The sequence below is a fragment of the Streptomyces katrae genome, assembly GCF_000717655.1.
Lineage (GTDB): Bacteria > Actinomycetota > Actinomycetes > Streptomycetales > Streptomycetaceae > Streptomyces > Streptomyces katrae_B.
Genome location: NZ_JNZY01000064.1, coordinates 1 through 44,695, shown reverse-complemented (window position 1 = coordinate 44,695; position 44,695 = coordinate 1). Strand labels below are relative to the sequence as shown.

Genomic DNA, 44,695 nt, shown 5'->3' with positions numbered 1-44,695 from the left:
GTCTTCTCACCCGCCGCGAACCGCATCCCGGCCTGAAACCGGATCCCCTCACGAAACGCCCGACGCTCAGCCGTCAGGCCCCCACCCTCTGGATACCTCACCTCACCGGCATACCGCAGGGATCATGAACCGTCACTACCCGACGACAACGCGAAATCCTCAGTAGTGACCCGGCCCCACGCCTGTCGTACTTCTTCTGCCCCATGCGTCGGCATTTCGCTCATGCCCGATCTCCAACGGACGAGACACACCCACCCGCGTTGCCGGCTCCGAGGAACGGCGGAACGGGCTTCCAGGGCATGCCGTCTATCGGATAAAGAGGCGACCGCTGATCATCCATGGACAGACCGTACTTGGGACCACTGACGTCGCGCCTCTCGGATCTCCAGCTGCTCTGGTCCACCCACTGCCTGCGTGGGACGGCCTTGGGCAAGGCAATGGACGTCGCACACGGCGGCTTTGTTCACGAGAACCGAGAACTGACCCCACAGGTTCACCACTTCGGGAGGCGCTGGAGTGGTCCTGGATTCGAACAGCCTCTGTGCGGAGATGAGCTGATCTCCCTCTCTGACGGACTACTTCGCGTCATGTGACTGTTGATCCTGCCGATCGGAACCGGGGAACGTGGCCGAGCCCGCCGCACACGCCTCTTGCGGTAGTTCCCGGATGGAGGGCCGCGGCGCCCCGCGAGCCGGGGGCGGCACCTCGAAGGCGTAACAGCCTGCCACCGACCGCTCATACACGAAGATGAAGGTCCGTGGCGGTCCCTGACCGAGCACTTCCGCGACCACGGTGACGGCCTCGCCCTGCCGCGTCACACCCACGAAGCCCTTGGCGGACTTCGACGGAGGGAAGACCTGAGCGATCTCCGTATCGGGAAGGCTGCCGTCGGCCGCTGCCTCGCCCAGCCGGCCGCGGAGCACTTCGACGTTCTCCCGCAGGTCCTTGCGCGCCTGGGCCTCATCACGCGCCGGCTCTGTCTCCAGCCAGATCCACCCGCCGACGACGACCACGAGCAGTAGTCCCAGAAGGGTCAGGCATCCGTTGAGAAGGCAGCCGCCCGGCGTACCCGTCCGAACCTGTGATCGTCTCGCCATAGACACAGCGTGTACCGCAGGTACACGACAGGCCAATGCACTGCCCCAAGTCGTGACCGAAGTGCATCATCACCAGCGAAGCACCTCGCGGCACCCCACATCGCCGCGTCTCATCGGCACGCCCTTCGAACGCTCCCGGACTCACCGCCCTCCCGAAGTGGTGAACACGTGCTGTCGGTTCTCGTGAACAAAGCCACTCCTCGGTGTCGGGAGCATGGGCGCGTGGCGGTCGGCGCGCGGCGAAGCGGCGGCCGCACCCGAACGCCGGCACCGCCGAGCGGGCGGCACGCATCCCATCCTCACCGGACATACCCGCAGACCACCCGCCCCGACCGGAACCGGTCTATTACCCGGACTTCCCCAAGCACCGCCGAGGGCCCGTAGTCGGCGCGGTCAGCCGGCGCATGGAACCCGCGAACTCCCCGGCCGCCAGCGCGGGTCATCGAGCCGGAACCCGGGGCGTACCGCCTCCGCCGACGGTCACCACCACCGAGGCCACCGGCGCCCTGGGACCACGGCCGGGCCCGCTGGCGGGCCGCCGCGCTCGCAGCCCTCGACCCCCAAGCCGGTTCCCGGCCGCGGGCCGGCGACCGGCGACCGGCGGCAGATCCTGCTGGCGCTCCGGGGGGGCAGCTGCCCAGCCGGCTGCAGACCCAGCGGAGCAGTTCCCGGCCGGGCGCAGCGGTTGTGGGGTGGTGGAGGAGCGGGCCGCTCTCGGGGGGACCCGATCCAGGACGCCTACCTCGGTGCGGCGGCCGGGGGCCGGCGCATCTTCAGGGCCACGAGAGGCGGGGACGTCAGGTCGACCGAGCGTGATTGCGGCACGGATCGTCAGCGTGGATGAACTTCGCCGCTTCCTCGGCGGGCTGCGTAGAGTACCTGCGGTCATCGAACGGAGAAGACGTTGGACGCGGTCGACTTTCCTCTCAGCGCTCGGGTACACCGGGCCCGGCGCTGGCTCATGGCCACGAACACGGCGGGTGCCGTACTCGCGGGCGCCGCCGTGGCGTCCGTGGTGGCCGACGCTTCCGGCCGGGTGCCGGTGCCACGGGCGGTCCAGGCGGTCCTGGTGCTGGTGACGCTGTTCGTGCTGCCCGTCGTATGGGTGGGGGTACGCGCCGTTTGGGCGCTGCGCGGGCGTGCCGAGCTGTTCGCCGCTGCCCAAGAGCACCTCCGGCGCCGCCCCACCGACCGGCAGCTGGTCGACCACCTGCGCGACGAGCATCCGCTCACCCCTGTGTGGTGGACGCTGGCCGTCCTCGGCGGCCTCGGCACGCTCTGCCTCGGGTTCGCGCTTCCGTTCGCCCTGTCGGACGGGGCCGTACTCGCCGGTGCACTCCTCGGCGCCGGGCTGGCCGCTTCCCTGACCACCCTGGTCCTCGCGGTCCCCGGGATCCGCCGCGCCGACCGCCAAGGCGCGCGGGACCGGAAGCGGCGCAGCGAACTGTGGTCGCTGTCCAACGCCGTGGAACGTCGGCTCGCCGTCCCCCTCCTCGGCACCGGCGACGGAGCACACTCCGGCGCCTGAACACCTGGCCAGGGAACCGGTTATCCCTACCCACGGTCAGCGAAAGTGGTCAGCGCTCTGAAGAACCGACCCCGGCGGGTCAGCATGCTCGATGTCTCGCAAACCCGCAGTCGCACGACGACAACAACGGCAAAGACAGGCCGTCGGCGCACACCGTCTTCCCCGCCCGGGGCTGCCCACCCCGAGCTGCAGCCCAGACCGGCCCAGCCCACCACCGATCACAATCACCGCTCCCCTACAGCCGCGCTCGCCCGGGCTGGGAGGGCAGGGCTTTCTGGTGACGGCCGGCGTCAGCGGCGGTACATCACGTCTTCACGTACGTCCCCTCCCTGAACGGCGGCATCATGTCACCACCGGCCTCACAACGGCCGACGCCCGAAGGCCGGCGCCGTCCTGTCGTCGGCGGGCTCAACGCATACCCGCTCGAAACAGCACGGCGCCGAGGGCCGGTTCGCTCCCCACCCCCGGGCACGGCGGCGCTCCCGCACCGGCACCCGGCGGCGAGCCCGCACTCAATGTGACCGGCCTGCCTCCTTCGCCCTCCACGGCACGCAGTGATATCAACTCTCTGGGGGACATGATCGTCAGCGTCACCGCCACCTGGGCACCGCACCCGCACCACCTGCCTCACCCCCAGCCAGCCGCTCCTCCAGCGCCCAGACCTGCAACGGGCGGCCGCCCAGGACTCCGCGCTATCCGCGATGAACGCGCGGCCGCCATGACCAGCGCACTTCGACCGTAGAGTGATCATCTGACCATCTAGCGGATGAGGTTGTCGTGAACTTCAGCCGTCCCGTCAACCGTTGGGCATCTTGCGTGCTCCTGCTGACGGCCGCCCTTACCGGCTGTAGTCCACAGCCCGACGTGTCCACAGGCAACTCCTCGAAGTCTTCGCGCGCCGTGTTCGCTCCGCCGGCGAAGTTCGACCCCAAGGCCGGTGTCCTGATGCCGAAGGCAGCCACCGCCGGGCTCCTCACCGCCAAAGGCAAGGACATGGAGCTTCTGAGGAATCCGGTGGCGCTCCACAAGGAGAAGGCCTATGTGGCCACGCAGGAAAGCCTGCTGTCCATCGACACCACCAGCGGCGCCGTAACCGCCATCAAACCCGAGGCGACGCCGGTAACGGATCCGCAGGCGGACGGGCATGGCTCCTTCCTGTTCACGCACCCGGTGTCCATCACGGAGGGCGCCTCCCCGCTGGCCCTCGCCTCGTTCGTCGTGAAGCAGCCAGCGGTGGGTACGCACGCCGAACGGGTCTTCGTGGAGTTCACCGCGGTGGACGCGGCCAGTGCACGGGTCGCATGGCGGCTGCCGTTGAACATTCCGGAGTGGGCGAAGGACGCGCCCGGCCCGCTGAGCGCGCGAATCGCCGGGAGCTCGGGCCGTGTCGCGCTGGTGACCGTCGGCGCGTTCAAGCCCTCCGGCTCGACGACCTACGCCATCGACCTGGTAGACCGCCGGGTGCTGTGGGCACGCGACCTGCTGAAGGCACAGAGGATTGCGAAGGGCACCGTGGTGGGCATCACGGAGGACGAGATCAACAGTCAGTACGAAGCTGCTGCCGGATACGACCTGAACACCGGAGAGCAGCGCTGGCGCGGGGAGGACAGCCAATACCCCAGCGTGGGCGCCGGCGGTCCCCAACTCGTCAGCGTCACAGGCCGAAGCAAGAACGACGTCGATTTCCACCGCCTTGTCGACCCGGAGAGCGGAGTGGTGAGGCAAGAACTCCCAGAGGATTTCGGGCCCGCCGATTGCGACTTCGACGGCGTCAGCACCCTCGTCTGCTTCCGAAACTGGCAGGGGCTCTCAGTATGGGCCTTCGACACCGCGAACGGTGAGCTCCGGTGGAAACTGCCGGACAAGGCTGCCGACCGCATCGCGCCACGAGTGACTGCTGTGTGGCGCGGCCGGATCTATGGAAGCACCGACAGCGGGCCGCTGGCGATGGACGCGCGCACGGGTGAGGATCTGCCTACGTCCCCCGGCATCGCACCCTACGCCGTGAACGAGTACGTAGGCCTGACGCTCAAGGGAACGGACGCAATGGCCTACCCGGCCATCGAATGACCCGGTCTGGCAGTGCCTCAGAATCTGTTGTCTTTCCGGGTGTGATTGGTGTGTTTCCGCTGGTTGCGGATAGGTGCGGTAGACCCGTGGGAGTAGTGGCCTGTCAGGTCGTCGTTCCCCGGGAGGTCTCGAATGCCGTCAGTCGTTGGACTACGGGAACAGCACGAGCTCGTTGCTCGGCGTCGGCTCGATGGCCTGCGTGAGGAGGCCGACCGTATTCAGGCCGAGTTGGCCGCAGCCGAGGAGGAATGGCAGGAGTGGGTGATCGCGCGGGGGCGGGTCGATACGGTTCTGGCTCCGGACAGCGCCGCTGACGCCAGCTCCCGAGCCGCCGCCGGGCCCTCGGGAGGCGGACAGGCAGCCGGGGTCCCGTGATGCGGCCAACCCGAAATCGCAGGTGCCGGTGTGGCGTGAGGAGGTCTCCTCTTCGGTGCTGTCGGTCGACTATCAGCGCATCCTTCAAGCCGTCGCGGACCGTGTCCGTCTCGGCCAGGGGCCGCTGACCTGCCAGGAAATGGCCGCAGTGTTCGGCACGGACATGGTGCCGGCGCGGGTGGAGGCATTGCGGTCGAAGGCGAAACGACTGGTCGCCCGAGGGTGGCTGGCCGAACCCGCACCTGGCCGGTTCACCTCGGCCCCGGTGTGGCCGGGCCAGGCGACGGGTCATGAGGGCGGCCATCGACCAGTAGATCATCGCCTCGGCACTGGCGATACGACGCTCGAAGTCGCGGGCCAGGCGGCGGCTTCGCATCAGGTGCGCGAAGAGACGCTCGACGATCCACTGCTTGGGCGGCACCACGAATCCCTTCATGCTGTCGCTGCGCTTGACGATCAGCAGGACCAGGGCGAACGCGGCCAGGCAGTGCTCGATCAGACTGCCGGTGTAGCCGCCGTCGGCCCAGACTAGGGCCGGGGCGATGGTGAGCGGCAGCCACCTGTTCCAGCAGGATGTGGGCAGCAGCGCGATCGCCACATCCGCAGCGGTGACCATCACGCCCAGCAGTAGGCCGAGGGTGTCGACCACGACGTGCCGCTTGCGTCCGTTGACCAGCTTGCCGCCGTCGAAGCCACGGGTGCCGGCGCCGACCACAGCATCCGCCTTGACCGACCTGCCCGCGCACCCGGTCATGGAACTCCCGGACCAGGCCGCGATCGCGCCAGCGGCGGAAGAGCGCATAGACCCGGTCCCACGGTGGGAAGTCGGCCGGCATCGCCCGCCACTTGATGCCGTTGTCCACAAGATGGCCGATCGCGTCCAGCATCACCCGGTGGCAGTACGCCTCCGGCTGCCCGCCCTGGCCCTGCATCCAGCCCGGCACCGGCAGCAGCGGCCGCACCACCACCCACTCCGCGGCCGTCATGTCGCTCGGATACCGACGCTCTCGCAGGCGATTGTCGGCAGCGTTTCCGAACCGGTGAGCCAGACAGTCACACTTCCGAGTACCCGCGGTGGACTGCACGGGCATCGGCACGCAAGACTGCGACACCAGAGCCTGCTGATGCTCGGTGATTCGACACCAGCGAGCCGTTCAGGCGGCCCTCCTCGCATGCGCCGAGCACCCGACGACCACCCAATCGACACGTCCGTTCGAGCACCAGGCCCCAAAGCATTGCGACAAAAGCTACTCACGCGTCGGGGTGCTCCGGCAGGGCGAGCCAGTCCGACCAGGAGATCTCTCGGCCGAGGAAGCGCGGCTGCTCGAACGGCCAGTCAGCTGCGATCCACTGCGGCAGCAGCTCGTCGAGGGCCTGCTCGACCTTGCTGCCCACCAGCTCGTCCACCACCCACCAGGAGATCTCGCCGTCCGCGCCGGCCCTTTCCGGTGGGTCGATGTAGACGCAGCCGAGCAGAGCTGTCTCCGCCGCGTCGAACAGCGCGTAGTTGAAGGACTGGTGTGCGGCGATCTCCTTCTCGTGTCGCAACAGGTCGGCTTGGTCGGCCTCGTAGGTCATGGTGGCCGCGGGCCAGCCCCAGGCTGGGCCGAAGATGGTCCACAGCCGCTCGCGCGAACCCATCACAGCCGGATAGTCGAGCGGGGTGTCCGTCTCCCGGATCGGCCGCAGGTGATGACCACTGCCCGGCAGCGGTACCAGGACGGGATGGACGAAGTTATCGGGGAGCCAGCTCATAGCGCCCGACCGTAGCAGCGCGCGGCCGTCCGCTCCCCTGGATTTTCCCCGCATACCGCCAGGCCCTGCCCTCATGCTGGGCAGTGACCGCGATCACCCGATCGAGACTCCCGTTCGATCGACCGACTCCATGATCGGTATGGCAACGGCTTCTCAGGCGACACAACCGCTGCAGCGTCCTGTCGATCAGTTGTCGGTCCGGATGAGGGTGCTCACGAGGGGGTCACGGCCGTGGTCGCTGGTGGGCGGGGGCTCGTCCCCGTGATCACCGCGTCGACCGAGTCGAGGAACTCGAATCGCGGCCCACGCCCTACAGTACGGCGCGGCGCGGGCTTCGAGGCCGCGTTGGGACCCTCGGGCGAGGCTGCCCACCCAGACCTCGTCCAGGTCGTAGGACTTGACGGGCTTCGCCGTCTGGCCGCGGCCGCCGAAGAGGCACGGCCCGCCCGCCGAGAAGGACCGGAAAGACAGCGAGCGCCAGCCGGTCGGCCCGGCAGGCCGCCAACGGTGCCTTGACGCCGCTCGCACTGGAGAGCACGAGGTTGTAGCCGCCCAGCTGGTTCCGGGCCCGCATCGGCGCCGGCGACCCGGCCCCGGTGCTGGCGCATCGGAGGTCGGGTCCCCGGGATGTCCGGTGGGGCGTCAGGCGCGGCAGCGCAGCATTTCCAGCGGGGGGTTGGCGTAGAGGTCCGCCCAGTGGTCCGCGCCGAACTCGCGTACGCCGGCCTCGGACACCTCCACCGGGACCCACCTCAGCTCACTGAATCCGGCAGCCTTCAGGCAGTCCTCGTAGACCTCGCGGCGCGGACGGTTGGCGACGAACGAGACGGGCGGGTCGAGCAGCGCAGTGGTCCGGACCTGCGGTCCGGTCTCGACCTCCTCGCCGGTGAGCTCGCTGCGGAAGCCGTACTTGTCCGGGGACGGCCCGTCGAAGCGGAAGTCGGGTGACTGGTTGAGCAAGAACAGCTCGGCGCCGGGCTTCAGGCTCTGGTGGATGTTGCGGCACATCAGCTCCGTGGTGGCGATGTCCGGTGCGTAGTTGAGCAGCTGGACCGCCAGGCCCACGTCGAAGGGCTGCTCGAAGGCCCGCAGCGCGGACACGTCGCCGACCTCGTAGCGCACGCCCAACGGTTCGTGCTCCTCCAGCTTCTGCGCCACGGCGACCATCTCGCCGGAGATGTCGATTCCGAGCACGTCCGTGGCGCCGCGTCGCTTGAACTCCCGGCTGTAGAAGCCGGTCCCGGAGGCCAGGTCGAGGATCGACTTGCCGCTCACGTCCCCGACCAGGGCCAGGAAACCGGGCACCACCGCGTACTGCTCGAGAGGCAGAGCCTTGAACCCCTCGTACGCCTCACCGATCTCGTCGTACTGCTGCTGCGCACTCATCGCGTCATCCTCCCCGTGTGTTTCACCATGTCAGCGGTTCCGGCCGCCCGCGATCGGGGCAGGCCGCGGCCTCTGGCTGGCAGTCTCTCCCAACGTGGCAGACCGTCAGGCTTAGCGGAAACCACGAAAATATGGACATCGTCCCGGGTTCCCGCACAGGCAGGCCTGGGAGTTCGCGAGATGGACACGGCCAAGGACGGTCTCCTTCGGATCATCCGATCGATGGTTGACGCTGGCTGATGCCCAGTGGGCGCGGATCAAGCCTCGACAAGACGTACGCGCCCCGGGGCGCGGAGTGCCAGAAGGTGTACAACCTCCTCCAGCAGGCCCTCGAGCAGGCCGGCGAGGCCGGGATCGCAACGTTCGTGATGCGCCGGCACGAATACCTCGTCGCCGTGGCCCGCCAGCTCATCGTGACGCCCTGGCCCTGGAATGGAAACGGAGGGGTTCCACGACACCTTTCAGGAGAAGCCGGACGCGCCAAAAGGCCTGACCTCCAGCTGCATCCCAGCGCCGGGCGCGGCCCCGGCGGCAGCCCGGCCCGTGCGGTGCACCGGACGGCACGGTGACGTGCAGGCGCTTACAGCGTTGCCCCCGGCAGCACTGGAACTGCTGCACACCCTCCTCGACGGCGTGACCGAGCAATCCGAACCGGCCCGCGCCTCGCCTGACCCCCGCCCCCGGCCGTCTGCGATGGGGACGCCGACTCATCTCGAAAGCCCAGGTGTCGACGACGACTCAAGGGCATTCGCTCGGAGTGTGGACGACAGGTGCTGGAGCTGCAGCACGGGCCGTTGAAGTGACGGGTCGACGGACGAGTAGAGGCTCACTCGGAAGGCACAGGCACCGCCCTTCGTCTCGGGTTGCTCGCGCTCGATCCACTCGACGAGTGCCTGCGTGAGCATCGGGACCGTTGCCGTGCCGTAGGCTCCCACGGTCGACTGGACGACCGGCAGTAGCACTGACACCGGCGGGCGCCGGCGACGAGGGTGTATGCGGATCGCGCACCGATCATGATCGTCCGGTGGGCCGGGTCACCGTCGAAGACGGCGTCGGACATCGGCTCAAGCGGATTGTCGCCGGGCGGATCCCAGGTACCGATGGCGATGGCACCGGTGATGTCAATGAACGGCACGACCGGCTCGCAGTAGCCGACCTCGGGGGTCCGGTAGACGAAGGCCGGCTCGGTGTCCGGCCAACCCTCGCCGAGCAGGCGCGCGTTGCGGGTCGCGCTAGTGAGGGCCGAAGCGTTCTGGTAGGAGGCGACGTGCACGGGCGGGAAGGTCAGCTCGAACGTGAGCAGAGCGAAGGCCTCGACAGCCCTGAGCGGAAAGACGTAGCACCGGCAGTCCTCGGCGTCGGCGACACCAGCGGCGCACCCGCACAGTTCCGGGTCGGCGGGCTCCAGTTCGTGGTGCTTGCCGTCCACGATGACGCACACGGCCTCCGGCCAGCCCACGCCGCCGGGTCCGCTCTCCACGGTGTGGTCAGCCTCAGCGTCGTGTACCAGCCGTCCTGGCCGTCGAGGCCGAATGCGTACCGGTAGACGTCCGGGACCGGCCCGCCTGCGGACGTGGCGGCGAGCGTCGCCGAGGAGCGGTGAATCCGCCGTAGCGCTCCTGCAGCCTCAGGACGGCTTCCGCGTGGCAGCAGGACGACAAGCCTGCCCGGAAAGGGCCTGCGCGCTCCCCGGCCGGCCGGATTCGTTACAGCAGATGACGGTGGCGGCGGCGGTAGGAGTAGGTAACGAGCCCCAGCAACGGCCCCCAGAAGAACGCCGGCAGGTAGCACAGGACCATCACCGTGGAGGAAGTACCGCTGAGGTGCCCGTCGTCCTTGACCCCGATGAGGACCTGGAGCATCACCACCGCGATGATCGCGGTCAGTGCCACCGTCCCGAAGGTCGCCGGGATCAGTGCGGCCCGGGGTGGGATGTCCCGTCCGCCGAAGAACGGCACCCACCGCGGCAGCCGCTCGCCCCAGGGCCTGACCAGACCGATCGTGAGCAGGGCCAGGCACTCGATGAGGAGGGCGAGACCGATGACGTACGCCATTCCCCAGCCGGGAATGGCGTACTCCTCGCGCAGAACCTCTTTCGAGTAACCCACCGGGATACCAAGGGCCATGGCGACCCTCCAGAGGCCGGACGGCAGCGTTGACAATGGCGCCGCGTGAGCCGCCCACACCGCCCACCGGGGCGGCGGCGGAACCGAACGGACCCTGGTATCAGGGGAATTCATCTCGACAGTCACATGGCCATTCTCCCAAGCGATCAAGAGTGCCGCATCAGCCCCTGGACGCAGCGGCCTCCTCCGGCAGGATGAGCGGCCGCACTCCGAAACTGTCCACGCTCTACGAATTCCTCCGCAACGACCTCCTCGGCAACCTCCTCGCCACGCTGCTCGTCCCCGGTGCCGGCTACACAGTCAAAAAGATCCGGACCGGGCTCGGCAGCCAGAAGGACGACACCGACCAGGCCGACGACTGAACCCAGCCCCGCGCCGTAGGGCAGCCGTCTTCTTGAACGAAACGGACGGCGAAGCGCCCCCATGGTGAAGGCCTCGGACGCCCCACGGCACCCGGGGCCTTCACGCTCCCGCGCACGCGTACAGCACCCTCCCATCGCACCGGCTCAGGAGCTCTCGGCCGTGAGCCATTCATCGAGGCCGAAGCAGACTCCGATCATGCCGCTGCCTCTCTCCTGAGTGCATATGAAGTGCTGGACGGTGCTGAGGAAGCGCGACCATCTCCGCATCCGTCCCAGCCGGCCCAGCGCTCACGACGCTGGCCAGCATGCATCCTGCGGGGCCGGCGCGGCCGGCAACAGGCTCTGTGGGGCCGTGGCGATGGCGGCGGTCTTCCCCAGCCGGTGATGGGGGCGAAGGCCTTCGTTCCGCCCGACTGCAACCGCCCGAGGTGGGCGGCTACTCGGTGTCCGAAGGTGGCAGGCCCGGAACCATCCACACGGTCGTCGCGGACGTGATCTCCCTGAGGTCGAGGTTCTTGTGCGGACGTACCTCGGTCGCCTTGAGGTAGGCGATCCGCTTGTCGCTGGTGAGCAGGCAGTACCGGTCCCCGGCCGCGACAGCGTAGTACGTGTTCGCGGGACGCTTGTCCGGCATCAGGACACGGCAGTAGGTGGCATCGACGGGCTGGGTTTCGCCGGCAGGTACCGCGACGAGTTTGACGTTCGAAAGCCCGTGGTGGATCTGCGGCCGGCCGCCGTTGCGTCTGCACCGCCCCCGGCACGATGCCGGCCCACAATCGTCGTCTGGGCACCTAGACCGTCAGTGCAGGTGGGCGAACTCGTCGGCGAGCATGCCCATCATCACGACATCGTGGTGCCGACCGGAGAGGTACACGAGCTCACGCAGTCGGCCCTCCTCTACGAAGCCGAGCTTACGGTGGAGAGCCAGAGACGCTTCGTTGTGCGCGAAGATCCGCACTTGGCACTTGTGGTATCGGTTCTCATTGAACATGAAACGAAGCAACAACACCGCGGCTTCTGCCGCGTAACCCTTGCGACGATGCTCAGCACCGATCGTGATGCCGTACTCGAACCAGCCCATACGCGCGTCAGCCTGGTGCGAGCCAACGGCCCCCACTATTTCCCCTGTGCCGATGGCTTCAACTGCCAGCTGGAAGCGGTCGCTATCAAGCTTGGCAGTCGCGCATTCGTTGGCCCAGACGCGGTACCCCTCCGCGGACCGAGGCGGGCGGACCAAGTCCCCCAGGCCCTCCTCGTCTTCGGTGAAGCGCGTGAACGCAGTCGCGTCACCAGGCTCAATACCGCGCAGACGTACCCGCTTACCTACCCAAAACGATGTCATCCTGTATTGGATCATTTCGGGCGTCGCAAGTCCAGGCTTTCTGGATGACTCTTCGGCCTGTGACCTGCACCTTTAGCTTGCAAAACACCCTTTCACTGCCGCAGGGCGGTAGCGGGTCAGACGGGAGCGGGCAGCATCCTGACTCAACCCGAGAGCGTTTCCGATCGATTCCAGGACAGGTCGTCGGCTTTCGCCATGCAGGCGGCGTCCCGGGCCACCTGCCGGGTCAACGTCTCAAGTGCCGACACGGCCTTGAGCGCTGCCACCGGCGCCTGGCCGGTGCGGGTGTTCAAGTGTTCCCCGACCCGGTCCAGGAGCTCGGCCAGTTCGGTAGGCAGCGGCACCGTCCGCGCCTCGACCTCGTCGATGTGCTGCTCCCAGTCCTCCTGCGGGCCCTCGATAACCGGCTCGTAGCCTCCGGGCGCGTCCGCGGCCTCCCAGTCGATCGGATAGGTCGCGGCGCCCCGCCAGCCGCACTGACACGCACCCCGCGCGCCGGCCACTCGAGACCGGTTCAGAATCCCGCTGTAAGCCCACCACTCACGCGTCTCGTGAAAGTCGGAACCGCTCCCCGGATCCAGGTACACAGGATCCGGCTCGCTCCCGTCAGCCAGCAGGGCACCTCCCCCAGCCCGCGTGCGACGCCCCCGTACTCCTCGGTCGTCCACCCCAGAACCGCTCCCCTTGCTCAACCCGGCCCGGCTCGACTGCCATCGGCCGTCAGGTGGCGCCCGCAGCCCGCGAGTGAGCGCTTCCCGACGCCCGGGGTCAGCATGCCCAAGCGCAGGAATCCGCCTCCTGGTCTTTCCGCTTTCAGGGACGGCACGCAGAAGGAGAAACGGGGCCTCTCCTCCGGGGCGCTGGCCCGTGGACTACTCCGGGCAGTTGTGGGAGCCACTGATCAGGCCCGCTACTGCTCTCCTACGTCTGGATGGCTGCCAGCCACGCGGCGAAGAAGTCCTCGGCCGAGTCCAGTTTGCGCATCAACGGCGATCCCGGCCCGGCATCGCTTGAAGCGCACGGCATAGAGTGACGAGATGCCCATACGCGCCGACTGGAACATCCTGGACCTGCTCGATGCCCATCTGGAGGCTCTCGGGGACGGAGCAGACCTCCCGCTCCCAGAGGGTCTGGCCGAACCCGCCGCCGACGCATCGGAAGAGCTCGTCCGCTGGGCCCTCGTCCAGCTCCGGTACATTCCCCGCGAGCCGAAGGACGCGTTCAGCCTCCGCGTCGGGGGTCTGCTGAAGGAGCTCCGCACCCGCCGGTGTCCCTGGAACGCGGCGGCCTTGCGCCTACTCGACGACGTCTACACCTTCGCAGCCACCGGTCCCCGCCGGCACGAGAACTGGGCGCACGATGTCCTCGCCGTGCTTCACCGGTCGGTCAGCGACCCCCGTGGCTGGGTCCGCCTGGACTGGGACCGCCGCAACGACGCCCGCCCCATCGGGTCTGCTTACCCCTTCGACCCACCAGCGGCATCGGATTTCCCCGACCGTTTGTACCCCCTCGAAGCGGCGGCGGCCCTCGGCGCGCTCGCCGTCATGGCCGAGGAGTGGCAGTCCGAACCCGCCCCCATCCGTACCCGCCCGGACCGTGACTCCGTGCTGGCGGACGCCCGGACCCTGCTCTCCAGGTACGGCCCCACTGCCGGATACTGGACCAACGCGACGGCCGCCGCTTCGGACCCAGCTCCGGATTTCCTCGCAGCGGGTCTCCGGGGCACCCGCTCCCACACCTTCGTCACCTCGGAGTACGTCAAGGGCCTTGACTTCCTCGAGGACCTGGGGCTGATCGCGGTCACCGACGACGAGGTGGGCGTCTTCTGGTCATTCGGCGCGTACTGACCCGCGACCACCCACCGAGACAGGCGGCGAAGACGTGTCCAGAAGCCCAGCCAGCGCTCGGGGCCTCCTTGGAGGAGTGACCGGAACCATGTGCCGAAGCTTCCCTCGGCTCCTTCGTTACTCCCCCGACCCATCCCTCGATGTTTTCCCTTGTCCGCCCCGGTTCCCAGGCAGGTGGTCCCGTTCCGTGCCGTCACCCTAGTAAGGGCACGGAGCGGGACCACCACGGGCTTCAAAACGGAACTCGGTCCGAACGGCTCGTCCCGCAGTTGCTGTTCTGGCTGGCGCTGGTGCCGACCCTGCTCCCCGTGTGGTTCGAGGGCACGGCGATCCGCATCCGAGCGCGCGGGGCCAGGCCGAGGAGACGGCCGTCCGCGATCGGAATTTCAGGGCTGAGCTATCCACGCTCTCGTAGCTCACCATCAAAGCCAGTCTCCGGAAGGGACAGGCCAGACCGCTGCATTGAAGGGCCGAGTCAGGCGTACATGTAGCTATGGGTCCAGTAGCCGCTGGCCGTGAACTCCCGTCCGCACCGATGACACGGCGCTGTGCGCCCTTCGTCGGCGAACTCGAACACGTTGTACACGCCGATCACGGTGTCGCGCAGGAGTTGCTCGTCGTGAATCTTTTGGCCGACGGCGTGGGCGACGATGTCCAGCGCGGTCGGTGTTCGACCACATGGACAGCGTGACTGTCCGGCGGCGGGGATGATTGAGAAGTCGACGATGGAATCAAGGGGAATCCTCAGCAGGCCCTCGATGTAGCGGAGTTCCACGCCCGGAGTTTCGACTACAGGTCCCTGGCGTGGGAGGAGTGAGATGGCCTTCCGCATCTCGATGTCGTCAAGCTTGATGCCGGCCCGTGCACCGCTCCTGCGGTACTGGGCTTTCAATTGCTCGAGGGTTGTGGTGTCCATCATTCATCCCTTCGGTTTCGTGCGCGCAATGAGGGCCAGGAGGGACCGATTTGACTTCTGTGTACGCCGGACAGCCGTGCTGGTGGCTCTCACCGGCGCCTGTTGAGCATGGTGTCGCTGTCCAGAGCCAGAGGTAGTCGCGCCGCACATTGGAAATGACTGCTGCGACGATGCAGAGGGGACCGAACCTCAGAACCACTGGATAGTTCGCGACAGTCGCGAATGGGTCGCTACCGTTCTTCCAGTACATACTCCACGGCTCGTCTCGGATCGCGGCGAAGAAGCGCAGGCCGCCGTCAACAAGAGCGGCGGCGACAAAGCCGACCAGCACAGCGAGCACTAAAGGTTGCCGGAGGGACACTGTCGACCGGTGCACAGCGCTCCCGTTCGGCCCCACGGCAACCGGGCCTGGCGCGCCGCACAGCGCCAGCCGGACTCCGAAGACGTCCGCCATCCGATCGGCGAGGTCGCCACCCCATTCGGGATCGTCGGCCAAGGGGAGGCCAGGGTCATCCCTCCATGTCCTGGTCAAGACCTACAGGTAGCGGCGTCTACGCTCTCCTCCATGCGATTCCCCAGGATTCTTATAGGCGTGGCCACAGTGACCTTGCTCAGTGCGGGCTGCAGCTCCGCCGAAACCGCCCAGCGCGGTGCCGCGGACGATGCGGCGAAGGCTCTGCCGGTGGCCATCACCGGTCCGCAGCCGGACGTGCACATGCGCGGCGGCGATGCTCTCCGAGTCACCCCGCTCCCCGAAGTCGGCGCTCCCTTCGTACAGAAGGTGGAGCACGCTCTGCGGGAGGACGTGCTCGGCAGCGCCAAGGTCGCAGGTGAGACCAGTGCCAAGTGCCCCGACGGCGTGACCCAGCAGGCCGGCGCGATCAGCCAGTGTGTGGTCACCTACGCGGGAGCCGAGATCCCCTACGAGGTCAAGATCAGCGACAGTTACAAAGCCGGCAGCAGCGTCATCTCCTACACCAAGGAGCCCAAGCAGGGTCTGCTGGTCGGCAAGCTCGTCTACCAGATGATCAACGAGAACTACGGTTCGGAGTCCGGCCGCTCGGACGCCAGCAAGCTCGCCTGCGACGAACTCCCCGCCGCCAAGGCATTCGACTTCGGCGCCGACACCGGCTTCCGGTGCCATTACTGGGGCGAGCACGCCAACAAGGGCAAGCCCGGCTTCACAACTCTCCAAATCAAGATCGGTAGCAAGGGCTACGCCTACAGCTTCGAGGAAGTCAAGTAGCCCCCGCTGCGGTCCTGTGTCGGTCATGAGGCGCGCCGCGACTCTGGTCCACCGTGTCGGCGGGGTCGGCGGTGTCGGCGGTGTGCAGACCGGTCCTGGCCATGGCGGCCGACCTCGACGGCCTCCAAGAGTTTGACGTCCGCCCCATCTGGACCGGACCGTATGGGGCTGCTACGTCGATCGACGCGGAGCTGTACGAGCTGGAGGCAGGCCGCCACGGACCCCGGACCGCGTCTGGTCGGCATGGCTGTGCGGTGACCACCTCGCGACCGAGCGGCGCGGTGTCCTACGCCGGTTCGCCAACGGCATCGGCGCAGCCGGACACCGCGGGCACCGGGGCCTTCCTCGTATCGGTATGCGTCATCGGGGAAGGCTGCCTCTCACCCCACCGCCCCACAACCGAAAGATCGCAGTCCAGGGCCCCGGGACCATCGAGGGGTCACCAGGCCAATGAAGATCAGCAGCGAGTCGATCAGCGCGATGAGCTGGTCGCTCGTCTGATTGCCCCGCGATCTGGTGGCAACGTCGGCCGGCGCGGTAACCGGCCGGCCCCGCCCGGTCCGGTCAGGCTGCTCTGCAGCGTGTCACCAGTCGAAGCTGAGGTCGACACCGCGTGCAGCGAGGGTGTCGATGACCCGGGCGTTGCCGAATGCGGAAAGGGCCGGGTGCTCGTCCCCGCGGATGCGGGCGAAGCGGCGGTAGCGGAGCGTGCGCAGGGATGTGATGTGCTCCAGTGGTGCGAGGTCGATCACGTGTCGGCCGTTGCCGTCGTGGCACCCGTCGAGGGAGAGGTGCTCCAGCGGGAGGCCGCTCAGGGGGCGCAGGTCCTCCACTCGTTTTGAGTGCAGTGCGAGCGAGGCCAGCATGCGGGTGCCGGCGAGAGGCGCAAGGTCGGTCTCGTCGTCATAACCCCCGGCCAGGGTAAGCGCACGGAGCCGGTCACAGGAGGTCAGGGGCATGAGGTCGGTGACCTCGGTCAGTTCCAGATGCAGTGCTTCCAGGCCGGGAAGGGCCGCACCTATGCCGTCGAGTGCGCGAATGTGGAACTCCTCGCACTCGCCGCCCCACTCGCTCCAGACCAGGGCAATGGCCTTCGAGGAGGTGTGCCACTTCAGTTCCCGCACAGTGGCGCACTGGGCTTCCGTGACGGGCAGTCCGAGCAGGGCATCGGCCACGTCCTGTCGGTAGTCGAAGCTGTCGAGGCCGTCGAGCCACTCCTCGCAGACGGCATCGCACGCGTCCATGCAGACGTGCGCGCCTTCAGGCACCGGGGGTTGGAAGAGCGGCAGCATGCCCGCTTCCATCAGCTGACTGACCACAGCCAACCTCAAATTGGTGTCGGGGAGCTCGTCGAGAGGGCCTGCGATGCGCATGCCGGAACTCTAGTGCCCCTTGTCCAGTAGCTCGTCACCCGTATCGAAAGTGGCCGGTCCGGCGGGGCGGTGGGGACCCGGGACCTGCCGTGTGCGGAACGCCAGCCCCGGGCGCCCCGCCCCGAAGGGTCGAGGCACCCCGGGCAGGGGCGTGCACCCGCCCGTCCAACGAGCTCTCGCATAACCGGTTTCCGCGAGTGTGGACCGCAACAGGGTGAGGGCGTTGGCCTGGCCGCTGGGCTACTTCGGCGCCGGTGCCCGGCCGGACACCTGGATGCCTGCCTGGCGGAAGTCGTCCAGAGTGGAGGCAATGGTGTCGGGGGCCACTCCGACCGTGTAGTCCAGGCGCACCCGGGTTCCGAAGCCGGCCGCGGCAGCGTCCAGAGCGGTGGCGCGCACGCAGTGGTCGGTTGCGATGCCCACCACGTCGACGTTCCGTACCCCGCGTGCGCGCAGCCAGTCCGCGAGGGGGGTGCCTTCGGTGTCCGCGCCTTCGAAGCCGCTCTTGGACGCGCTGTGGGCGCCCTTGAAGAAGACGGCATGGACCTTGCCGTCGGCGACGGTGGGGGCGAAGTTGGGGTGGAATTCGCCGCCTTCGTCTCCGGCGACGCAGTGGACGGGGAAGCTGTCCTTGAAGTCCGGGGTTGAGGAGAAGTGACTTCCCGGGTCGATGTGGTGGTCCCGGGTGGCCACGACGTACTGGTATTCGCCGTCCGCGCTCCGCTCCACCAGCTCGGCGATCGCGGTGGCGATCTGCGCGCCTCCCGCGACGGGAACGCTGCCTCCTTCGCAGAAGTCCTTTTGCACATCCACGACGATCAAGCCTCGGCTCATCAGGAACACCCCTCAGGACGACGGAACGACCCCCCTCTTCTACCCGTCTCCTCACCTGCGCCGGAGACATAGCGGGCAGGGCTCACCCACACAGCCGCAGACATTCACCGCAGGAACGATTCGCACTGTCGAAGCAGTCAGAGGCCAGGTGCAGTGCGCGGTCGGGGCCAGGTCTGCCGTCGGGCGCCGGTAGCGGCAGCCACGCCGGGGAGGAAGCCCTCGGCCGCCTCCACCTCCCCAAACGGACGGTCGCGACGCGCCCATACCGCGGCCGTGGATCAGATCGTCCCCGCGGTAGCTGCCCGGCGGCTGCGACCGGGTCGGGGAATCGGTTTTGGACCCGGGAGCCGCGCCGGGTCTGCAGGAGCAGCCGGCCGCCCGGGCTGGGGGGTAGTGACCCGTACGGCGGTTCGAGCGGACATGAACAGCCGTCTGAATGCAAACCGGTCCGTCTGGGCGACAGGTTTGCTTGCTATGCGGGGTCCAGTGGTCCGAGCAGCCACACGCCGGTGGAGGTGGGCTCCTCGTTGAAGTAGAACTCACGGATTGCCTGGAGCATGTCGTCCCGGCTGATCAGGCCGTCGGCGTCCCGGTCGAGGCGGCCGAAGACCTCTCGAGCGTCCGCTTCAGGCAGCCCCATCAGGGCGCCGGACCAGCGAACCTGCTCATCCCGGGTCAGTTTCCCGTCGCCGTCCTCGTCCGCGATGTCCATCAGCGCATCGAGGAACGGCATGTACCCGGCGTCGAAGGAAGCGGGCGTGACCAGCAACCCGGCGGCGAACGCCGCCTGGTACTCGGCGAGGCTGATGCGTCCATCGGCGTCGTTATCCGCGGCCCGTGACAAGTGCTGCCACAGGCCGTCGCTCAACTCCCGCATGTGCTTGAGCGCGGGGGCTTCGGGCGAGAGATGAAAGGCCGCGGCGAGGCGGTCGCAGGCCGACTCAAAGTCGGTGCGGTCGATATAGCCGTCACGGTTGGTGTCGAAGGTGGCGAAGCGGCGGGCGAGCTTGCGCTGCAGGAACGGCGAGATGTCCATACCCGACACCCTGCCTGCCAGAGCAGCGCCTGAAAGGCCACTGACGGTCAGTAGCACCCGTACGAGGCGCCAGATTGAACCTCGGCTACAACAGATGAAGCGCTCATCCGTCCGATGGAGCACGCAGCCACAGAGGCCGAATGGAGCCTGCTGGCCGGCCCCCGGTGTCAGGAGTCCGAGCGCGTGGGCCAGGGTGCCTACCAGCTGATCAGCATCACGCCGCCGCTGGCGCCGCCGGCCATGCCGAACAGGACCACCTGTTGGCTGCGCCCATGTTGCCGGTGCGGCTGGAAGGTGGGCACGACCGTGTCGGGTCGGTTGCCGAGGCGTTCGCAGAAGGTGCGGATGAAGGGGACGGACGGCGGGTGCAGATAGACCAGGCCGAGTTCGGCCCGGCCGAGAGCACTCCGGGAGGAGGAGGCCACCGACGCGGCAGGCGGGCTCCTCGCCGAGCCCCATCACCCAATCTGCCCCGCGATGCACCCCCACGACCCGCTCCACACCTCCCCGAACCACCCGCACAGACCCCATACTGCGCGCGGCCGGCCCGTGCGTCGAATGCAGGACCACAGGCCTGCCAGTACGGGGGCACCGAGCGCCTGTCCGGGCGCTGCATCCCTGCGGGCCCGCTCCCAGATTCGGCAGAGCGGGGTGGCCCGCCTCGCCCGCGCACGCCCTATCGACGCGGACTGAAGCGACCATAGCCACCACAAGCCGACGCCCCGCAGCAGAAGCACAGCGTTCGGCATCCCGAGTGACGTGCACAGGCGAGGGTTGACGCCCGACGCTGACACCGGCCACTCCCCACCGCAGCCCCCCTCTCGCATCCGCACACCGTCCACGTGCAAGCAGCCCAGGCGTCGCAGCGGCCGAGGATGACGAGCTGGGGGCCGGATGAGAGCGACCGGCCCCAGCGTCCTGACGGGCGGTCTCGCGCTGAAGCGGGTCCGAAGGGGCCAGCTCTCAGGCGGCGGTGATGGCGTCGGTGTCGGAGCGGACCGCTGTTCGCGAGGCCGTGTCCGGACAGGCGGTGCCCAGGGCCGGAGCGGGACGACCCGGGCAGGCAAACCGCTCCGGCACAGCTCTAACGGCTCACACACCACAAAGACACCGTCCCTCTTACATGCCTGGCCGCGCAGCCCGCAGGCGGGGCGCTCGAGACGTGGGCGCAGTACAGCCGTGTTGGCTGTCCGGACGCCAGAACCGTTCACGTAAGCGCATTCGGGAAAATGGCAGAAGCGGCTGTTACAGGGCCTTGAACCCGTTCGGCGCAGGAGCCATGGGTGGCTGGCAAGTCGGGCGGCCGCGAGGCGGGGCCCCTGCGGGCCGTGACCCTCCTGGGACGTGCCTCGGGGCCGTCGCCTCCTGTGGTCAACGTCGCTTTGACCGTTGCCTGCTACAAGGGAGAGTCACGGACATATCCGTATTGGGCAACACAGTCCGTTTTCGCGCCTTTCGGGCATGGTCAGGGGCCAGAGTGTGACTCCCCGGCAGGACGCCGGGAACCGTTCGGAGCCCTCCCGGCTTGCACAAGGCCGGGCCGACTGACCGTTGAAGGAGTCGTCTTCATGTCTGCTTCTCTCGCCACCCGCCGCGCTCTCGCCGCCCTCCTGGCTGCCGGCGCCCTGATCGGCGCCGCCGCCATGCCGGCCGCCGCCCACGACGACGACCGGCGCGACCACCGCGGCCGGAACTCCTCGATCGTCATCGGCGATGTCCAGCACGACAGCCGCGGCCGCGGCAACCGCGCCCTGAACACCGAATGGGTCGAGGTGAAGAACACCGGCCGCCGCAGCGTCGACCTCGACGGCTTCACCCTCACCGACCAGCAGGGCAACCGCTACCGCTTCAACAGCCTCCGCCTGGACGGCCGCTCCAGCGTCAAGGTCCACACCGGCGAGGGCCGCGACACCCGCCACGACGTCTACCAGAACCGCCGCCACCAGATCTGGAACGAACGCGACACCGCCACTCTCCGCGACAACCGCGGCAACCTCATCGACACCGAAACGTGGGGCCGCCGCGGACACAACGACAACCACCACCGCTAACCCACGCCGGCAGCCACACCACCAGGGATTGTGAGCTGCCACCGACCGAACGTGACGGCGTGCCGCCCGCCGGCTGCCGCCTGAGGGGCCCTGCCAGGATCCCGGCAGGGCCCCCTCAGGCCGGCGCATGCTGTACGCCGGGTAAGCGTCCGTGATCATCCGGTACCTGCACGCGCTCGCGTCCCTGCCGTGGCGGGGCCGTCTCGCGGGTGGGGGCGCACGTATGTCTGCGGTCTCGGCGCACAGAGAAGGCTCGGCCGTACCGCACGGCGATCACGTGTTCGGTGGGGGTGACAAGGACGCACAGGAATACGGAATTTCCCCGACGAGGCCCATCAAGCCCTTTCAGCCTGCTCGATCATCTACAGGGTGAGACGGGGCTTGGTCGCGAAGACGACGTCCTCGGGTACTCCTTGCCCTGCGGCGCCACTCGGAGTCCATCCAGCCAGGTCGGTGCCGAGTCGATCGGCCGCTGGCCTGGTGCTTCCGCCCCAGCCGCTCCCGTTACTGTCCCGCCTGCCTCCGCGGCCACGCCGGCCGCGGGCCGCTGCTGTGGCGACTGCCATGGGCATTCGCCTGCACCGAACACCAGCTGCTCCTGCCCGACTTCTGCCCTAGCTGCAGCCGGCCGCCGCGCCCTTGGCGGAACGGGTTCAAGGGAGCATCGCGACATCGGCGTCTGCACACGCCGTAGCTTCGACCGCAGCGCCTGCCGCCATCGCCCCTGCGCTGCCGATCTTCTCCATGCCCCGGCCGTGGTCCTGCCCGTTGATGGCCTGGTGCTGCACGCACAACGCCGCGTGGCCGACTGTGCGATCGAGCACAGGGCCGGCTTCGGGATCATCGACCGGGACGCCCCCCACGCGGGCACGACTTCGTGCTCGCTGGATCGCCCGCATCGCCTACTCGACCGCCGCGCCCCTGATCAAGGCTGCGTGCGCGGCGGCGAGGATCTCCTCGGAGAGCGGGGAGCCCTTGGTGGCCCGGGACAGAACCAGCGCACCGAACAGGGTGCAGAGGCGGGCGATGCCGTCCTGGTCGTCGGTGGCGAGGAAGTCGGCGAAGTCGGCCACCCCCTCGGTGTAGAGGCGACGGGCCTCGCGACCCCCGCCTTCGCGCGCGATGTCCGTGGCGAGCGCGGCGACCGGGCAGCCGTCCGCCGGGTCGTCGCGGTCGAGGGGATCGCCTCCCCCTTGGACCGCCTCCCTCCTCCGCCTGGCCATGACCGCGCTCAGTTCCAAGACCCGGCGCCGGGCCAAGCGCCTCGGCGTGACGTACTCGTTCCTGTTCATGAAGGCGAGTGGCGACCAGCTGCGCGAACTCAGCCCTCTCATTGACGCCGGGAAGATCCGCCCCGTCGTCGACCGTGTCTTCCCGTTCGATCAGACCCGGGAAGCCATGGAGTACGTCGAGAAGGGCCGGGCGAAGGCCGGCAAGGTCGTCGTCTCGATGGCGTAGGGCGGGCGCGCCGGCATCGACCGGCTCCGCCAGATCACCACCCGCGTCGTGCAGGGCGTGGTGCGCCCGGTCGCGGGCAAGGCGCCCGGCTTCAAAAGGGCCGCCGCCGCCATCAGCCCCAGCTGACCTCCGCCACCCGCGGCGCGGGCGACCAAAAACACACCAGGAGAAACCATCATGAGCAGCGCCGGCACCCCGAACGAAGCCGCTATCACCTCGTACGCCCATGCCCCGGCGCGCACCGTCACCGCCGGCGGCGTCACCTACGCCTACCGCGAGCTGGGACCCGAGGGCGGCATCCCCGTTGTGTTCTTCGTCCACCTCGCCGGGACCCTGGACAACTGGGACCCGCGCATCGTCGACCCCATCGCGAAGAGCCGTCACGTCATCGCCTTCGACCAGCGCGGTGTCGGAGCCTCCACGGGCCAGGTGCCGGACAGCATCGAGGCGATGGCTGATGACGCCTACACCGTCATTACGGCGCTGGGCTTCGACAAGATCGACGTCTTTTCCTTCTCCCTCGGTGGCTTCATCGCCCAGGCCCTGGTGGTGAGGCACCCTGAGCTCGTCCGCAAGCTCGTCCTCACCGGCACCGGGCCCAGGGGCGGCAAGGGCATCGACAAGGTCATCGGCACCACGTACTGGGACATGCTGCGTGCCACCCTGACCCGGTCGGACCCCAAGGAGTACCTGTTCTTCAACCGCAACACCGCCGGCAAGCCCGCCGCACGCGCGTTCGTCAACCGGCTCAAGGAACGCACCGCCGACCGCGATGCGGAGATCAAGGTCAAGGCGTTCCAGACACAGCTGAAGGCGATCAAGAAGTGGGGGCGCTCCACCCCCGACGACCTGTCGCAGCTCGCCCAGCCCACCTTGATCGCCAACGGCGACCACGACCGCATGGTGCCCTCGGTCCTGTCCGAGGACCTGCACCGACGCATCAAGCACAGCGAGCTGATCATCTACCCCGACTCCGGTCACGGCGGCATCTTCCAGCACCACCAGCAGTTCGCCCCCCTCGCGGTCGAGTTCCTCGCCCGTTGACCACCGGCGGGCCGCCGCCCCCGGCCCGGAGGGGTACCGGCAGATCCACCTCGCCGAGGACACCCCGGGCCGGTGGCCGACGACGGACGGGGCCAGACCGCGATCGCGGACGAAGCCGCCTCAACCGGCGGCTGATGACCGCCGTGCACATCACCAGGGCACTACGCCGGCGTCTTCGAAGAACTTGCCGGTCGGGCCGTCGTCCGGCAGGGTTGCGAGTTTGATGGCGATCGCCGCGCCCTGTTCGGGGGTGCGCACGCCGCGGAAGCCGTTGAGGTCGGTCGCGACATAGCCGGGGCAGCCGGCATTGATCAGGATGTTCGTGCCGCTCAGCTCCCGGGCGTACTGGAGGGTCACGGCGTTCAGGAACGTCTTCGACGGCGCGTACGCCACGGCCACCGGACCCGTCATCTGCTCAGCAGCGGTTCCTGACTGCCGGGTGAGGGAGCCGACACTGCTGGACATGTTCACGATCCGCGGTGAGGGAGAGCGGCGCAGCAGCGGCATCATCGCGTTGGTGACGCGGATGACGCCGATCACGTTGGTCTCCACGACCGTCCGGATGATGGCGGGATCGACCCGGGTGGGCTCCTGTGGCATGCTGCCGGCGACGGCGGCGTTGTTGACGAGCACGTCGAGGCGCCCCGCCTGTTCCTCGATCAGCTGTGCGGCGGCGGTGGCGCTCGCGTCGTCGGTCACGTCCAGTGGTACGCCGAACGCGTCGACACCGGCCGCGCGCAGTCGCTCCACCGCTGCATCACGGCGCCGATCGTCTCGGGCGCCGACGCCGACGCTCCAGCCGAGGGCGCCCAGGCCCGCGGCGATCTCGTGGCCGATTCCCTTGTTCGCGCCGGTGACCAGCGCAATCGTTCGTTCGCTCATGGGGACCATGCTGCTCTTGGACCCCGGCGGGGGTCCAAGACCGATCGGGTAGGCAGCGATACCGACAGGGTATTGATCCGGAGTACCGTGGCGGCATGGAGACCCGGGAACTGCGATATTTCGTCGCTGTCGCTGAAGAGCTGCACTTCGGGCGGGCCGCGCAGCGGCTCGGGATCGCGCAGCCGCCTCTGTCACGGGCGATCCAGCAGCTCGAACGCCGGCTCGGGGCAGCGCTGCTGGATCGGACCAGCCGCGCCGTCACGCTGACCGAGGCCGGCTCGGTGCTGTTGACCGAGGGCCGGGCGGCCCTCGACGCGGTCGACGCCGCCGAGCGCCGGACCCGCCGCGCCGCCCTTTCCGTGACCGGCCGTCCCGGTCTGGTCCTGGTCACGAAGGCCAGCGCGTCCAGAGAACTGCTGGCGAAACTGCTCGACGCGTACGCCGCCGAGCCCGGCGCGGTCCCCGTCGACGTCATCTTGTGCGGCCCTGCCGAGCAGCAACGACTCCTGCGCGAGGGCCGGGCCGACGTGGCGCTGCTGCACCGGCCGTTCGACTCGGCAGCCGGGTTCCACACCGAAGAACTCAGCACGGAGGGCCAGGTTGTGGTCCTGCCGGCCGGGCACCCGCTCACCGTCCGCGCCCATGTGCACATGGCCGACATCACCGCCCTGCCTGGCCTGCCCCTGCCACGCTGGCCCGACTCCGACGGCACCTACCCGCCCGGCCCCGGCCCACAAGTCCGCGACCAAGCACAGTTGCTGCAGCTCGTCGCGCTCGGCCGTGCTTGCGCGGTCGCACCGGAGTCGTGCCGAGCCCAGCTGCACGATGACCTTGCCGCCGTGCCCGTGCTGGACGCGCCAGCAGTCACCACCGTCATTGCCTGGCCCCCGCACAGCCGGTCCAGAGCAGTCGCCGACCTTGTCCGGACTGCGACACGTCTCTAGTAGTTCCCACATGCCTGCCCAGGTTCCACCCGTCGTGTCCCGGCTCACACACCATACGAAGGCATGGCGATCGGTGCGGTCCTCGCGCGCGAGGACGCCCGCGACGTCCTGGTTTCCCTGTCAAGTCAGTGTGTGCGGAGCAGGCAGAGGCATCAACGTGCCTGGTCGCTCAGGGGCCTGAAGGGCTGTTTGCCTCTCACGTGTGACTCGCTCCGTTTAAGGAAACACACTGCTGAGTCCCGGGTCAGGAAATCGCTGGCTCACTTTGGGCGTCGACAGGCGATCGAGCGGCCGGTCTGATCAGGTGGCCGGCTGCAGCCGGACGCAGCATTGTCCGGGGCGGGGTGCCGGGCATGCCTCGAGTCCTGCCTCGTCAAGGCCGCTGAGGACGCCGCGCATCAGGTGGAGGTTCATGCCGCACACCGTTCGGGTGTGCTCGCGGGCCAGCACGTGGAAGGGGCAGTTGGCCAGCACGATGACGTCGTCCTCGCGACGCGGCTCGAAGCCGTACCGCTCCAACAGGTCGAAGACGCCCGACTCGTTCTGCTCACCCAACTGCGTGCCGAGCTCCTCGGCCTTGCGGTGCAAGACCTCGCGCACCGGCTCGCCGGTCGCGTCCGACTCCTCCACGGCCTGAGCGAGGAGCCGTCCTGCCAGCTCGTAGCGCCGGTCCGGCAGGCTGACGGCGACCTGCTTCGCCGAGCGGCGGTAAAGCTTGGCCGGCCTGCCAGCGCCCGGTCCGGAGCGTCCGCTGCGGCGCTCGTAGACGGCATCGAGCAGGGATTCGTCGACCAGCCGGTCCAGGTGGAAGGCAGCGGTCTGCCGGGCCAGTCCGAGGGCCGCGGCGGCCTCGTCCCGGCTGACGGGGCCGGGCTGGCGCGCCACGTGGTCGTACAGCCTCCTGCGGGTCGGCTCGTCGAGAGCGGCGATGGCGGAGACGTCCAGGTCGCGTACTTCCTTCGGGGTGTCCACGGACACCAGTGTAAAACCCACAGCCATTGACTAAAGAACGATGGGAGGCTTCTATTGTTAATGAACCTTGTCGATAGAAGGAGCGGGTCATGTCCTCCGTAACCACAACCACCACCTCCGCTGCCCCGTGGCGGGCGCGGTTCGCCGACCCCGGCTATCAGGCGTTCGTGATCCTGCGTACCGGGTTCACGGTGGCGCCGATCCTGTTCGGGCTGGACAAGTTCACCAACCTTCTCGTTGACTGGCCGGCCTACCTCGCGCCGTGGATCGATGACGTGGTTCCCGGCAGCGCCCAGGCGGCCATGTATGCGGTCGGCGTGATCGAGATCGTGGCCGGTGTCGCCGTGGCGTTGGCTCCCCGCTTCGGGGGCTGGCTGGTCGCGGGCTGGCTGGCCGGCATCATCGTCAACCTGCTGACCATCCCGGGCTACTACGACGTCGCGCTGCGCGACTTCGGACTGCTCCTCGGCGCCGTCGCACTCGCACGGCTCGCCCAGCGCTACCACACGAAGCGGCAGCGGCCGTGACCAGACGCCGAGCGCGCTGAACCCGTCCGGCGGGTGGGGTCTCACGGCACCACCCGCCCGTGCCGCGCCTCCTCAGATCGCCCCGGAATTCTTGATCAGCCCCGTGTAGGGCGAGAGATCAGGCCCGATGAGATGGTGAAGCCATGGGAACTTCTCCCAGAACCGATCGCCATCGCACGGCGGTCTTGCGGACCGGTGGCTTCGTCCCGCTGCGCGACTACGCGGTGATCGGCGACGGCCGGACCGCGGCACTGGTCGCCCGTGACGGGTCGGTGGACTGGCTCGGACTGCCGGATCTGGACTCGCCCGCGGTGTTCGGAGCCGTGCTCGACGCCGAGCGTGGCGGCCGGTTCCTCCTGGAACCGGCGGTGCCCTACCGCAGTGAACGCCGCTATCTGCCCGGCACGAACGTCCTGGAGACGACTTTCGTCACCCCGCAGGGCACCGTCCGGGTTACCGACGCGCTGACCCTGCACGACGAGGCCGCACTCGCCCCGATGCGCGAACTGCAACGGCGCATTGACGGCCTGTCGGGGGCCGTGCCGATGCGGTGGAGCGTTCATCCTCGTTTCGGCTACGGCAGACGGATCACGCGGTTGGTCTGGCGCGCGGGAGTGCCGGTGGCGACAGCCGGCAGTGACGCGCTCGCCATATGCGCTTGGGAGGCCGGCGAACCCCGATGCGAGGGGGATTCGATCAGCGGCAGCTTCCTGGCGGCGGCGGGCGGGAGCGCCTTGATCGCCATGCCGTTCGCGCACCAGGAGCCGCTGGTCCTGCCTGCCCGCGCCGAATGCGACGTACGCCTGGAGCGTACGTGCGAGGTCTGGCGGCGCTGGGCGGACGACCGGATCTACACCGGCAGGTGGCACCAGGCGGTGATGCGCAGCCTGCTGGCCCTGAAGCTGCTGGTCTTCGCCCCGTCGGGCGCGGTTGCGGCCGCTGTGACGACCTCGCTGCCGGAACACGTCGGCGGCGAGCGCAACTGGGACTACCGCTTTTCGTGGCTCCGTGACTCGGCCTTCACCCTGGCCGCTTTCCTGCAGCTCGGCTGCCCCGCGGAAGCGCGCGCCTACTTCTGGTGGCTGATGCACGCCTCCCAGCTGACCCACCCCCGCCTGCAGGTGCTCTACCGGCTGGACGGCGGCGGTCACACCACGGAAGAGGCCCTCCCGTGGGAGGGCTACCGCGGCTCGTCGCCGGTCCGCATCGGCAACGCGGCCGCCGGTCAAGTCCAGCTCGACACCTACGGCGAGCTGATGCAGACCGCCTGGCTGTACGCGCAGGCCGCCGGACGGCTCGACGCGGACGTCGCCCGGCGCCTGGCCGAACTCGCCGACCTCGTCTGCGCCACGTGGCGGGAGCCCGACTCGGGCATCTGGGAGGTCCGCAGCGCACCCCGCCACTTCACCCAGTCCAAGATGATGTGCTGGGTGGCTCTCGACCGCGCTGCGGCCCTCGCCGACCGCAGCTTGATTCCCGACCGGCACCTGGCGCGCTGGCAGTCTGCTCGCGAGGAGGTCGCCGCCTTCATCGAAACCAACTGCGTCTCGCCGCGCCGCAACTGCTATGTGCGCTCCGCCGGCAGCGAGGACCTGGACGCCGCTGTCCTCCTCGGCCACCTCTACGGCTATGCCGGCGACGTTCAGCGCATGCGGGCCACGATCACGGCCGTGGGGCAGGAGCTGCGGCATGGACCGTTCGTCGACCGCTACTCCGGCGAAGACGGCCTGAGCGGACCGGAGGGCGCCTTTCTCGCCTGCTCCTTCTGGCTCTGCGAATCCCTCGCCCGCACCGGACAGCTGGCCGAGGCGACCGCTTTGATGGACGAGCTGGTTCATCTGGCGAACGACGTGGGCCTCTACAGCGAGGAGATCGACTCGGCCACCGGCGACTTCCTGGGAAACCTGCCCCAGGGCCTGAGTCACCTGGCGCTCATCAGCACCGCCCGCGCCATCAACAGCGCCGAGAAGGAGGCGAGCGAGTGAGCGCATGGGGGACCGCTGCCGGGGCGTTCGTCGGCACACTGGTGCTGACCACCGCATTGCGGGCCGCCGGAGAGATGCGCCTGACGCGCATGGACCTGCCGTTCCTGCTCGGCACGGCGGTGACCGTCAACCGTACGCGCGCGAAGGCCGTCGGCTACCTGATGCATTTCCTCAACGGCGAGATCTTCGCGTTCGTCTACTACGCCGTGTTCCTCGCGATCGGCATGGCCGGCTGGTGGCTGGGGGCGCTCTTCGGCCTTTTGCACGGCCTGTTCGCCGGCACCGCGCTGGTCGGCGTTCTGCTGCCGCTCGTCCACCCCCGGATGGGCAGCCCCCTCACCAGCGCCCCCGAGGTGGCCCTTCTGGAACCCCCCGGCTTCCTGATGCTCAACTACGGGCCGAGCACACCCGTCATTACCGTCCTCGCCCACATCGGGTACGGAGCGATCGTCGGCGGCTTCACCACGCTCGGAGCCTGATTCGGACGGGATGCCGTCGCCGCACAGCGGGCATATGGTCGCCAAATGGTGACGGCCGGTGTGACTGCTGCGGCGCTCGGATACCGGAGCGTGCAAGCGCGGTCGGCCGGCGATATTGCCGGCCCCGGGCCGCTGGCGCAGGGGCCGGGGACGGGTTCTACGAGGGGGCGCCCCGTCTGCGGCGAAGTACCGGCGCCACCAGCGGGACCTGACTAGCATGTGCGGCCTGCGAGTTGCGACGTACCGGAGGTACTCCATGATCGTGCAGGTCGGCCTGAGCGGCGATGAGGCGGGCGATGAACTGCGCCGGCTGGAACAGTGGCTGCGCCAGGACCAGGAGCTCAGGCGCGTCGCCATCACCGCCCAGGCCGCGCCGGTCGAGGACGGTGACATGGGCCCGGTTACAGAGGCCCTCCAGCTGCTGCTCGAACCGCAGGGCGTCCTGACCGCCGTCGCTGCCTCGCTGGGCACCTGGGCCGGCGTCCGGCGCCGACAGGTGCACATCCGCGTGCGCAGCGGGGAGAAGGAGGTGGAGATCGACGCCTCCCGGCTCGAGGACCCGGACGAGGTGGCCGTCCGCATCGTGCGCGCGCTGGACGGTCGGTGAGCGGGCCCTCCTTCCCGTCCTTCGGGTCCGCCCGCGCGGTGCTGATCGGCGCCGCGTCCTACACCTCGCGGGACCTCACGCCGATCCCCCACTCCGCGCGCAACATCCGCGGCCTCGAAGCCGCCCTCACCGACGGAGCACTGGGCGGCTTCGCGACGGACGATGTACGGCTCGTGGACGATCCGGACAAGCCCCGGGACATCATGGAGCCGGTCTGGGCGGCCGCCGAGGAGGCGGAGGATGTCCTGCTCGTCTACTACAGCGGCCACGGCCTGATCGCCGGGGCCACCGGCGATCTCCACCTCAGCATGACCGAGAGCGAACCCGGTCAGGACTGGACCAGCCTGCGGTTTTCGTACCTGGCGGGCGTCGTCAAGCAGTCCCGCGCAGACGTCAAGATCGTGATCTTGGACTCCTGCTTCAGCGGCCTGGCGCACTCCGACCTGATGGGCGCCGACTCCCGGCTGATCACGGACCAGCTGGCCGCCGTCAGGGGCGTGTACTCCCTGACCTCAGCCCCGGGGGACCGGCGCTCCAAGGCGCCTGCGGGGGCCAGGTACAGCGCCTTCACCGGTTTCCTGCTGGGCGCCATGCAGGAGGGCGTCCAGGGCGCCGGCCCGCTGCTGGGCGCGAACGACCTCTACAACGAGGTGCTGCGGCGCATGCGGGACACGGGCCTTCCGCTCCCGGAGGAGTGCGGCAAGACGGGCGCGGGTGACTTCCCCCCGTACGCAACCGGGCCTTCCCACCGCCGCCCCCGAAGCCGGAGCCAGTCCCAGAGCCGCTTCCGGTACCGGTCCCCCGGGACCGCGCCGCGGGCGTCCCGGTTCCCCGGGCCACCACTCCTGCCGGAGGGCCCGCCTTCGCCACCGTCCAGAGCGCCGGCTACCGCATCGGAGACGTCAACGCCCGCTTGGCGAAAGTCATTGCCACGGTGGCCGACCCCGACCAGTGGTCGCAGGCAGCCCCTCCCTATTTCCGGACCGAGTCCGGCCGGAAGCACCACGGGTACGACGTCGCCGAGGTGAACGCCTACGTCGAGCGGCACCGCCACCAACCCACCACGTTCGCGGACGCCCTGCGCCTGGTGCTGATGCTCCAGGGCTTCATCCTCGTACGGGGCACCGGACGTCCGGGCTGGATGGCGTCCGTACTGAGGAAGCGCTACGGCATGGCCGACGGGGAGCAGCTGGTCGGCCGAGCCACGAACAGCGCGAGGCGGACCATCGCGTTCACCGATACACATCTGTGCGTTCTGGATCCCCCGGACCTCCTGAGGGTGCCGTACTCCCGCCTCGAAGACCTCTCCCTGTCCGTCTCATCCCATCACGAGCGCGTGGTGACCGTCACGGATCAGGCGGGCCTCTGCGAGGACGTGCTCATCGTCGTCACGGTCCTCAGGTTCGGACACCACCACGTGAAGATCAGCGAGGGCGCGAACCACCCGCTCCTGTCGGCCCTGCGCAGGTTCCTGCCGGCAATGGCCCACCTCCGCGAGCAGCATCCCGAGTGGTTCGCCCGGCCCTGATCCCCCGGAGCCCCTTGAAAGAGCCCTTTCTCCTGTCGGGGTCGCTTCGTGAGTCGCCCGGTGTCAGGGGATTGGGGCACGCGCGGAGGCCCGTGAGGGTCCGCCCGTGGGGTGCGATGTGTGTGGACGGGCGGTGTGGCGATGGCCACCGCCGGCCATCGTGCGGGAAGCGGAGCTCTGGTCCTGTTCCCGGTGGCACGCCGCCACTCATATGAGTTGGCGAGTGGTTAGAGGTCGCGCTGCCTCCGTACTTGCCCGTGGAGATGCGCTGGGAAAGGGCCGTGGCGGACGGCCTTCGCGCCGGCGCGTCCCACGCCTTCGGCACCTTCGACGGGACGCTGTGCGCAATCCCAGAAGCTGGTATGCCGTCGGCGGATTACGGGTGGCTGCCGGAGCGGGAGAAATGCAGCTGCTGGGCCCGTGCTGGACGGGCCCGCGCACAGACCACCCTCGAGCGTGCGCAGCAGACAGACGAAGGTGCACTCGACCACCTGCACCACCAGGTGCCGGCACCGTCTGACCAGAGGCACGCTCCGCACGGCGTCGCGGGACGGCCGGGCGGGTGACTTGGGTCATGGACACCGGCTCCGCGGGCCGCTCCAGCCCTAGCGGCCGGGCGACGGACAGCGCCCGGGCGCGCTCCCGCGGGTCAGGGGCGCTCCGGCGCCTCCGCGGCCAGCGCCGCGTCCAGCATCCGCCGGACCGTCCCGGTCAGTTCCGGGACGGTCGGCACGGGGCGCGTGGCGGCGAGGGCCCCGGCCAGGTGGTCGTAAAGGACGCCTTCAGTCCAGGCGACCAGGAGCTCGGCGGAGCGCTCGGGGCGGGCGGCGCCCAGGGCGGCGAGGATCCCGGCCGCGCGGGCGCGGGCGCCGAGGCCCGCCCGGTGCAGTCCTGTACGCAGCTCCGGGTTGCGGGCGGCCTCCAGCGAGAGTTCGAAGCGGGCCAGCTGGCGTTCGCGGCCCGTCGTCATCCAGCGGTGGAGCACGTTCGCGAGCGCGGCGGCCACCTCATCCCTGCCCGCGCGCTGCCCGCCGCCGCCTTCCCCGTCCTCTTCCGGTGCTCCCCCTCCCGTCTGCGGGACGGGGAGCACCGGCGCGTCCTGGTCCACGTCGGCCAGGTCGCTCTCGGCCAGGCGCCGGTAGCAGGCCTCGATCAGCGCCGTCCGGGTGCGGAAGTAGTACGAGGTGCTGCCCGCCGGCAGGCCCGCGGCGGTGTCGACCGCCCGGTGGGTCAGGCCGCGCAAGCCTGCGGAGGCCACGGTGGCGATGGCGGTGTCCGCGATGAGCGTCCTGCGGTCAGGGGTCGACATGGGCTCACTCTACAGCTGTAGAGTGAGCCCTGCGGTCCTCTACGAATGTAGAGGGCCGGTGTGCGGGACCGAGGAGAGGAACGCCCATGTCCGGACGTCGAGCGGTTGTGGTCGGAGCCGGGATCGGCGGGCTCACGGCTGCCGTGGCCCTGCACCGCCTCGGCTGGGAGGTCACCGTCCACGAGCAGGCGGCCCGGGAGGCCGCCGGCGCCGGCGCCGGGATCGTGCTCGCACCCAACGCCCTGCGCGCCTTCGAGGCCATCGGCTTCGACGTCGAGCGGGCCACCGGCAGCGCCGTGTCCGCCGCCATGGGCGTGCGCCGGCCCGACGGCGTCTGGCTCAACCGGGCCGACACCGCCGCACTGGTCCGGCGCTATGGGCGTCCCCCGCTCGCCGTGCACCGGGCCGCGCTCACCGGCGGCCTGGCTGCGGAACTGCCCGACGGGGCGCTGCGGTACGCCACCGCCGTGGAGGGTGTCGAGGGCGCCGGGGAGGAGACCGCCCGGGTGCGGACCGGGGTCGGGGAGGTGCAGGCCGACGTCGTGATAGCCGCCGACGGCATCAACAGCCCCCTGCGCCGGCAGTACTTCCCAGGCCACCCCGGCCTGCATCACAGCGGCGAGAGGGCCTGGCGGACGGTCGTCACCGCCGAGGGCCTGCCCGGCCTCACGACCTCCGAGACCTGGGGGCGGGGCGAGCGCTTCGGCATCGTGCCGCTGGCCGACGGGCGCGTGTACGTCTACGCGACCGCCTTCGCACCGCCGGGCAGCCGGCCGACCGACGTACGGGCCGAGCTGGCGCGGCGGTTCGGCCGGTGGCACGCACCCGTACCGGCCCTGCTGGAACGCATGGAGCCGGCCGCCCTGCTCCAGCACGACCTCTACGACCTCGCCGCCCCGCTGCCCCGCCTGCACCACAGCCGCATCGCCTGGATCGGCGACGCCGCCCACGCCATGACGCCCAACCTGGGCCAGGGCGGCTGCCAGGCCGTCGAGGACGCCGTGGTCCTGGCCCACCTGCTGCACCGGGCCGGCCCCGGCGCGGTCCCCGCGGCCCTCGCCGCGTACAGCGCCGCCCGGCGGGAGCGGACCAATGCAATCCGGGTGCGGTCCCGCCGGGCGGGCCGGGTGGCCGGCCTGCGCAACCCGCTCGCCGCCGGCGCCCGGAACCTCGCCGTCCGCGCCGCTCCTGGCCGCCTCGCCCTCCGGGCACTGGACGACCTCTACGGCGGGTTCGCGCTTCCCGCGTAGCCGGCCCGCCCCCTCCTCCAGCACGGGGCCGCTCCAGGCACCGTCCCCGGACCCACACCCGCCCGGGGTGAGCGGCCCGGTCCAGGGCCCGAGCCCGGCGGGAGGGGGCACTACGCCGTTTCATCAGGGGCTGCGCCTATTTCGACACGGCTGAGCCCACGGCTTCCATGACCGGCACACACGAAGGACATAACGTGCGGATATAGGTGCAATGGGTAGTTCGTTTGCAGCGATCGGGAGCCCGGTCCGAGCGGCTGCAGCTGGTGCGGCCGACCGCGGCGGGGTGCGTGGCGGGCGGGGCAACGTGGCCCGGCTGGTGAGCGCATGGTGAAGAAGGCCCTGGCCGCTCTGGGCATCGTCCTGGTGTTGCAGAGCCTGTTCGCGCTCTGCCTGGTCAGTGCGATGCAGTTGCTCGTGCTGCGCAATACGCCGTTCGGGGTGACCGGTGCGTCTCCGGTCGTGAACGCGGTGACGTCGAAGGTGTCGCTGGAGACGCTCGCCTACGCGGATGAGTCCGCGGTGATGGAGGCGATCGGCCAGAGCAAGTTGCACGGCGCCTACCTGCCCGGCCAGGCGAGCGACACGCTGATCGTGGTCCCCGCCAAGAGCTTCTTCGGGCGGGTGGAAATCGAAGCGGCGTTCGGTGATGCGGCGAAGAAGCTCGAGCGGCCCCTGACGGTGAAGACGGTCAAGCCGTTGCCGGAGTACGACCGCCTCGGCGGGGTCTCCGGTCTGCTCCTGATCCCCCTGCTCATCGGCGGCTACCTGGCCGCCGTCCTGCTCCTCAAGGCGACCAGAACCGCGGCCGCTCCTTGGCACGTGGCGATGCTGGTCGGCTACGCGACGGTGGGCGCCGTGCTGACGGACCTGATCGCCGGGCCGGGCATCGGCGCCTATACCAACGATCACTTCTGGCCGCTGCTGCCGTGCTTCATCCTGATCGCCGCGTCCGTCGCTCTGGCGGCCGCCGCCTTCCAGCGCCTTATCGGACCACTCGGCACGCTCGAGGTCGCGACCCTGTTCATCATCGTGGGCGGCTCCGCGGCCGGCGGGGTCGGCATCTCCCTTCTGCCCGACTACTGGCAGCACATCGGCGCCGTCTTCCCGCCCCAGCACGCCATCACCCTGGTACGCAACGTCATCTACTTCGACGGGAACAGCATCACCACACCGTTGATCGTCCTCGGCCTGTACGCGCTGGGCGGCGGCGTCATCGTCGGCTACCTGGGACGCCGGCGGCCGGTCAAGATGGTCGGCGCACCCGCGCCCGCCGTCGCACCTGTACGCCTGACACGCCTGACACGCCTGACGCAGTCGAAGCCCCGGTCACACAGCCCGCGGGCCCGAAGACACTCGTCCGGGTCCTCATCGCGCTGGCGGTCGCCGCGGTCATGCAGTGCCTGTTCACCGTCAACTACATGAGCTCGGCCCACGAACCTGTAGCGACCGACCTGCCGTTCGGTGCCGTCGGCCCGTCCCCCCTGCTGGCCGCGACCCAGAAGAACCTCTCCCTGAAGGGCACCCATTATCCCAGCGAGCAGGCCGCGAAGGATGCGATCGACCGGGCCGAGATCTACGGAGCTCTCATCCCCGGCCAATCGTCGAGCACCCTGCTCGTCGTCCCCACCCTCAGCGACGTCGCTCCCCTCGACCTGGCGGCGAACTTCGAGGTCGCAGCGAAGAAGCTCGGGCAGCCGCTCAGCGTCCAGCAGTATGCCCCGCAGCCGCTGGCGAAGAAGGACCCCTTCGGCCTCGTCCCGTCCCTGATGCTCATCCCGCTCCTGGTCGGCGGCTACATGGCGTCCACCATGCTCAGAACCGTCACCGGCAGCGCCACCGGCCGTCGCCGCCTGACCGCGATCCTCGGCTTCTCCGTCCTGGCTGGCCTGCTGGTCAACCTCGTCGTCGGCCTCTGGCTCCGCGGCTACCCCCTGGAGAAATTCTGGATCGTCTGGCCAATCCTCTCCCTCGTCATCGCGGGCGTCGCAGCCGTCGCAGCCGTCCTGCAAAAGCTCCTCGGAGCCGCCGGAACACTCGTGACCATCATCGTGATCGTGCTGTTCGGCAACCCCTCCTCGGGAGGAGCGAACGGCGTCCCCTATCTCCCGGCGTTCTGGGCCGACATCGGCCCGTTCCTGCCGCCCCGCAACGCCTACATCCTGCTGCGCAACACGATCTACTTCGACGGCCACGGCACCACGCAGGCACTTGTCGTCCTGCTTCTCTACCTGGCCGTCCCGGCGATCGCCCTCGCCCTCCTCGACCGGTTCCGCACCCGCGAAATCCCGCTGAACCGCGAGACCGAGGCAGAGGCGACGGCACTGACCGTCCCCGTCGGAGGCCTGCCCTAATCCCGCAGACAAGCCACCGAATCAGCAGGGCCCGCGCCGTCGACGCCCCCGCCGCACAGCTCCCAGTGGGCGGCCGGGGGGCCGGACGGCTCTGTGCGGGTGCGGGCTACGCGCGCGGGCCACCCGGGAAGGGGTCAGCTCCCGCGCGATGCGTACATGATCACGGCCATGCCGGCGAGGCAGACCAGGGCGCCGATGACGTCGTAGCGGTCGGGGCAGTAGCCGTCGACGACCATGCCCCAGGCGATCGATCCGGCGACGAAGATCCCGCCGTAGGCGGCGAGGATCCGGCCGAAGTGGTCGCCACCACCCCGTACAGGCCCAGCGCGATGACGCCGGCGCCGAGCGGGGACATCTCCGCCGGTAAACCTGTACCTGAGTACCGGATGCAAGCACCTGAGTGCACGACTGGCCAACCGCGGCGTTCAGTCACAACGACTGCGACCCTGCGCGATGGTTGGCCCGTAGGGCCAGGTACGCGCTCAGCCACGGAGGAGGTCCCGCAGACGTCCCGACAGGTCAGGTGGGGCGAGGCCAGGCGGTCGAGGAAGCAGGCGTGCAGCGCGGCGAAGCGGTCGCTGGCGGACTGAAGGGCGTCGGCGAGGCCGTGCTTGGTGACCAGGAAGTCGACGAAGAGGTCGATCCATTGGCGCAGTGCGTCGGCCGGGGTATCGGCGCCGGCCAGCAGGTGAGGGCCGGCTTCGGCGCATGCCTCGATCTGGTGCTGGTACCACGGCGGTGACGAGGTCGCCCGGGTCGGGAAGTGGCGGTAGATCGTGGCCATCCCGACGCCCGCCTGGGCCGCGATCTGGCGAATCGGCGCGTCGACGCCGGAGGTGACGAACACCTCGGCTGCGGCAGTGAGCACCGTCTCCCGGTTGCGCTGAGCGTCGGCCCGCTGGCTTCGGACGGCGAATGCCCTGCGGGACCGCTCGGCGGTCATCGCGTTTCTCCTTCGACACACCGGTTGACAAACGGCGGGCGCCACCGAAAGGGAAACCCACACCGTGAGCACACCCACCACTGCCGACGCCTTGGGCGCGCCCGTCCCGGTCCTGTCCGTCAGCCCCGTAGTCCTGTCCGTGCCCGGACGTCCCGTGGATCTCCAGGTGCGCGTCTCCGCACCCTTGACCGGCACCAGCCTCCCCGTCATCCTTCTCTCCCACGGCCACGGCCCCTCGAACAACCTCTCCTCGCTCAACGGCTACGCGCCGCTCGCCAACTTCTGGGCGGCACACGGATTCGTCGTCGTCCAGCCCACCCACCTCACCTCCAGAACACTGACCGACCTGGTCGCAGACGCCCCGGGAGCACCCGACTTCTGGCGCTCCCGCGCCGAGGACATGACCCACGTCCTCGACCGGCTCGAGGCGATCGAGAACGCCGTGCCGCAGCTCGCCGGGCGGATCGACCCCACCAAGGTCGCCCTCGCCGGACACTCGCTTGGCGGCTTCACCGCCGCCCTCCTGCTGGGCGCCGGACTCACCGACCCCGACACCGGCAACCTGGTACACCTCCTCGAGCCGCGAATCAAGGCGGGCGTACTGCTCGCCCCGCCCGGCAGGGGCGGCGACGCCTTCAACGGACCCATGGCCGAGCACTGGCCGGTCATCGGGGCCGTCGACTTCTCCACCATGACCGCACCCGCGCTGGTCGTCACCGGCGACAAGGACGACCCCCGGCACTTCACAGACCTGGGCCCGGACTGGCACGCCGACCCCTACACCCTCGCCCCCGGCCCCAAAACCCTGCTCACCCTGTTCGACGCGGAGCACGGACTCGGCGGGATAGCCGGATACGACGCCGCCGAGACCACCGACGAAAACCCCCAGCGAGTCGCCGCCCTCGCCCAGCTCACCGCGGCGTACCTCCGCACCCAGCTCCACCCCCGCGACAACGCTTGGCAGACCACCTACGAGGCACTGACGACCGGACCCAACCCGGCAGGACGAGTCGAATCCAAGTAGGCCCCCGGCCACGCCAGCCTCAGAGCCTCAGGGAGCGAATGAGGTCACTCAGCGGGCTGCTACTCCGCACCGGTCCTGGGGCGTCCATGCCCGAGAACAGCTTGATGCAGGGGTGGGAACACGATCGTGTGGAGAACTTCCGCGGCTTGCTCGTCAACGCCCAGTGGACTGACTACCGCGCCCTGGATCGCGGCCAGGGCGCGGGCGACGGCCACGAGCCGGTACACCTGCGCGCGGCTGATACCGAACTCCGCGTCATGTCAGACGGAAAGCTCTCCTCTCCCTCGCACGCCGACGTATCCACGTACTGGGGGTAATGATTCGTGACGGAGAGCCTTCACTCCCCGTCGCGGGAACGGCTTGACATCAGCATGGGGAAGTCCCCCAACACCGGGACGCAAGTGAGATGATCTCTCATGCCGCCAGCGTGCTCGCCACCAACGCCCACGGGCTCACCTGGACCTGCCCGGGGTGGGTGGTGAGACCACCGGCGGGTGCCGGCGGTGCTGAGATTCCCGGAAGGAAACGGCTGACCCCGGACGCTCGCCGAAGGTCCGGCCGACGCCGGGGCGGCGAAATGGTTGGTGTGCGGGGCTGACGGAACCGGGTAACGTCTTCCAGACGCCGATTTACGAGTGAGAGCGCGATGGGCCCCTGCTGACGTCCTTCGACGTCGCCGCTCGTCCCCCACCGATGAATCTGTAGATCACTTCGCATCATTACCGGGAGAACCCGTGACCGTGAGTAAGAACATAAACAACCCCGTGGGTCAGGGCGGCGGCCAGCGCAAGAGGTTGTCCCGCGCCGAACGGCAGAACAACGGTCCGCACCGAAACCTCGACCGCCAAGGTGCGGCCGACCAGAAGGCGGAGCTGGTGCGCAAGATGCGCGAGAAGGCAGGCGCAGCTGAGGGCGCCGGGCAGGCGGGCGACGACACCGCACAGAGCTGAGGCACCACCGCCGCAGCACGGCACCGCACGGAGCAGGGCCCGGACCGCGACGCACGGTCCGGGCCCTGTTGCCGTACCGGGCGCGGGCGGCCCCGCTCAGCTCTCGGCCGACCGCCCGGGGCAGCCGTATAGCATGCGCAACTCGCGGCGGAGGGTGGGGTCGAGGTCGTCGGGTGTCGAGGCACGGCGCCGGAGGGATCGTCTCGATGACGGTGTCGCGAAGGTCGACAAGATGCCGCAAGTTCGGCCAGCGTCGCTGAGGGGGATCATCCCGGTGGAGGCGGCCACGTAGCCGCGGCCGATCTCGTCGAGGCCGACGGCCTCGCCGTCGTGTTCGCCGACCTTGAGGTTGCGGACGCGGCCGATGAGCCCGCCTTCGTGCTGGTGGATCTGTCGGAAGCGCACGGCGTGGCGCTCGGTCGCAGGCATGAGGGAAACGGCGCGCTGACCATGCCTTGGACCTGTGGCCGCTGCTCGCCGGTCGGCCTTGCACCCATCGGCCTGGCGCCCTCCCGGAAAGCCGCAGGCCGGGCGGCTCACTCGGGGGCCGGCCTGATCCGAGCGTCGTCCGGCATCGCGTACGGCGGGCGTACGACAGGAGATTCCGGCCGGGGTGAATCCTTTCCGGACCTGCCCGCCTCTTGTGTATGTGCCGGCCGAACGGGCCGGCAGGACCGGGAGGAAACACGAATGATGGTCATTGGCTTCGTAGTGATCGGGGCCCTGCTCGTGGGCGCGTGCAGCTGGCACCTTCTGCGCCGCTACAAGAGCCGAAGCTGACCGGCGCCCGCGCGGGGGCCTACCGAGGATGAGGAGCAGATGAACCAACGCCATGCCTGGCCGGACGAGCGGCTGATCAAGGCCGCGCAGGACGGCGACCTCACGTCGCTCGCCACCGTCGTCATGGAATCGCAGCCGCACGTGCGCAAGTTCGCCGTGTCGCTGTGCGCCTCGCCGCAGGACGCGGAGGATGCGGCGCAGGAGGCACTGATCATCCTCTACCGGAAGATCGGCAGCCTGCGGGCCACCGGGGCGCTTGCCTCGTGGATGTTCCGTATCGTGCGCAACGAATGCCTGCGGCAGGTACGGCTGCTCGTCTCGCCGAGCGACGAGGCGTCGGCCGGACCGGAGGCGTCCGCGGAACCGTCCGCCGAGGATGCGGTGCTGCGCAGGCTGGAGGTGGAGCGGATCGCGGCTGCGGTCGGTTCCCTTCCCCACGACCAGCGGCGGGTCCTGATCATGCGGGACGTTCAGGGCCTGCCCGGCAGGTCCGTCGCCCATGCGCTTGGGCTGAGCAACGCCGCGATGAAATCGCGGCTGCACAGAGCACGTGCGGCACTGCGTCACGCGTTGGCGGCCACCGACCCGGCGACAGCCCAAGCGCTTGACCTTTCCACCGACTCCATCGACCCATGTGCCGGAGAGGACTCACCACCGTGAACACCGTGAAGAGCGTGTACAGCACACAGGGCGCGGAGAGCGGGGCCACCGCGCCGTCCGCGGCGCCCAAGAGGAGCTATGCCAGCACGTCCGTCCCGCGCCACCTGGCGCGCGGCGCCATCGGCTTCGGGCTGATCATCGGCTCGATCGCCCTGGTGCCCGTCCTCGGCCCGGCCGTCCTGCTGGCGGCCCCGCTGGCCCTGATCGCCTTCCGCGGCTGCCCCACCTGCTGGTTGGTGGGCCTCACCCAGACTCTCTCCCGCGGCCGGCTGGAGCGCCAGTGCGCGGAGGGCGTCTGCACCCTCACCAAGGCGCACCCGTCGCAGGCAAGGAGGGCGCGACGCACGTAGGGCGCCATTGGATTCGGCAGCCGTGATCCGCTCGAGGACCTCGACGTAGAGCGGCCGTTCGGGGCAGACGTGGGCGGCAGCATGGCGGAGAGCGGGGACCGTCGGCGTGCCGATGGGGAGGAGTGGAAGGAACGGCGGGCCCTGTACGGCACGGCACCCCTGCCCGCCCCCGGCCCCCTGCCGCCTCTTCCACGTCCACAGGGCCGAGGCAGGGCACACCTTGAACGTGCCGGGTACGACAGACCGGCGAGGGATTCACGCAACCGCGCCGGCGCGCTGACCAGGAGAGCCTTGAGCTGGTTGACGGCCTGGGTGCGGTTGCGGCCCGCGGAGTCCTTCACGACCTTCCGTACGCGAAGCTCCTCGACTGGTTCGTCTCTGCTCTGCGGGGTTCCGGCGGCTCTTCCGGCGAGTACGGCTCGGGCGGCTGCTTCTGCGTCGCCCGCGTCGGTCTTGCCCGAGCGTCGCCGAGCCGCTCGGTCGGGCCACGCGCCGTCCGACGTGTACGCCCCCGGGGACGCCCGGCAGCTCGTCGCTAGGAATACCCGACCGTCGGCGCCGGACGAAGGCAGATCCGGCACCCGGCGCGCGGCCGGGTGCCGTTCCTCAACGCCTGCTGCCACCGCTGCTGTTCAGTACGCCAGCGCCCGTTGTCTTGGCGAGCTTGGCGGGCAGACCGCTCGCGGGTTCCAGGCCCGCGTTCAGCTTCGGTGTCCAGTTCACGCCCGTCGCGATCTTCTTGCTGGAGTGTTCGGCGTTGTACGCGGCCACGAGGTCGGTGGCGGTGCCGTTGACCAGGTTGCCACTGCCCGCCACCGCGCCGGTGCCGTCCCCGCTGAGCAGTTGCGAGGCCTTCCGACCGCTGGAAAGCGCCCAGTAGTTGTTCTGGGCGACGATCTGGGCGTTGGCCCGGGAGTTGATGCTGTAGCTGTGGGCGTAGCCGTTGAGCGTCGCCGTGTCGTAGTAGTTGTTGTACAGGTGGATCTGGCCGACCCGGGCGAGCGGGGCGCGCTGGACGATCCCCTGGAAGAGGTTGTGATGCAGCGTCACCCGCAGCTTGGTGTCCTTGTCACTGCTGCCGATGAGCATGGTCTTGTCGTGGTTGGTGAAGCGGTTGTACTCGACGGTCAGGAGGTCGGAGGCGTTGGTGATGTCCAGGGCGCCGTCGTGGACCTGGTACTCGCGGCCGAAGTAGGCCGGGTTCGAGCTGTCGTAGTGCGGGCCGTCGCCGAACGTGTTGTGGTCGGCCCATACATGTGTGGAGCGGCGCACCGAGACCGCGTCGTACTGGGAGTTCCAGTTGCCCGTCGAGCCGTCGGTCGGATCCCACTGGGGGAAGCAGTCGCGGGTGTCACTGAAGCTGAGGTTGCGGATGATGACGTTGTCCGCGTTGCTCACCTGGAGGCTGCCCCCGACGATCGCCGCGCCGGAGCCGGGAACGCCCACGATCGTGGTCTTGGAAGGCACGCTCAGGACCACGCGTGCGGCCTGCCGCGCTTGCGCCGCGGCACGCGCGGACTCCTGTGCGCCGGAGGGCAGCTTGGAGCGGCCCCAGGTGGCCGGGTCGTAGGCCTTCAGGTACGCGTTCAGCGAGTAGCCCGTACCGGCGGCGTAGTCGGCACAGTCGAGGGGCTTGCCGGAATCTTCGGTGTTGGCGTTTATCGCCCCCTTGATCTGGATGATTCGGGGGGCGTCGGCAGGGCCGGCCTTGAGGGCCTTGGCCAGCTCGGCGCGGGTCGAGACGGTGAAGGTGTGCGCCGCGTCGGCGGCCCGTCCGCCAGTGGTGCCCGAGCCACTGGCGGCCCAGCCGTCATTGGCAGGCAGCGCTGCGTGTGCGAGGTCGACGGTGGCGGCGCCCGCACTCATGGTCAGCGGTATGGCCGCGAGCCCGGCGGCCACGAGGCAGGCGGCGCCGATCAGAGCCAGGCGTTTCCGGGCGGGCGAGCGGCGGTGCGATGAAGCAGACACGTAAGGTCGTTCCTTTTGCGAGACGAACTGTCAGTGCCTCAGTTGCCGCTGCTGCTCGGAAGGTTGCCGCCCTCGCTCGAAAGATCGCCGCCATCCTGGACGGCCGGCCCGGCCCGGTGTGCGGTGCGCCGTCAGGGCGTAGCGATGACGCGCATCGAGCAGGAAGCGACGCTCGCGGACGTGGCGCCAAAGCGCACTGAAGCGAGAGTCGCTGTGGCAAGATCGTTCGCGACTGTGAGTGTCCGGAGGATTACGGAGAGGAAGGCCCGATGAGGCCCAAGGTCTCGATCAACGCCTATGAAGACAGCGGGGCGCAGCCGTGGCCCTATGAAGTCCTCTATATGGAAGCAGAGCCTGATGAGGAGCCGAACGTGCTCGGGTGGATCCGCCTCGCCATGAGGAGCAACACCCACGGCGAGCCGCATGAGCGCGCCCAATTCGAGGAGACGGTTTGGGACCTCTTGTACCACTCCGTCAACTGGAAGTGGCAGGCGAACGACGGCGACGACGTGGACTACCACCTGGGTACCCCCGCGAAGGTCGTTGACAGTAAGGCGTTCGAGGTTGAGGAGGGCGGATTCCAGGCCACGTTCCAGGTCAACAGGGAACTACTTCCTGGCCTGCATCCGGACGTGTTGCAGAAGATCAAGAACAACAGTGGCGAGCTGACGGTCGAGCACACCTTCGCTCGGGATGGGATGAAGTACGGGGTTGTCCTTGACTGGAAGACCCCACTCGCCGACATCCGGTCGTCGGGCAACTGACCGACTGGGCCCTGCACCTGATCGCCCGCCTGGTGTCGGCGCTGCCGATCACCCTGGAGGGCGGCTGTGTGGGACAGGCGGTACGTCCAGGTTCACCGGGGCAGCTGCTGCCATCGGTCAACCTGGGACCGCTTTGGACGCAGGAACGTCAAGGTCAGCTCGATGCCTTCGACCTCGCCCTTCCAGCCCCGGACCAGAGCCCACTGCTGGGAAGGTCTCTGGTCCAGCCGCAGGTCTGCCCCGCCGGCATTGACCTTGTCGACGTCGTGCCAGAATCCGCCGGGGCGGGCGGTGGTGCTGAGATGCACGTGCCGAGGATCGTCTCTGCCTCGATCGCCTGCTCCCAGCGAGGTCATGCAGAGATCCGCTGCACTCCCCAGCCGGAGGACCAACGGATCACGACCCGCCAAGCAAGGGTCCAGCCCCCTCCCGGTGCAACCCCGGTCCCGGTCTCTACGCGCGCCTCAGCGCGCCGTACACCGGCCCCACGCCGCGTCGCGCCAGGATGGGGGCCCGTGGGTCCGGAGCCTTCGGGTGACGGGAGCAGAACATTGATCAACGTTGACGTCCAGCATT

The 44,695-nt window shown here is 69.2% G+C and carries 44 protein-coding genes and 9 pseudogenes; 28 read left to right on the top strand and 25 right to left on the bottom strand.

What is annotated here, in order from left to right; genetic code table 11:
• Window positions 1-575: 575 nt before the first annotated feature.
• Window positions 576-1,013 carry a hypothetical protein gene (locus IF09_RS0137825; RefSeq protein ID WP_030303819.1) on the bottom strand — a complete coding sequence of 146 codons (438 nt, stop codon included), beginning with the start codon at window positions 1,011-1,013 and terminating at the stop codon, window positions 576-578.
• 1,045 nt (window positions 1,014-2,058) lie between these two features.
• Here IF09_RS0137825 and IF09_RS0137820 point away from each other — a divergent pair.
• The 3 genes and pseudogenes from IF09_RS0137820 to IF09_RS48730 all read left to right on the top strand — a co-directional run bounded on the left by IF09_RS0137820 (window position 2,059) and on the right by IF09_RS48730 (window position 5,364).
• Entirely contained in the window at window positions 2,059-2,625 is a 567-nt protein-coding gene (locus IF09_RS0137820; protein ID WP_158710188.1) for a hypothetical protein, read from the top strand.
• Window positions 2,626-3,402: 777 nt separating this feature from the next.
• Window positions 3,403-4,695 (top strand): PQQ-binding-like beta-propeller repeat protein, encoded by a 1,293-nt coding sequence (locus IF09_RS0137815; protein ID WP_158710187.1) that lies wholly within the window; start codon window positions 3,403-3,405, stop codon window positions 4,693-4,695.
• Between the two features lie 132 nt (window positions 4,696-4,827).
• Window positions 4,828-5,364 (top strand): annotated as a pseudogene (locus tag IF09_RS48730) (hypothetical protein).
• A 58-nt stretch (window positions 5,365-5,422) separates the two neighbouring features.
• Here the strand turns inward: IF09_RS48730 and IF09_RS48725 are convergent.
• The 4 genes and pseudogenes from IF09_RS48725 to IF09_RS0137800 form a co-directional block, all read right to left on the bottom strand.
• Window positions 5,423-5,824 (bottom strand): annotated as a pseudogene (locus tag IF09_RS48725) (transposase); the annotation flags it as partial.
• A gap of 58 nt (window positions 5,825-5,882) precedes the next feature.
• Window positions 5,883-6,002, bottom strand: a pseudogene (locus IF09_RS47765) (transposase); the annotation flags it as partial.
• A gap of 319 nt (window positions 6,003-6,321) precedes the next feature.
• Window positions 6,322-6,825 carry a hypothetical protein gene (locus IF09_RS0137805; protein WP_030303815.1) on the bottom strand — a complete coding sequence of 168 codons (504 nt, stop codon included), beginning with the start codon at window positions 6,823-6,825 and terminating at the stop codon, window positions 6,322-6,324.
• Window positions 6,826-7,467: 642 nt separating this feature from the next.
• The gene (locus IF09_RS0137800; RefSeq protein ID WP_030303814.1) at window positions 7,468-8,211 is read right to left on the bottom strand and encodes a class I SAM-dependent methyltransferase; all 744 of its coding nucleotides are present in this window, start codon (window positions 8,209-8,211) and stop codon (window positions 7,468-7,470) included.
• Window positions 8,212-8,450: 239 nt separating this feature from the next.
• On the opposite strand from IF09_RS0137800, the gene IF09_RS48395 reads away from it, so the two are divergent.
• Window positions 8,451-8,780: a Ku protein gene (locus IF09_RS48395; protein WP_158710186.1), complete on the top strand. Its 330-nt coding sequence runs from the start codon at window positions 8,451-8,453 to the stop codon at window positions 8,778-8,780.
• A gap of 257 nt (window positions 8,781-9,037) precedes the next feature.
• Here the strand turns inward: IF09_RS48395 and IF09_RS0137795 are convergent, their stop codons facing one another.
• Both IF09_RS0137795 and IF09_RS0137790 read right to left on the bottom strand, forming a co-directional pair.
• Window positions 9,038-9,640 (bottom strand): hypothetical protein, encoded by a 603-nt coding sequence (locus IF09_RS0137795; RefSeq protein WP_158710185.1) that lies wholly within the window; start codon window positions 9,638-9,640, stop codon window positions 9,038-9,040.
• Between the two features lie 277 nt (window positions 9,641-9,917).
• Window positions 9,918-10,337, bottom strand: a complete 420-nt coding sequence (locus IF09_RS0137790; protein WP_234321314.1) for a hypothetical protein — start codon at window positions 10,335-10,337, stop codon at window positions 9,918-9,920.
• A gap of 194 nt (window positions 10,338-10,531) precedes the next feature.
• Here IF09_RS0137790 and IF09_RS46120 point away from each other — a divergent pair, with 194 nt between their 5' ends.
• Window positions 10,532-10,699, top strand: coding sequence for a hypothetical protein (locus IF09_RS46120; protein ID WP_158710184.1), 168 nt, complete (start codon window positions 10,532-10,534; stop codon window positions 10,697-10,699).
• Window positions 10,700-11,135: 436 nt separating this feature from the next.
• Here the strand turns inward: IF09_RS46120 and IF09_RS0137775 are convergent, their stop codons facing one another.
• The 3 genes from IF09_RS0137775 to IF09_RS41300 form a co-directional block, all read right to left on the bottom strand.
• Window positions 11,136-11,333 carry a hypothetical protein gene (locus IF09_RS0137775; protein ID WP_030303808.1) on the bottom strand — a complete coding sequence of 66 codons (198 nt, stop codon included), beginning with the start codon at window positions 11,331-11,333 and terminating at the stop codon, window positions 11,136-11,138.
• 165 nt (window positions 11,334-11,498) lie between these two features.
• Window positions 11,499-12,041: a GNAT family N-acetyltransferase gene (locus IF09_RS0137770; protein WP_030303807.1), complete on the bottom strand. Its 543-nt coding sequence runs from the start codon at window positions 12,039-12,041 to the stop codon at window positions 11,499-11,501.
• Window positions 12,042-12,184: 143 nt separating this feature from the next.
• Window positions 12,185-12,628: a hypothetical protein gene (locus tag IF09_RS41300; RefSeq protein WP_051833581.1), complete on the bottom strand. Its 444-nt coding sequence runs from the start codon at window positions 12,626-12,628 to the stop codon at window positions 12,185-12,187.
• A gap of 450 nt (window positions 12,629-13,078) precedes the next feature.
• On the opposite strand from IF09_RS41300, the gene IF09_RS41295 reads away from it, so the two are divergent.
• Entirely contained in the window at window positions 13,079-13,888 is an 810-nt protein-coding gene (locus IF09_RS41295) for a hypothetical protein (RefSeq protein WP_030303804.1), read from the top strand.
• A 475-nt stretch (window positions 13,889-14,363) separates the two neighbouring features.
• Here IF09_RS41295 and IF09_RS0137755 read toward each other — a convergent pair whose 3' ends face one another.
• Window positions 14,364-14,804, bottom strand: coding sequence for a hypothetical protein (locus IF09_RS0137755; protein WP_158710183.1), 441 nt, complete (start codon window positions 14,802-14,804; stop codon window positions 14,364-14,366).
• Between the two features lie 592 nt (window positions 14,805-15,396).
• On the opposite strand from IF09_RS0137755, the gene IF09_RS0137750 reads away from it, so the two are divergent.
• Both IF09_RS0137750 and IF09_RS47755 read left to right on the top strand, forming a co-directional pair.
• Window positions 15,397-16,050 (top strand): hypothetical protein, encoded by a 654-nt coding sequence (locus tag IF09_RS0137750; protein WP_234321313.1) that lies wholly within the window; start codon window positions 15,397-15,399, stop codon window positions 16,048-16,050.
• 173 nt (window positions 16,051-16,223) lie between these two features.
• Window positions 16,224-16,424, top strand: a pseudogene (locus IF09_RS47755) (hypothetical protein); the annotation flags it as partial.
• Window positions 16,425-16,634: 210 nt separating this feature from the next.
• On the opposite strand, the gene IF09_RS46615 reads toward IF09_RS47755, so the two are convergent.
• The 4 genes from IF09_RS46615 to IF09_RS0137730 all read right to left on the bottom strand — a co-directional run bounded on the left by IF09_RS46615 (window position 16,635) and on the right by IF09_RS0137730 (window position 19,718).
• Window positions 16,635-17,423, bottom strand: a complete 789-nt coding sequence (locus IF09_RS46615; RefSeq protein WP_199920538.1) for a DUF6892 domain-containing protein — start codon at window positions 17,421-17,423, stop codon at window positions 16,635-16,637.
• A gap of 240 nt (window positions 17,424-17,663) precedes the next feature.
• Window positions 17,664-18,257 (bottom strand): isochorismatase family protein, encoded by a 594-nt coding sequence (locus tag IF09_RS0137740; protein WP_030303795.1) that lies wholly within the window; start codon window positions 18,255-18,257, stop codon window positions 17,664-17,666.
• A gap of 472 nt (window positions 18,258-18,729) precedes the next feature.
• The gene (locus IF09_RS0137735; RefSeq protein ID WP_030303793.1) at window positions 18,730-19,293 is read right to left on the bottom strand and encodes an EF-hand domain-containing protein; all 564 of its coding nucleotides are present in this window, start codon (window positions 19,291-19,293) and stop codon (window positions 18,730-18,732) included.
• Between the two features lie 197 nt (window positions 19,294-19,490).
• Window positions 19,491-19,718 (bottom strand): hypothetical protein, encoded by a 228-nt coding sequence (locus IF09_RS0137730; protein ID WP_030303791.1) that lies wholly within the window; start codon window positions 19,716-19,718, stop codon window positions 19,491-19,493.
• Between the two features lie 1,143 nt (window positions 19,719-20,861).
• Between IF09_RS0137730 and IF09_RS0137725 the strand changes: the two genes are divergently transcribed.
• Both IF09_RS0137725 and IF09_RS48720 read left to right on the top strand, forming a co-directional pair.
• The gene (locus tag IF09_RS0137725) at window positions 20,862-21,344 is read left to right on the top strand and encodes a lamin tail domain-containing protein (RefSeq protein WP_030303789.1); all 483 of its coding nucleotides are present in this window, start codon (window positions 20,862-20,864) and stop codon (window positions 21,342-21,344) included.
• 418 nt (window positions 21,345-21,762) lie between these two features.
• Window positions 21,763-22,038, top strand: a complete 276-nt coding sequence (locus IF09_RS48720; protein ID WP_078613712.1) for a TniQ family protein — start codon at window positions 21,763-21,765, stop codon at window positions 22,036-22,038.
• Window positions 22,039-22,246: 208 nt separating this feature from the next.
• Here IF09_RS48720 and IF09_RS41285 read toward each other — a convergent pair.
• Window positions 22,247-22,516, bottom strand: a pseudogene (locus tag IF09_RS41285) (TetR/AcrR family transcriptional regulator); the annotation flags it as partial.
• A 34-nt stretch (window positions 22,517-22,550) separates the two neighbouring features.
• Here IF09_RS41285 and IF09_RS41280 point away from each other — a divergent pair.
• A pseudogene (locus IF09_RS41280) lies at window positions 22,551-22,802 on the top strand (zinc-binding dehydrogenase); the annotation flags it as partial.
• 177 nt (window positions 22,803-22,979) lie between these two features.
• Window positions 22,980-23,846: an alpha/beta fold hydrolase gene (locus IF09_RS0137705; RefSeq protein WP_030303786.1), complete on the top strand. Its 867-nt coding sequence runs from the start codon at window positions 22,980-22,982 to the stop codon at window positions 23,844-23,846.
• A gap of 150 nt (window positions 23,847-23,996) precedes the next feature.
• On the opposite strand, the gene IF09_RS0137700 is transcribed toward IF09_RS0137705, so the two are convergent.
• Window positions 23,997-24,728, bottom strand: coding sequence for an SDR family NAD(P)-dependent oxidoreductase (locus IF09_RS0137700; RefSeq protein ID WP_030303784.1), 732 nt, complete (start codon window positions 24,726-24,728; stop codon window positions 23,997-23,999).
• Between the two features lie 95 nt (window positions 24,729-24,823).
• On the opposite strand from IF09_RS0137700, the gene IF09_RS0137695 reads away from it, so the two are divergent.
• Window positions 24,824-25,672: a LysR family transcriptional regulator gene (locus tag IF09_RS0137695; protein WP_030303782.1), complete on the top strand. Its 849-nt coding sequence runs from the start codon at window positions 24,824-24,826 to the stop codon at window positions 25,670-25,672.
• A 300-nt stretch (window positions 25,673-25,972) separates the two neighbouring features.
• On the opposite strand, the gene IF09_RS0137690 is transcribed toward IF09_RS0137695, so the two are convergent.
• A complete protein-coding gene (locus IF09_RS0137690) occupies window positions 25,973-26,671 on the bottom strand; it encodes a helix-turn-helix transcriptional regulator (protein ID WP_106975227.1) in 699 nt (232 codons plus the stop codon).
• A gap of 62 nt (window positions 26,672-26,733) precedes the next feature.
• Here IF09_RS0137690 and IF09_RS0137685 point away from each other — a divergent pair, with 62 nt between their 5' ends.
• From IF09_RS0137685 to IF09_RS0137660, 6 genes are all read left to right on the top strand, one after another.
• Window positions 26,734-27,171 carry a membrane protein gene (locus IF09_RS0137685; protein ID WP_030303779.1) on the top strand — a complete coding sequence of 146 codons (438 nt, stop codon included), beginning with the start codon at window positions 26,734-26,736 and terminating at the stop codon, window positions 27,169-27,171.
• 185 nt (window positions 27,172-27,356) lie between these two features.
• Window positions 27,357-29,156 carry a glycoside hydrolase family 15 protein gene (locus tag IF09_RS0137680; RefSeq protein WP_030303777.1) on the top strand — a complete coding sequence of 600 codons (1,800 nt, stop codon included), beginning with the start codon at window positions 27,357-27,359 and terminating at the stop codon, window positions 29,154-29,156.
• The gene (locus IF09_RS0137675; protein WP_030303775.1) at window positions 29,153-29,635 is read left to right on the top strand and encodes a hypothetical protein; all 483 of its coding nucleotides are present in this window, start codon (window positions 29,153-29,155) and stop codon (window positions 29,633-29,635) included. Before IF09_RS0137680 ends, IF09_RS0137675 begins: the two co-directional genes overlap by 4 nt.
• A gap of 256 nt (window positions 29,636-29,891) precedes the next feature.
• Window positions 29,892-30,242 (top strand): effector-associated constant component EACC1, encoded by a 351-nt coding sequence (locus tag IF09_RS42250; RefSeq protein WP_051833578.1) that lies wholly within the window; start codon window positions 29,892-29,894, stop codon window positions 30,240-30,242.
• The gene (locus IF09_RS0137665) at window positions 30,239-31,270 is read left to right on the top strand and encodes a caspase family protein (RefSeq protein ID WP_030303771.1); all 1,032 of its coding nucleotides are present in this window, start codon (window positions 30,239-30,241) and stop codon (window positions 31,268-31,270) included. The genes IF09_RS42250 and IF09_RS0137665 overlap by 4 nt, the downstream gene beginning before the upstream one ends.
• Complete coding sequence (locus tag IF09_RS0137660; RefSeq protein WP_030303770.1) at window positions 31,267-31,770, top strand: hypothetical protein; 504 nt, start codon at window positions 31,267-31,269, stop codon at window positions 31,768-31,770. The genes IF09_RS0137665 and IF09_RS0137660 overlap by 4 nt, the downstream gene beginning before the upstream one ends.
• 649 nt (window positions 31,771-32,419) lie before the next feature.
• Here IF09_RS0137660 and IF09_RS0137655 read toward each other — a convergent pair.
• Window positions 32,420-33,079 carry a TetR/AcrR family transcriptional regulator gene (locus IF09_RS0137655; protein ID WP_030303769.1) on the bottom strand — a complete coding sequence of 220 codons (660 nt, stop codon included), beginning with the start codon at window positions 33,077-33,079 and terminating at the stop codon, window positions 32,420-32,422.
• Window positions 33,080-33,165: 86 nt separating this feature from the next.
• Between IF09_RS0137655 and IF09_RS0137650 the strand changes: the two genes are divergently transcribed.
• The 3 genes from IF09_RS0137650 to IF09_RS42245 all read left to right on the top strand — a co-directional run bounded on the left by IF09_RS0137650 (window position 33,166) and on the right by IF09_RS42245 (window position 36,680).
• Complete coding sequence (locus IF09_RS0137650; RefSeq protein WP_030303768.1) at window positions 33,166-34,329, top strand: FAD-dependent monooxygenase; 1,164 nt, start codon at window positions 33,166-33,168, stop codon at window positions 34,327-34,329.
• A 324-nt stretch (window positions 34,330-34,653) separates the two neighbouring features.
• Window positions 34,654-35,751: a hypothetical protein gene (locus IF09_RS0137645; protein ID WP_030303766.1), complete on the top strand. Its 1,098-nt coding sequence runs from the start codon at window positions 34,654-34,656 to the stop codon at window positions 35,749-35,751.
• The gene (locus IF09_RS42245; protein WP_158710182.1) at window positions 35,748-36,680 is read left to right on the top strand and encodes a hypothetical protein; all 933 of its coding nucleotides are present in this window, start codon (window positions 35,748-35,750) and stop codon (window positions 36,678-36,680) included. Before IF09_RS0137645 ends, IF09_RS42245 begins: the two co-directional genes overlap by 4 nt.
• A gap of 134 nt (window positions 36,681-36,814) precedes the next feature.
• On the opposite strand, the pseudogene IF09_RS41270 reads toward IF09_RS42245, so the two are convergent.
• Both IF09_RS41270 and IF09_RS44160 read right to left on the bottom strand, forming a co-directional pair.
• Window positions 36,815-37,026: pseudogene (locus tag IF09_RS41270) on the bottom strand (YnfA family protein); the annotation flags it as partial.
• Between the two features lie 189 nt (window positions 37,027-37,215).
• A pseudogene (locus IF09_RS44160) lies at window positions 37,216-37,623 on the bottom strand (TetR/AcrR family transcriptional regulator); the annotation flags it as partial.
• Window positions 37,624-37,687: 64 nt separating this feature from the next.
• Between IF09_RS44160 and IF09_RS0137630 the strand changes: the two are divergent.
• The 3 genes from IF09_RS0137630 to IF09_RS0137620 all read left to right on the top strand — a co-directional run bounded on the left by IF09_RS0137630 (window position 37,688) and on the right by IF09_RS0137620 (window position 39,597).
• On the top strand, window positions 37,688-38,647 hold the full coding sequence (locus IF09_RS0137630) for an alpha/beta hydrolase family protein (RefSeq protein WP_030303763.1): 960 nt from the start codon (window positions 37,688-37,690) through the stop codon (window positions 38,645-38,647).
• Window positions 38,648-38,733: 86 nt separating this feature from the next.
• Window positions 38,734-38,964 (top strand): hypothetical protein, encoded by a 231-nt coding sequence (locus tag IF09_RS46115; protein WP_158710181.1) that lies wholly within the window; start codon window positions 38,734-38,736, stop codon window positions 38,962-38,964.
• Window positions 38,965-39,381: 417 nt separating this feature from the next.
• On the top strand, window positions 39,382-39,597 hold the full coding sequence (locus tag IF09_RS0137620; RefSeq protein WP_030303759.1) for a DUF6243 family protein: 216 nt from the start codon (window positions 39,382-39,384) through the stop codon (window positions 39,595-39,597).
• Window positions 39,598-39,693: 96 nt separating this feature from the next.
• Here the strand turns inward: IF09_RS0137620 and IF09_RS0137615 are convergent, their stop codons facing one another.
• Window positions 39,694-40,026 (bottom strand): hypothetical protein, encoded by a 333-nt coding sequence (locus IF09_RS0137615; RefSeq protein ID WP_030303757.1) that lies wholly within the window; start codon window positions 40,024-40,026, stop codon window positions 39,694-39,696.
• Window positions 40,027-40,416: 390 nt separating this feature from the next.
• Here IF09_RS0137615 and IF09_RS41265 point away from each other — a divergent pair, with 390 nt between their 5' ends.
• Together IF09_RS41265 and IF09_RS0137600 are read left to right on the top strand one after the other, a co-directional pair.
• Window positions 40,417-41,037, top strand: a complete 621-nt coding sequence (locus IF09_RS41265; protein WP_030303756.1) for an RNA polymerase sigma factor — start codon at window positions 40,417-40,419, stop codon at window positions 41,035-41,037.
• Window positions 41,034-41,387: a hypothetical protein gene (locus IF09_RS0137600; RefSeq protein WP_030303754.1), complete on the top strand. Its 354-nt coding sequence runs from the start codon at window positions 41,034-41,036 to the stop codon at window positions 41,385-41,387. The genes IF09_RS41265 and IF09_RS0137600 overlap by 4 nt, the downstream gene beginning before the upstream one ends.
• Window positions 41,388-41,677: 290 nt before the next feature.
• Here IF09_RS0137600 and IF09_RS48390 read toward each other — a convergent pair.
• A pseudogene (locus IF09_RS48390) lies at window positions 41,678-41,968 on the bottom strand (hypothetical protein); the annotation flags it as partial.
• A gap of 25 nt (window positions 41,969-41,993) precedes the next feature.
• Window positions 41,994-43,355, bottom strand: a complete 1,362-nt coding sequence (locus IF09_RS0137595; protein ID WP_030303753.1) for a pectate lyase family protein — start codon at window positions 43,353-43,355, stop codon at window positions 41,994-41,996.
• 269 nt (window positions 43,356-43,624) lie between these two features.
• Between IF09_RS0137595 and IF09_RS0137590 the strand changes: the two genes are divergently transcribed.
• On the top strand, window positions 43,625-44,119 hold the full coding sequence (locus IF09_RS0137590) for a hypothetical protein (protein WP_030303752.1): 495 nt from the start codon (window positions 43,625-43,627) through the stop codon (window positions 44,117-44,119).
• Window positions 44,120-44,211: 92 nt separating this feature from the next.
• Here IF09_RS0137590 and IF09_RS0137585 read toward each other — a convergent pair whose 3' ends face one another.
• Window positions 44,212-44,427, bottom strand: a complete 216-nt coding sequence (locus tag IF09_RS0137585) for a hypothetical protein (RefSeq protein WP_030303750.1) — start codon at window positions 44,425-44,427, stop codon at window positions 44,212-44,214.
• Between the last annotated feature and the right edge of the window lie 268 nt (window positions 44,428-44,695).

Coding starts and splice junctions, on each gene's coding strand:
- IF09_RS46115 (WP_158710181.1), top strand. CDS start 38,734: ATGCCCGAGAACAGCTTGATGCAGGGGTGGGAACACGATCGTGTGGAG.
- IF09_RS48395 (WP_158710186.1), top strand. CDS start 8,451: ATGCCCAGTGGGCGCGGATCAAGCCTCGACAAGACGTACGCGCCCCGG.
- IF09_RS0137770 (WP_030303807.1), bottom strand. CDS start 12,041: ATGACATCGTTTTGGGTAGGTAAGCGGGTACGTCTGCGCGGTATTGAG.
- IF09_RS41265 (WP_030303756.1), top strand. CDS start 40,417: ATGAACCAACGCCATGCCTGGCCGGACGAGCGGCTGATCAAGGCCGCG.
- IF09_RS0137740 (WP_030303795.1), bottom strand. CDS start 18,257: ATGAGCCGAGGCTTGATCGTCGTGGATGTGCAAAAGGACTTCTGCGAA.
- IF09_RS0137645 (WP_030303766.1), top strand. CDS start 34,654: ATGGTGAAGAAGGCCCTGGCCGCTCTGGGCATCGTCCTGGTGTTGCAG.
- IF09_RS0137790 (WP_234321314.1), bottom strand. CDS start 10,337: ATGGCCCTTGGTATCCCGGTGGGTTACTCGAAAGAGGTTCTGCGCGAG.
- IF09_RS0137705 (WP_030303786.1), top strand. CDS start 22,980: ATGAGCAGCGCCGGCACCCCGAACGAAGCCGCTATCACCTCGTACGCC.
- IF09_RS0137700 (WP_030303784.1), bottom strand. CDS start 24,728: ATGAGCGAACGAACGATTGCGCTGGTCACCGGCGCGAACAAGGGAATC.
- IF09_RS41295 (WP_030303804.1), top strand. CDS start 13,079: ATGCCCATACGCGCCGACTGGAACATCCTGGACCTGCTCGATGCCCAT.
- IF09_RS0137650 (WP_030303768.1), top strand. CDS start 33,166: ATGTCCGGACGTCGAGCGGTTGTGGTCGGAGCCGGGATCGGCGGGCTC.
- IF09_RS0137695 (WP_030303782.1), top strand. CDS start 24,824: ATGGAGACCCGGGAACTGCGATATTTCGTCGCTGTCGCTGAAGAGCTG.
- IF09_RS0137755 (WP_158710183.1), bottom strand. CDS start 14,804: ATGGACACCACAACCCTCGAGCAATTGAAAGCCCAGTACCGCAGGAGC.
- IF09_RS0137805 (WP_030303815.1), bottom strand. CDS start 6,825: ATGAGCTGGCTCCCCGATAACTTCGTCCATCCCGTCCTGGTACCGCTG.
- IF09_RS0137800 (WP_030303814.1), bottom strand. CDS start 8,211: ATGAGTGCGCAGCAGCAGTACGACGAGATCGGTGAGGCGTACGAGGGG.
- IF09_RS0137655 (WP_030303769.1), bottom strand. CDS start 33,079: ATGTCGACCCCTGACCGCAGGACGCTCATCGCGGACACCGCCATCGCC.
- IF09_RS0137615 (WP_030303757.1), bottom strand. CDS start 40,026: ATGCCTGCGACCGAGCGCCACGCCGTGCGCTTCCGACAGATCCACCAG.
- IF09_RS46120 (WP_158710184.1), top strand. CDS start 10,532: ATGAGCGGCCGCACTCCGAAACTGTCCACGCTCTACGAATTCCTCCGC.
- IF09_RS0137685 (WP_030303779.1), top strand. CDS start 26,734: ATGTCCTCCGTAACCACAACCACCACCTCCGCTGCCCCGTGGCGGGCG.
- IF09_RS0137775 (WP_030303808.1), bottom strand. CDS start 11,333: ATGCCGGACAAGCGTCCCGCGAACACGTACTACGCTGTCGCGGCCGGG.
- IF09_RS0137725 (WP_030303789.1), top strand. CDS start 20,862: ATGTCTGCTTCTCTCGCCACCCGCCGCGCTCTCGCCGCCCTCCTGGCT.
- IF09_RS0137820 (WP_158710188.1), top strand. CDS start 2,059: ATGGCCACGAACACGGCGGGTGCCGTACTCGCGGGCGCCGCCGTGGCG.
- IF09_RS46615 (WP_199920538.1), bottom strand. CDS start 17,423: ATGCGCATCGCAGGCCCTCTCGACGAGCTCCCCGACACCAATTTGAGG.
- IF09_RS0137735 (WP_030303793.1), bottom strand. CDS start 19,293: ATGGACATCTCGCCGTTCCTGCAGCGCAAGCTCGCCCGCCGCTTCGCC.
- IF09_RS42245 (WP_158710182.1), top strand. CDS start 35,748: ATGAGCTCGGCCCACGAACCTGTAGCGACCGACCTGCCGTTCGGTGCC.
- IF09_RS0137690 (WP_106975227.1), bottom strand. CDS start 26,671: ATGGCTGTGGGTTTTACACTGGTGTCCGTGGACACCCCGAAGGAAGTA.
- IF09_RS0137590 (WP_030303752.1), top strand. CDS start 43,625: ATGAGGCCCAAGGTCTCGATCAACGCCTATGAAGACAGCGGGGCGCAG.
- IF09_RS42250 (WP_051833578.1), top strand. CDS start 29,892: ATGATCGTGCAGGTCGGCCTGAGCGGCGATGAGGCGGGCGATGAACTG.